The sequence below is a fragment of the Pseudomonas sp. FP2294 genome (assembly GCF_030687625.1).
GTDB classification, from domain to species: Bacteria; Pseudomonadota; Gammaproteobacteria; order Pseudomonadales; family Pseudomonadaceae; genus Aquipseudomonas; species Aquipseudomonas shahriarae.
In genome coordinates this window covers 459017-516687 of record NZ_CP117441.1, presented here as the reverse complement: position 1 = coordinate 516687, position 57671 = coordinate 459017, and the positions used below count along the sequence as shown (strand labels likewise).

Genomic DNA, 57671 nt, shown 5'->3' with positions numbered 1-57671 from the left:
GAAAACCAGTGAACGGGTCGCCCTCGACGTGGCGGCCCGCTTCCTGATTGCGACTCAGGCAGTCGTCGAGGCGGATGTATCGACGTTTCTCAGCCAGGAAAAACCTGCAGCCCAGCAATGTTTGCAAGTCACCGACCCAGTGATCGCCCACAGCATGGACTTCAGTTTCACCGATGACTTTCGTGGCCTGGAGCGGATCAGCCACGCTGGCACGGTGATCGCCCGGGATGCCCAGCGCGAAATCGTCACGCCGTATGACAACTGCGTGTTGATCCAGCCTTCACTGCGGCATCTGGGGCAAGGCGTTACGGTGGTGCGGTTAGCGCGGGACTACCGTCAATAGATCAGTAGCCATTGCTACCGTAATCGACGGTGAAGGCAAACCCCTGGACCCGCTCTACGCCTGTTTCCAAGCGTCCATCGGCATGCAAACGCAGCCAGCGATAGCCAGGGGCCTGTTCGCTGACGTTGAAATCCTCACTGCCCGGGGCGAACTGGATACAGGTCGACGGCGACGCCAGCAGGCGCACGCCATGGCGTTCGCGGTCGATTTCCTGGTGCACATGCCCCCACAGCACCGCCCGTACCTGGGGAAACCGGTCGAGGACGGCGAACAGCGCCTCAGGGTTACGCAGGCCAATCGGCTCCATCCAGGCACAGCCGATAGGCACGGGGTGATGATGGAAGCACACCAGGTGATGGCGGCCCGGTGCTTCGCTCAACGCCTGGGCCAAGAGCTGCAGTTGCACATCCGCCAGATAACCCGGCACAGAGCCCGGCACGGCGGAGTCCAGCATAATGACCCGCCAGTTGCCCACATCCACCACCGGCTCCAGCAACGCACTGCCCATGGTGGCCTCGGCCATGACCTGCGGCTCATCGTGGTTGCCCGGGATCCAGCGCGCCGGGGCGCCGACCTGCTGGCTCAGTTCACGAAACAGCTGGTAGGACGCAAGCGTGCCGTCCTGGGACAGGTCGCCGGTGGCCAGCAGCAAATCAATCTGCGGCTGCTGGGCGCGGACCAGGTCAATCACCCGCTGCAGGCTGTCACGGGTGTTCATGCCCAGCAGCGTGCCGTCGGCCTCGGCAAACAGGTGGCTGTCAGACAGTTGCACCAGCAACGCCGGCGCATCAGGGTTCACGATGGATACGCTCGGCAAGGCGTTCTCCCAGGGCGATCACGAAAAATGGACAATGGGCGCAATTATGCTGGGGCAGGATACAAAGAGGAAACCCGTGAAGCAGACGCAGTTCACATCTACCGCACGACTTCAAACTCATGGCCCAACGCCAGGCAATGGCTCAACCACTCGCCGAGGAACACATTGAGCTGGGCTTTCTCATCGGGCTGGTGCATGAACACATTGGGGTAAGGATAGATGCTGCGAAAGCGCCGTGCATGTTCGGCGCTGACTACTTCGGCCATCTGTGCATCGTGATACACCTGCACTTCCAACTGCGGCACCGGCAGCCACGGCAGGCTGTGCTCCTGGCGCACCCGCAGGGTGCTGGTGTAGGGGCAGGTGAGGATCACTTCCAGGTTCAACACGCCGAGCATCTGGTCGCCGTGGGTCACGGCGATCCGGCGCGCTTCGGGCGCGTGGCGCATGTCCGGCAACAGGCGCATCAGCCGCGCGTAGTTAGCCTCGCAAGCGGCTTGCAAGCCGATCAGATCAACCCGGTAGCGTTCCCGTACCTTTACTGCCATAGCCCCCTCACTTCCGCGCGATTAAGCGCAAGCCATTGCAGGGCGATAATGCTGGCTGCGTTGGAAATTTTACCGTCGCGTACCGCTTGCAGGGCATCTTCAAAAGCCCAGACGGTGACACGGATATCTTCTGCCTCCTCGGCCAGGCCATGGATACCGCCGGCACCGGCACTGTCGCAACGCCCCAAAAACAGGTGGACGAATTCGGTGCTGCCACCCGGCGAGGGGAAATATTTGGTGATCGGCCACAGCGCGGAGAAGGTCAGCCCAGCTTCCTCTTCGGCTTCGCGGTGTGCAACCTCCTCCGGTTGCTCGTCCTTGTCGATCAGGCCGGCCACCATTTCCACCAGCCAGGGGTTGTCGGTGCGACCCATGGCGCCCACACGAAATTGCTCGATCAACACCACTTCATCGCGCTGCGGGTCGTAGGGCAGTACACACACGGCATCGTGGCGCACAAAAATCTCACGGTTGATAACCGGGCTCATGCCGCCATCGAACAACTCGTGACGCAGTTGCACGCGATCGAGCTTGTAGAAGCCGCTGTAGGCATTGTCGCGCTGAACCTCTTCGAATCTGGTCGGCGTCGATTTCGCACTGTCGGTCATATCAACCCTCGTTTAATCCGGTGTGTGTCTTAGCATCGCGCCATCCTACAGCGCTCGCGCGCCTCGGTGCAGCCCCTTTGCGGTTGCCGGGACGGGCGGCGGCGGTCACACTCACTGTAATCAGCTTAGTGGCGAACTGACTGGGATGCCGATAGTCGAAGCCCCATATCTTTCGCTCTTCTCCGCTTTATGAAGGACGCCCATGTCGCTGTTAAAAGTCGCCTCCGTGGCCTGTATTGCCCTGACGCTCGGTGCTTGCCAGAGCCTGTTCCAACCCAGCTACCGTGCGCCGCTGGAAGCCACTCGCGATGCCTCCGAGGTGGTGCAACCCGGCTGCACCACTGCCGATTGCCCGCTGGTGAACATCGATACGGTGCATTTCGCCAGCGAGCCCAAGCTCGATGCGTTGATCGAGCAACGCCTGCTGGAAATGACCCGCACCACCCCCGGCGCCCCGGTGCCGGCGACCTTGAATGCCTATCGGGAAAAATTCCTGCGTGAGTCCGGCCCGCGCAACAGCATGTATTTGCAGGCCAAGGTACGGGAGCAGCATGACGGCTTGGTGATCATCGAGCTGTCCAGCTACCTGGACACCGGCGGTGCCCACGGCGAACCCGGCCGTGGCTTCATCAACTACTCGCGCCAACAGCAAAAAAACCTGACCCTGGCGGACATGCTGCGCCCGGGCAAGGAAGACGCGTTCTGGAAAGCCGCCCAAGTGGCCCACAACAGCTGGCTGATCAGCACTCGCCTGAGCCTGGAGCCGGAGTACGTGAAAAGCTGGCCCTTCCAGAAAACCCCGAACGTGGCGCTGACCTACGGTGCCGTGGTGCTCAAGTACCCTACGACCACCATTGCGCCTTACGCCATGGGCCACGTCGAGTTGCAGATTCCTTACGCTCGCCTCGACGGCATCATCAAGCCTGAGCTGGTGCCCGTGCGCCGCTGAAAGCGCGCCCAAGGATAAATTGCAACAGCCCTGCCAGCGTCAGTGCCGGCAGGGTCGCGCCAATATCCGGGTACAGATTGACCAGCAGATGATAGGTACTGACTCCTCCCAGCCAGGCCAGCAATGCCGGCCAGCGCAGGCTTGTAGCCAGGGCCTGGCCACGCCGGCGCAGAATGAAGTGGTCCACCAGCACCACGCCAAACAGCGGCGCGAATACCGAGCCGATCAACAGCAGGAAGTTCTGATACTGGGCCAAGGGCGCAAAGCAGGCGATCAGCGTGCACACAAGCCCAATCGCCAGCGCCAGGTGCTCGACTTTCAGGCGCAATAGCATGCCGCTGGACACCGCCGCCGAGTGAATATCAGCGAAGGCGTTTTCTGATTCATCCAACAGAATCAGCAACAGCGGAATCCCCAGGCCAGCCCCGGCCAACGCCAGCAACAGCGCATTGACTTCGCCACTGGGCGCAAACGCCAGGGTGTAGGCCACGCCCAGGCTCATCAGCCAGAAACTACCGATAAAAAAGCCCAGGGCGGTGCCGCCGAACACACGGGTGGCGCGCTGGCCGAAGCGTGAGTAATCGGCAATCAGCGGCAGCCAGGACAACGGCATGGCAATGGCGATGTCAAACCCGACGGCAAACGGCAGCGAACCATCGCCGGCCTGGGCCCACAGCGCGGCCAGGTCGGCCTTGGCGAACAGGTTCCAGGTCAGCCACAGGCACGCCGCCAGCAACAGCCAGATCCCCCACTTGCGCAGGATCTGCCGCACGAAGGTCAACGGGCCGCTGACCGCGAGCAACGTGGCGAGGCCGCCGAAGAACACGGTCCAGAGCAACGGGCTGGCCCACAGGCTGCCGGCGCTGAAAGCCCGGGTACCCAGCAGGCTGGCGGCATCGCGCATGACAATAATCTCGAACGAGCCCCAGCCGATCAGTTGCAACAGGTTCAACAGCGCCGGCAGGCTCGCCCCCTTGGCGCCGAGGCTGAGCTTGAGGGCGGCCATGGACGACAGGCCGGTGTCACTGCCGATCACCCCGACGGCAGCCAGCAACAGCACGCCCACCAGGGTACCGAGCAAGATCGCCAACAACGACCCCGACATGCCCAGCCCCGGCGCCAACAGTGCACCGGTTTGCAGGACCATCAGGCCGATGCCGAGGGAGAACCATAGGGAAAACAGATCGCGGGCGCCGAAGACTCTTTTATCGGCAGGCACCGCGATGTCAGGGGAATAGGTGCTGGGTTGAATGCTCAAGGGGGTTATCTCAGAGGGACATGATCGTTGCCACGCTCTGCGTGGGAATGCCGCTTTGGACGCGCAGCGTCCGCTTTGTGACGCGCAGCGTCACGGGATGCATTCCCACGCGGAGCGTGGGAACGATCATTGGGCTCAGACCTTTTTGTAGAGCTGACTGCCTTCCTGCTTGAACCGCTCCGCCTGCTCGGCCAAGCCCTTGGCCACATCCACGTCCACCGCCTCGATGCGCTGGTTGGCCGCGTACTCGCGCACTTCCTGGGTGATTTTCATCGAGCAGAATTTCGGCCCGCACATCGAGCAGAAATGCGCGACCTTGGCCGAGTCCTTGGGCAGGGTTTCATCGTGATAGGAACGTGCGGTGTCCGGGTCCAGGCCGAGGTTGAACTGATCTTCCCAGCGGAACTCGAACCGCGCCTTGCTCAAGGCGTTGTCGCGGATCTGCGCGCCCGGATGACCTTTTGCCAAGTCGGCCGCGTGGGCCGCAATCTTGTAGGTGATGATCCCGGTCTTCACGTCATCCTTGTTCGGCAGGCCCAGGTGTTCCTTGGGCGTGACGTAGCAGAGCATGGCGCAACCGAACCAGCCGATCATCGCCGCGCCGATGCCCGAGGTGATGTGGTCGTAGCCCGGTGCAATATCGGTGGTCAGCGGGCCCAAGGTGTAGAACGGCGCTTCGTCACAGCACTCCAGCTGCTTGTCCATGTTCTCCTTGATCAACTGCATCGGCACATGGCCAGGGCCTTCGATCATGGTTTGCACATCGTGTTTCCAGGCGATCTTCGTCAACTCGCCGAGGGTTTCCAGCTCACCGAACTGCGCCGCATCGTTGGCGTCGGCAATCGAGCCTGGGCGCAGGCCATCGCCGAGGGAGAAACTGACATCGTAGGCCTTCATGATTTCGCAGATTTCGTCGAAATGCGTGTAGGTGAAGTTCTCTTTATGGTGCGCCAGGCACCACTTGGCCATGATCGAGCCGCCCCGGGACACAATGCCGGTGACGCGCTTGGCGGTCAGCGGTACATAGCGCAGCAACACGCCGGCGTGGATGGTGAAGTAGTCGACGCCCTGCTCGGCCTGTTCGATCAAGGTGTCGCGGAACAGCTCCCAGGTCAGGTCTTCGGCGGCGCCGCCGACTTTTTCCAGGGCCTGGTAGATCGGCACGGTACCGATCGGCACCGGCGAGTTGCGGATGATCCACTCGCGGGTTTCGTGGATGTGCTTGCCGGTGGACAGGTCCATCACCGTGTCCGAGCCCCAGCGAATACCCCAGGTGAGTTTCGCCACTTCTTCTTCGATGGACGAACCCAGGGCGCTGTTGCCGATATTGCCGTTGACCTTCACCAGGAAGTTACGGCCGATGATCATCGGCTCCAGTTCGGTGTGGTTGATGTTGGCCGGAATGATGGCGCGGCCACGGGCGATTTCTTCGCGCACAAACTCCGGGGTGATGATTTTCGGCACGCTGGCCCCGAAGCTGTGCCCGGCGTGTTGCTGGTCGAGCAGGCCAGTGGCGCGAGCCTCTTCGAGCTTCATGTTTTCGCGGATGGCGACGTATTCCATCTCGGCGGTGATGATGCCTTTGCGCGCGTAATGCATCTGGGTCACGTTGGCCCCGGCCTTGGCGCGGCGCGGGTTTTTCACGTGGGCAAAACGCAGGGCGGTCAGCTCGGCGTCGCTCAGGCGCTGCTGGCCGAAGTGCGAACTGAGGCCCGCCAGGCGCTCGGTGTCGCCACGGGATTCGATCCACGGCGAGCGCACATCGCCCAGGCCTTTGCGCACGTCGATGATGATATTCGGGTCGGTATACGGCCCGGAGGTGTCGTAGACCACCACTGGCGCATTGATTTCGCCGCCGAAGTCGGTGGGGGTCACGTCCAGGCTGACTTCACGCATCGGCACGCGGATATCCGGGCGAGTGCCCTGCACATAGACTTTTTGCGAGCGGGTAAACGGCTGCACGGATCCGGAATCGACCTTGGCCGACTCACTCAAATGCACGGTGTTTTTTAGTTTTGTACTCATCACGGGCTCTCCAGACACATCCAGGCAGTGGATTTTTGTCGGAGTGAACCTGTGGCGGACGGACGCACTGGAACCAGTGCTGTGCTTGGCGCACGAGGGCTGTTCGATTGTCGAACAACATCCCGGACGAAGCACAAGAGGACTCGCCGGGTGACGAGAAATCTTGTTCCCTACGCAGGCGCTAACCTGATCAGGTTCAACGGGATCCGGTATTTACCGATCTCAGCCTCATAGCAAGGCACCCCGACAAGAACGAGGCCAGTCTAGACCATGGAGCAGGCAAATTGCCAATAGCGGTGCATTCAGCGTGATGAATGGCGCAATTACAGGATTGTTGTGCCGGGGTACGGCCACTACACTCGGCTCCTGCCTCAGCGGCTTGACGCTATGGATTGCTCGTCGTAGCCTTGAACGCTAAATTATTGTCGTAATATTTATCTAGGGATCGCCTCATGCTGCGCAAACTTTCACTGGCTCTTGCCGTGTCTTGTGCGACCAATGGAATGGTCTGGGCAGCAGAAGCGCCCTTGTCGACCAAAACCGATCTGGTCAGCGTCTACCAGGAAGCGGTGGACAACAACGCCGACCTGGCCGCCGCCCGCGCCCAATATGGCGCGCAAAAAGAAGTGGTGCCCCAGGCCCGTGCCGGCTTGCTGCCCAACCTTTCGGCCGGCGCCGACGTGAACAACGTACGCACCCAGATCGACACCCCGTCAGCCACCGCCAATCGCGATGCCCACACCTGGCGTGCGACCCTGAGCCAGCCACTGTTCCGTGCCGACCGCTGGTTCCAGTTGCAGGCGGCCGAAGCGGTCAATGAACAGGCCGCACTGCAGCTGTCGGCCACCGAGCAGGAACTGATCCTGCAAAGCGCGGAAAACTACTTTGCGGTGCTGCGCGCCCAGGACAACCTGGCCTCGACCAAGGCCGAAGAAGCCGCTTTCAAGCGCCAGCTGGACCAGTCCAACGAGCGTTTCGACGTGGGCCTGTCGGACAAGACCGACGTGCTGCAATCCCAGGCCAGCTACGACACCGCGCGGGCCAACCGGATCCTCGCCCAGCGCCAGGTGGATGACGCGTTTGAAGCGCTGATCACTCTGACCAACCGCCAGTACAACGCGATCCAGGGCATTGTCCACACCCTGCCCGTTTTGCCGCCAGCGCCGAATGACGCCAAGGCCTGGGTCGACACCGCCGGGCGGCAGAACCTGAACCTGCTGGCCAGCAACTATGCGGTCACCGCTGCCGAAGAAACCCTCAAGCAACGCAAGGCCGGCCACGCGCCTACCCTGGACGCGGTGGCGCAATACGAAAAAGGCGACAACGACGCCCTCGGTTTCAGCAACCCCAACGCGTTCGGCCAGCCCTATCGTGGTGATGTCGAGCAACGCACCATCGGCCTGCGCCTGAATATCCCGCTGTACAGCGGCGGCCTCACCAGCTCCCAGGTACGTGAATCCTATTCGCGCCTGGGCCAGACCGAACAGCAACGCGAAGGCCTGCGCCGCCAGGTGGTGGAAAACACCCGCAACCTGCACCGCGCGGTGAACACCGATGTGGAACAGGTACAGGCACGCCGCCAGTCGATCATCTCCAACCAGAGCGCAGTGGAAGCCACGGAAATCGGTTACCAGGTGGGCACACGCAATATCGTCGACGTGCTCGACGCCCAGCGCCAGCTGTACACCTCGGTGCGCAACTACAACAACAGCCGTTATGACTACATCCTCGACAACCTGCGCTTGAAGCAGGCGGCAGGGACGTTGAACCCAGGGGATCTGCAGGATCTGGCGCGGTACCTGAAGGCTGACTACAACCCGGACAAGGATTTCCTGCCGCCGGATCTGGCCAAGGCCGCGTCCGAACAACTGAAGGCCCGCCCCAACAATTGAGCCACACCACAACAGCCGTGTGAGAGTTGGCTGGTGTGGGAGCCGGGCTTGCCCGCGATACAGGCACCTCGGTTTATCTACACGTCTCTTTAGTGATTCTTAGGTTTGTGTACATATCCGTTGCTGCGGTCATGGCCACTTAGGGTTCCGCCCTTACGGCGGCTCACTTTGGGGCTTTCCAAAGTGAGCCGCCGTAAGGGCGGAACCAATAGCCGCCGTAACCGCAGCAACGGAAATGTACACAACCCCAATAAGCACTAGATAAAAGAGTTATGTAGATACCTATGGCTATCGCAAGCAAGCCAGCTCCCACATTTTTGACCGAGCGGGGGTCAGGGTTTGATTAGTCTGTCCAAGCCATCGAGCAAACGCTTCAACGCGCCCTGATTAGCCTGCATCACCTTAAGCCCCGCCAGCGCCCGCTTGCGCGCATCCTGCGGTAGCTCGAACAGCTGCCGCACCACCTCGGCCAACCCCTCGGCCTCATCCACTTCCTGCAACGCTCCGGCCTCGCGCATCATCGCGGCGATTTCGAGGAAGTTGAACAGGTGCGGGCCACTGATCACCGGTTTGGCCAGCGCCGCCGGCTCCAGCAGGTTGTGCCCGCCATTGGGCACCAGGCTGCCGCCGACAAAGGCGCTATCGGCCAAGGCGTAGAGAAACAGCAGCTCGCCCATGGTGTCGCCGAGCAATACCGAGGTGTCGGCACCGACCGGCGCGCCGCTGGAGCGCTGCACCGTAGCAAAACCCTGCTGTTGGCAAAGCTCCAGCACTGCGTTGAACCGCTCCGGGTGACGGGGCACCAGGATCAGCAGCGCGTTGGGGTAACTGGCCAGTAGTTGTCGATGGGCAGCCAGCACCACTTCATCTTCGCCCTCGTGGGTACTGGCGGCGATCCATACCGGGCGCTCGCTGGCCTGCCATTGCTCGCGCAACGCAGCGGCGCGCGCCAGCAGTTCGGGGTTGATGGTCAGGTCAAACTTGATCGAGCCGGTGACTTCGACTGTTTCCGGGCGCGCGCCCAGGCTGCGGAAGCGCTCGGCCTCGGTGGCGGTCTGCACGGCAAACAGGCTCATTTCTGCCAGCATTGGCGCAGTCAGCTTGGCGAAACGCCCGTAACCCTTGGCCGAACGTGCCGACAGCCGCGCATTGGCCAAGGCCACGGGGATCCCGCGCTTGGCACATTGATGAATATGGTTGGGCCACAATTCGGTTTCCATGATGACCGCAAGCCTGGGCTGCACCCGGTCCAGAAAACGCTTGGCGGCACACGGTAAATCGTAAGGCAGGTAGCAATGCTGGATGCGCGGTTCATCGGCGAACAGCGCCTGGATCCGCTCCGAACCGGTGGGCGTCATGCAGGTAACGGTGATCGGCAACTGTGGATGCCGCTCCAGCAAACCGCGGATCATCGGCGCGGCGGCGATGCTCTCGCCCACCGACACCGCGTGCACCCAGATCCCGCCGGGCTTGAGTACCGGCAAGCCGTAGGAAAAGCGCTCGCTGACGCGCTTGGCGTAGGCCGGCGCCTTGCGGGCCCGCAGCCATAGACGTAAGGCCACCAACGGCAGCGCCAGGTAAAACAGACAGCTATAGAGAGTTCTATTCATGGCGGCGGAGTTTATCGGCTTTTTCAGCCGATCGCCTGCAAACACGCGGTAAAACGTTCGGCCAGAAAGCGCGCCGCCGGGCCCAGGGGCTCATCGCGCCGCCACACCAATTCCACCACCAGGGCCGGCGGCGTCCACTCGCTGTCCAACTCGACCATCTGCCCCTGATACGTCGGGTACTGCACCACATGCCGGGGCAACCAGGCCCAGCCCAGGCCGCGCACCAACCATTCGGCCAGCACGTAGAAACTGTCGGCGCGCCATACCTGGGGGCTGGCCGCCTCGCTGCCGGGGTAAACGCTGGTCTGGGTCGACATCAGCAATTGGCGAAACTGCGCCAGACGCTGGCAATCGACAAACCCACCCCTGGCCAGCGGGTGCCCGACGCCACACACCGTGACCATTTCCACACTGCCGACCACCCGCCGTTCAAGGGCCTCAGGGATCTGATCGTGGTAGAACAGCAACCCCAGGTCGGCCTTGCGCTCCACCAACTTGCGAGCGACATCGCCCTGGGCCGTGCTGGACAACTGCACCTCCAGGCTGGGAAATTTCCCGGCCAGCGCCTCAAGGCTGTCGAGTACCGGCTGATACAGCATGGCTTCGTCCTGGGCCAGACGCAGCCGCGCTTCTTCGCCGCGCATCAGGGACAGGGCGCGGCCGTTGAGGCGCTCACACTGGCGCAGCACTTCCCGGGCTTCCTCCAGCAATACCGTGCCGGCCTCGGTCAGGCGTGGCTGACGACCGCTGCTGCGATCAAACAGGCTCACGCCCAGGTCGGCCTCCAGCAGGGCGATGCCATTGCTCACCGCCGATTGCGCCTTGCGCTGGTCCCGTGCCACCGCCGAGAACGAACGCTGCTCGGCGACGCTGACAAACAGGCGCATCTGCTCCAGATTCCACTGCACGCTCATCGGCTCAACCCATCTTGAATTCGGATAGGTAATGACTTTACCCCATCTGCGGATTCTCTAGAATGCCGGCCTTATTACGCGCCCCAATTCCGAGGAACACCCCATGAACGCCGCCTACTACTACCTGGCCATTGCCATCTGCTCGGAAGTGATCGCCACCGTTTCCATGAAAGCGATCAAGGGCTGGAGCACGCCGATCCCCCTGCTGCTGGTGATCGTCGGCTATGGCGTCGCATTCTGGATGCTGACCCTGGTGGTGCGCACCGTGCCCGTGGGCGTGGCCTACGCGGTGTGGGCGGGGCTGGGGATCGTCATGGTCAGCATCGCGGCGCTGTTTATCTATGGGCAAAAACTCGATCTGCCGGCGATGCTGGGGATGGGCATGATTGTGCTGGGGGTGGTGGTGATTCAGTTGTTTTCGAAAACCGCAGGCCACTGACCTTCTACAGTTGTTGATCCTGGGCAAAGATCCCGCTGTCGAGTCTGTATACTTGGCCTCTTGTTCTGAACACTGAGGTCGCCCCATGCCATCCGTTATTTCCACCGACGTCCTGATTGTCGGCGCCGGGGTTGCCGGCCTCTGGCTCAATGCGCGCCTGCGCAGCCAGGGGTTCTCCACGATTGTGGTGGAGAACGCGACCTTGGGTGGCGGGCAGAGCGTGAAGTCCCAGGGGATCATTCACGGCGGTGCGAAGTACGCCCTGCATGGCGCCCTGACCGGCGCCTCCGAAGCCATTGCCGATATGCCGCGACGCTGGCGGGAAGCGCTGGCGGGTACTGGCGAGCTGGACCTGACGGGCGTGCGCCTGTTGTCCCAGGCCCATTACCTGTGGTCGCCGGGCACCCTGGCCGGCAACCTCACCAGCTTCTTCGCCAGCAAGGCGGTGCGTGGCCGCGTCGATCAGGTCAAGGGCGACGATTTGCCGCCGGCCCTGCAAGACCGCCGCTTCAAGGGCAAGGTCTATCGCCTGGCCGAACTGGTGGTGGACGTGCCGAGCCTGATCGAGCGCCTGGCACAATTGGCCGGCGACGGCCTGCTCGCCGGGCAACAGATCGAACCGCTGCTGGAAGGTGGCATCCTCGTTGGCCTGAAAGTCGATGGCCGGGCGATCCGCGCCCAGCGCATCGTGCTGAGTGCCGGCGGCGGCACCGCCGAGCTGCTGACGGCCCTGGGCCTGAGCCAGCCGGCCATGCAAAAACGCCCGCTGCATATGATCATCGCCAAGGGCCCCGGCCTCAAACCCCTGTACGCGCACTGCCTGGGTGGCGGCACCAAGCCACGGATCACCATCACCACCCACCCGGCCGCCGATGGCCATTGGGTGTGGTACATGGGCGGTGATATTGCCGAGACCGAAGGTGTACACCGCACGCCCGCCGAGCAGATCGCCACGGCGCAAAAGGAACTGGCGCACCTGCTGCCATGGATCGACATGAGCCAGACCCAATGGGCGACCCTGCGAGTAGACCGCGCCGAACCCCTGCAAACGGGCCTGACCCGGCCGGACAACGCGTTCCTCGCCGAACAGGGCCGCTTGCTGGTGGGTTGGCCGACCAAGCTGGCCCTGGCGCCGGACTTCGCCGACCGGGTGCTCAGCGCCCTGCAACGTGACGGCATCCAGCCAACGCCAAGCACACCGCTGCCCGAACTGCCGCGCCCGGCCATCGCCCAACCTGCCTGGGAGCAATTGTTGCCATGAGCCTACCGACCCTGCATGACCTCCATCGCCCCCTGGGCAGCACCGGCCTGCTGGTGTCGCCACTGGGCCTGGGCACCGTGAAGCTGGGGCGCGACCAGGGGGTGAAGTACCCCAATGGTTTCCAGATCCCCAATGATGAAGAAGCGCGCATGTTGCTGCGCCAGGCCCGCGAGCTGGGGATCAACCTGATCGACACCGCCCCCGCCTACGGCCATAGCGAAGAGCGCCTGGGGCCGTTGCTGCGAGGCCAGCGCCAGGACTGGGTGATCGTCAGCAAGGTCGGCGAAGAGTTTGCCGACGGTGTGTCCCATCACGATTTCAGTGCCGCCCACACCCGGTTGTCCGTGGAGCGCAGCTTGAAACGCCTGGAAACGGATTTTATCGACCTGGTGCTGGTGCATTCCGACGGTAATGACTTGCATATCCTCAACAACTGCGAGGTGTACCAGACTCTGGCGGAGCTTAAGCGCGAGGGCAAGATTCGCGGTTTCGGCTTCTCCGGCAAAACCGTCGAAGGCGGGGTGAAGGCTCTGGAACAAGGCGATTGCGCCATGGTCACCTACAATCTGAGCGAGCAAAACGAAAAAGCCGTGATTGATTACGCTGCCGCCCATGGCAAAGGCATCCTGGTGAAAAAGGCCCTGGCCAGTGGCCATGCCTGCCTTGAACCGGGAGTGGATCCAATTCACGCCAGTTTCACCTTGTTGTTTGCGCAAACGGGCGTGGCCAGTGCTATTGTCGGGACCATCAACCCGCTGCACCTTGCCCATAATGTGGCAACCGCTGCCAAGATCATTCGCCAATCCTGATGCCGCCCACGCGGCCGACCCCGACGCAAGAAGGAGCCGACATGCCGCGAACGCTCATAAGAAAAAACCCCAGTAATTTCAAAACACTGCCGCTGTACGTCGAAGCCACCCCCGAAGGCCTGAGCTACCAGAGCGTGGGCATGCCGCTCAACTTTGCCCAGACCCTGCAGCGGCGCAAGCCAGTGGACGTGGCAGACGCCGAACGCTTTGCCCTGGAACTGGCCAACCTCGGGGTGTCGGTGCGCCTGACGCTGCATTGGCAAAACCGCGATTACTGGGTGTTAGTCCGCCAGCGCCGGCAGGACCGTGGCGATGTGGTGCTCAAGCTGATCTCCGGCTACGTGCCAGCCCATGAACTGAACCTGCCGCTGCACACCGCTATCCAGGAAATCGCCGAGGAATGCCTGCTGGAAACCCCGGAGGGCTGGCTCGGCGGACGTTTCAATGACACCTGGCTGCCGGCGCCCTACTCCAGCGCCCTGCACTACCGCGAGGCCTTGCCGTTTCGCCTGTCGCCGCTGTCCGGCGCCGCCCGCCCGGTGCGCTGCGCCAGCATGCAGTTGATCGAACGCCCGCGGGCCTATGTGCACCTGCCGACGGCCTCACTGCAATTGATCTATGACCTGCGCCTGGAGGTGCCCAAGGAAGCCAAGTCCCTGAGCCTGTTCCATGTGGACGAACGCCTGGAGGGCGACCAACTGGTGGCGCGCCTGGACCGCCAGCGCCCGGATTTGTACCTGATGCCCCTGAAGGACGGCCAGCCGTGCGCCGAGCTGTATACCCTGAAGAAGGATCAACTGATCCCGGCGAGCACCCGTGGGTTGTACCTGGCGGAGAGTTTTGCCCAGCAGGAGGGCTGGTTGGTGCGCGATGAGCGGATCCGCTGGAAGGACTGGCTCAGGCAACAGGGCCTGAGCGCGCCGGAGAAGGAATCGAAGTTGAAGCAATTGACCGGACGGGCCAGGCAGATCTTGCGCAAGATGGTGCCGAAGAAGGCGGGTCGCTGAAGCAGCCCCGCCTGTGGCGAGCGGTACCTACTGGTTGAGTAGTCTCTCCAGACCAACCTTCAGCGGCGTCGGCTCAGGCAATGTGAAGCTTGCCGCCAAGCGCTGGTTGTTGGCTCTGGAGTGCCGGATATCACCCGAGCGCGGCTCTGTGTAGCTGACAGCCGGCAACGAGCCGATGATTTCCGACAGCGCCTGCAGCAACTGCTTGAGGGTGGTGGTGTGGTTCCAGCCGACATTGATCGCGCCCAGGGGGGCATCCGCCATTTCCACAGCCTGCACCAGCACCGCTACCAGATCCCCGACGTACATGAAGTCACGGGTTTGCTCACCGTCGCCGAATACGGCAATCGGCAGGCCTTTTTGCGCGCGCTCGCTGAAGATGCTGATCACCCCGGAATACGGCGATGACGGATCCTGGCGCGGGCCAAAAATATTGAAGAAGCGGAAAATCACCGGCTCCAGGCCATGCTGGCGGCGATAGAAGTCAAAGTAGTGCTCGCTGGCCAGCTTGTCCGAGGCGTATGGCGTCAACGGCGCCTTGGCGGTTTGCTCGTCGATCGAGTCGCCTTCGCCGTTATTGCCATACACCGCCGCACTGGAGGCAAACACCACGCGCTTGACCCCAGCCTGGCGCATGGCCTCGCAGACATTCAGGCTGCCCACGAAGTTGCTCTGGTGCGTACTGACCGGGTCATCCACCGACGCCTGCACCGAAGCAACCGCCGCCAGATGCACCACCGCCGTCGCCCCCACCGCTGCGCGGGCGACCAGTGCGGCATCGGCCACATCGCCTTCGAGCAGTTGCAGGCGCGGGTTATCCAATGGCAGGTTACTGCGCTTGCCGGTGGACAGGTTATCCAGCACGCGCACCGCATAGCCCTTGGCTAGCAGTGCATCGACCAGATTGGAGCCGATAAAACCAGCGCCGCCGGTAATCAGTACGAGAGCATCAGACATAGCGGTAAACCTATCGGGCGGCATCGTTGGTTTGACGAATTTTATCGACAATCGCGGTGGTCGAGCTGTTCTCCACCAATCCCAGGACTTTGACCTTGCCGCCATAGGCATTGACGATATCGGCACCGACCACCTGGTCGACCGAGTAATCCCCGCCCTTGACCAATACATCTGGCTTGACCTGGGCCAACAGGTTTTCCGGGGTGCCCTCGGAGAAGCTGATCACCCAGTCCACCGCGCCTAACCCAGCCAGCACCGCCATGCGCCGATCCACGCTGTTGATCGGCCGGCCAGGGCCTTTGAGGCGACTGACCGAAGCATCGTCGTTGATCGCCACGATCAGGCGATCACCCTGGGCGCGAGCCTGCTCCAGGTAAGTCACATGGCCAGCATGCAGGATGTCGAAGCAACCGTTGGTGAAGACAATGCTTTCGTTATGGGCGCGGGCATCGTCAATCGCCAGCAGCAACTGCTCAAGGCTCAACACGCCACGCTCCGAACCTTCCTCACGCTGGATCGCGCGACGCAGTTCCGGGGCGCTGATGGACGCCGTACCCAGTTTGCCGACCACGATGCTCGCCGCCAGGTTGGCCAGGGCCACCGCGTGGGGCAACTCCTCGCCGGCGGCGATCGCCGCCGCCAGGGTGGAGATAACGGTGTCGCCGGCGCCGGTGACGTCGAACACTTCCCGCGCTCGCGCAGGCAGGTGCATGGCCGGGTGACCGGGGCGCAACAGGGTCATGCCGTGTTCGCCACGGGTCACCAGCAACGCGCCGAGGTCGAGATCGGCCATCAGGCTTGCGCCTTTGCTCACCAAATCGTGCTCATCGACGCAGCCGCCGACGATGGTTTCAAATTCGCTGAGATTCGGCGTGATCAGGCTGGCGCCCCGGTAGACCGAGAAGTCCTTGCCCTTGGGGTCGGCCAGCACCGGGATACCCCGGGCCTTGGCGGCCTGGATCAGCACCTGGTGGTTTTTCAGTGCGCCTTTGCCGTAGTCCGACAGCACCAGCACCTTGATGCCTTCAAGCAACGCGTCGACCTGGTCACTGAGGGCCAGGGCGTCGGTGGCAAAGGGTTCTTCAAAGTCGATACGCAGCAATTGCTGGTGACGGCTCATGACCCGCAGCTTGACGATGGTCGGCTGGTGGGCAATGCGCTGGAACAGCGCACGCACGCCAGCGCCGCGCAGGCTGTTGGTCAGGCTGTCGGCGGCTTCGTCGTCGCCGGTCACGCCGACCAGGGAGGCCGGGGCGCCGAGCGCGGCGATGTTAAGGGCAACGTTGGCGGCGCCCCCTGGACGGTCTTCGATTTGCTCGACCTTGACTACCGGTACCGGTGCCTCAGGGGAAATCCGTGAGGTACCGCCATGCCAGTAACGGTCGAGCATGACATCGCCGACCACCAAGACAGGGGCTTGATCGAATCGCGGCATGGACAACTTCATGGAGCAACCCACATACAAAATGAACAGGGGCGCGATATTAGCACAGGGAAAAGCATCGACCGATTCAATCCTGGCGGTCAATGCCAGCCTGGCTGCAATGGCGCCTCAATAGGCATCTGTCACGTGGGAGGGCGCCACCGGGTCGCCTTCTTCGAACTCCTTGGCGTGCAACCGCGCGTAGTAGCCGTTCTGCGCCAGCAACTCGACGTGGGTGCCGCGCTCGACAATCTGGCCGTCATCCATCACCAGGATCAGGTCGGCTTTCTCGATGGTGCTCAGGCGGTGGGCAATCACCAGGGTCGTGCGGTTCTTCACCACATGGTCCAGGGCAGCCTGGATATGGCGCTCGGACTCGGTATCCAGGGCCGAGGTGGCCTCGTCGAGAATCAACAGCGGCGCATCCTTGAGCAGGGCCCGGGCAATCGCGATGCGTTGGCGCTGGCCGCCGGACAGCAGCACGCCGTTCTCGCCCACCAGGGTTTCGTAGCCCTGGGGCATCTTCACGATGAACTCATCGGCATAGGCTTCGCGAGCAGCATGGTGCACCGCGTCGGTGGGTGCGCCGGCCAGGTCGCCATAGGCGATGTTGTTGGTCACGGTGTCGTTGAACAAGGTGACCTGCTGGGTCACCAGGGCAATTTGCCGGCGCAGGTTACGCAGGGTGAAATCCTGCACGCGTACGCCATCGAGCAGAATCTGCCCCTGTTCGTGCTGATAGAAGCGTGGGATCAAGCCGGCCAGGGTGGATTTGCCGCTGCCCGAACGCCCTACCAGTGCGACCATTTGCCCAGGCTCGACGATAAAGCTGATGTCGTTGAGCACTTTCTTGTCGCTATCCGGGTATTGGAAGCTGAGGTTGCGCACTTCAATGCGCCCCGCCAGACGCTCATGTTCAATCACGCCCTGGTCAACTTCTACCGGCTCATCCAACTGCTCGAAAATACTTTCGGCGCCCGCCACACCCTTCTGGATGGTCGAGCTGACTTCGGAAAGCTGGCGAATCGGCTTGGGCAACAGGCCGGCCATGGTGATGTAGGCCACCAGATCACCCGGCGAGGCATCGCCACGCAAATACAGGACCAGGAACATGACCACGGCCATCGCACTGTAGGTCACCAACTGCAGCATCGGCGTGTACACCGCGCCGGTCTTGGTCATCGCCAGCTGCTTCTCGGTGTTGCTCAGGCTCGCCTGCTTGAAGCGCACCTTTTCATACTGCTCACCGCCAAAGCTGCGGACCACGCGGTAGCCGTGGATCGTCTCGGATGCCACATGGGTCACGTCGCCCATGGACACCTGGATTTTCTTGCTTTGCTTGCGGAATTTACGACTGGTGCTGTTCACCATCATGCCGATCACCGGCAGGATCGCCAGCATCACCAGGGTCAGTTTCCAGTTCATCCACACCAGGGTGCAGAACAGGAAAATCACGGTCATGCCTTCACGGATAACCACCTTGATCGCATCGGTGGCAGCACCGGTGACCATGGTCACGTTAAAGGTAATGCGCGAGATCAGATGGCCGGAGTTGTTCTTGTCAAAGAAGCGGTTGGGCAACTCCAACAGCTTGTTGAACAGCACTACACGCAGGTCGTGGACCAACCCCAGGGAAACCCGGGCCAGGAAGAAGTTGCCGAGGAACGAACCTACGCCCTGCCAGGCCGCGATCAGCACGATCATCAGCGGCACGGTTTCCAGCAACTGCAACTTGCCCAGATAGGGGTTGCCGGGGAACAGACTGGCCTCGGGGTTCGCCAGGCCATCGACAAAATACTTGAGGATATAAGCGAGCATCGGCTGGGTCGATGCGAAGATCAGGAACCCGACGATACTCAGGATGAACAGACCCACATAAGGCCGTACGTAAGTCAGGAGGCGAAAGTAAATCGCCAGCGTCGACTGGGTTTTCGGTTCAGGACTGCTCATGGGAATCCGCGCAAATCAGTAAGGCGCGGATCATATCACAGGCCTCTTCAGCCCAAAAAACATGAGCAGGGGCCAGCCTTGCACCAAGTCGGTTAAGATAACCGGCTATTGATGGGAGTCAGGCATGCAAGTAATCGATCACAACACCTATGAGGCACTGCGCGCCGGCGCGCAGGTGCTGGAAGCCGATGGTTCTGGCGACAAGGTGCTCCGGTTGACCGATGGTTGCATGCTCAAACTGTTCCGGCGCAAGCGCCTGCTCAGTTCAGCGCTGTTCTACCCCTATGCACAACGTTTCGCCAACAACACCCGCGCCCTGCAGCAACGGGATATCCCCTGCCCGCGCATCATTGCGGTGTATCGCATCCCCAGCATTGCGCGGGATGCGGTGTACTACAGCCCGCTGGCCGGGGAAACCATCCGCCAGTTGCAGCTTGCCAAAACCGAGGCCGACGCCCTGCGTGTGCGTCTTGGCAGCTTCATTGCGCAATTGCATGAGAAGGGCGTGTACTTTCGCTCGCTGCACTTTGGCAACGTGGTCCTGACACCGGAAAACACCCTGGGGCTGATCGACATTGCCGACCTGAGTTGCCAGACCGCCCCCCTGAGCCAGAGCAAGCGCCTGCGTAACTTCAGCCACCTGCGACGCTACCCTGAGGACCGCCAGTGGCTGCTGGGCGATGATGCCGGGCAAGCCTTTTTCGATGGCTATCGCCAGGGCTTGCCGGCAGGCAGTCAACAGGCGCCGTTGATTGAGCGCCTGCGGCAACTACTGGACTGATCTTACTGGGTGATGACCAGTACCGTGGCGCCTCGACGATTGGCGAAGCGCTCGACGATGCGCAGGTTGCGCTCGGCCAGCCAACTGGTGAGCCAGGGCTCGTTGCCGCGGGCTTCGATCAGGAAGTAGCGGAATTTACCTGCGTGCGCCGGAGACATCGCAGCTTCACGGGTCAGTTTCTTGAGCAGATAACCCCGTCCAGCGTAATAGCCGATACGGCCATCATCGAAGTAAGCAGGCACATCCGGCTCGACATTCGCCGCCATCCAGCGCCCCGCCTCGACGTACTGGACCTTGCCCGGCCCGGTGGACACCACATTGGACAGCATCACCAATAGGCATATCGCCACCAGCGCCTTGCCCAGGCGCGGGAACTGCTGGGCAAACATCTGCAGCGCCATCGCCAACGCTGGCACCAACAGCAGGTTCAAGAAGCTCATGTAGCGCATGTTCATGAACTGCTGCTGGATAAAGAACAACAACAATACCAGCAGGTACAACACCGCCGCCCAGGCAAAAGGCCGGTATTCATGCCAGTAGCGCTTGATCGCCTGCCAATTGCGGCCCCGTAAAAACGGCACGGCAAACGGACCGCAAATATTCACAAAGCTGATGGCCATGGTCGCCAGGATGCCAAAGAAGATGATGCGCCCTGCTTCATCCCGGGAGTACTTGTTGATCAGCGAGTTGGCGAACTGCTCGCGCAGCAAATCGAATGACGCCAGGACACTGCTCGGGTTGATCATGTCCATATAGTAGGCAACGCGCGCCGACGAAAAACCACCCGTTGCCGTGACCAACACCATCCCCGCAACCACGCCGAGCAGCGGTAGCGCAATAAACTGCAGGAGTGCCAGGCGCCGCTCACGCACCCACAGGCCAGGCAACTGCCATAAGCCCAGCGCAGGCAACAGCAACAACGCTTCCAGCCGGAAGGCTGCCGCCGCGACAATTGCCAGGTGGATGGTTGCCGCACGCAGCCACCCCCCTCGAGCCTGCCAACGCATGGCCAGCCAGAGCGTCAGGGTGCAGAAAAACCAGAAGCCGAACTCACGCAGGATCTCACCGCGAAACTCGTTGAACGCCGGCATCGCCAGCACCACCAGGCAGGCCCAGGGCGCAACCTGCACCGAGCGCTGGCGAACGCAGTCAACCAGCAGGGCACAGGTCCCGGCGGCAAACAGCGAACACCATAAGTGGGCACTCAGTTCTATGGGCAGGGCTGTAACCGAATGGGTGCCGGCCAGGAGCAGCGAGAACCAGGGCCAGTTGAACAGGGCAAAGGCGGCTTTCGGGCCGTGGACGTAAGCGGTCTGGGCAATGGTCAGGTAGAAAGCCGCATCACGCCCGACCGTCGCTGCGCCCAATATGGCGATCAGGGATAGCAGCAGACTCCCGAAAAATGCCACTCGAACGGGATGTTCGACGACAACACTCAACACCCGGACCCAAAATTTACTGCCTATTCCAACCACACCCCCCCCTTAAAACCTGGCGTCACATCGTGCGCACAAGATTTGGAAACATATATTCCAGAAAAACCACCACGCCACAAAAAACCAACGCCCGGTCATTGCAATCAACTCAGGCGCTTCATAGGTCATTCCAGGCGTAGCGTAACAGGCTATAAAACGCTTACTTGAACATCAGCTGAAGCGCCTTGCGTGTGTACGACCAGCGAGTCAGGGCACGCCAGTCTGTACGTACCGCCTGGCAGTAAAACTGCCTGGCAAGCGTGTATTCACCAGCACTGAAGCAATTGCGAAACAAAGACAGGCAGCGCTGCGCGAGAAACGCACGGCGCAAGCCTTGCAACTCTGCCGGCATACGCACTGGCGAAAACACCTCGTCAACCAGGCTCACACCCGCCGCCACACTGTGCTTGATGTCATGCCGCAAGCTGTCTGCATGTTTGTAGATCAAGGCCAGCGGCTGGTCGATAACCGTGCAGGGCACGCGCGCCAGGGCCTGGGCAAACACCGGGATATCCTCGGCGTTGCGCATGCGCTCCGGGTAGTTGCCTACCGCAAAAATCTCCCGGTGCATGGCGCAGGCGCCATTGGAGATGGCGATGGTCTTGTCCAGCAAATACCCGCGCACCCGCAGATAAGGCGTAGCAGGCAACGGCTTGACGGCATGCAGGCGGCGCTTGCCATCTTCAAATACCGACCAGTGGCCACCGATGATCAGGCGGCTATCCGGGTGAGCAGCAATATGCTGCGCAACCAGGGCCAGGGCGCCCGGGGCCATTTCATCATCGGCGTCCAGGAACATCAGGTACTGGCCCGCAGACTCCTCAATGCCACGATTGCGCACCGAGGCCAGGCCGCCATTGGGCTTGCGCAACACCTGGAAGCGTCCCGGATGCTTGGCCAGCAGAGCGTCCAGCACCTGCGGCGTGTCGTCGGTAGAGCCGTCATCAATCACCAACAACTGCGCATCGGCTTCGTCGAGTTGCGCCAGCACCGACTCAACCGCGCGCCCCAGGGTGCGCGCGTAGTTGTAGGCAGGGATGACGACGCCAATCAGTGCTTCAGTCAACGGCTTGCCCTTCCACACCATCTTTGACGACCAGGATGTCTTCCATGATCAGGTACTGCAGGTCGGAGCCGAAGAACATGTTCAATGCGTCGGTCGGCGAGCAGATCATTGCTTCGCCACGGCGGTTGAGCGAGGTGTTCAGGGACACACCGTTGCCGGTCAGCACTTCCAGCTCTTTCATCATGTCGTAGTAGCGCGGGTTGTACTCGCGCTTGAGCACCTGGGCGCGGGAGGTGCCATCTTCATGGACCACTTCCGGCACGCGGGTTTTCCACTCTTCGGCGACTTCAAAGGTGAAGGTCATGAACGGGGCCGGGTGATCGACCTTGATCATCTGCGGGGCCACGGTGTCGAGCATCGACGGGCAGAAGGGCCTCCAGCGCTCGCGGAACTTGATCTGGTGGTTGATCCGGTCAGCCACGCCCACGGCGCTCGGGCAACCGATGATCGAACGACCGCCCAAGGCGCGCGGACCGAACTCCATGCGTCCCTGGAACCAGGCTACCGGGTTGCCGTCGACCATGATCTGGGCGATGCGCTTGGGCATATCGTCGATCTGGCGCCACTTCGGCTTGCTCGGGTGCTTGGCACACGCGGCAATCACTTCTTCGTTGCTGTAGGACGGGCCGAGATAGACGTGCTCCATCTTCTCTACCGGTACCCCACGGGCATGGGACACATAGGCCGCCGCGCCCACGGCGGTGCCGGCATCGCCGGACGCCGGCTGCACGAACAGCTCCTTGACGTCATCGCGGGCAATGATCTTCTGGTTCAACTTGACGTTCAACGCGCAGCCGCCGGCGAAGGCCAGCTTGCCGGTTTCCTTGAGGATATCGCCCAGGTAATGGTCGATCATCTGCAACGACAGCTTCTCGAACAGAGCCTGCATGCTGGCCGCGTAGTGGATGTACGGCTCGTCGGCGATATCGCCTTCGCGCTTGGGGCCCAGCCACTCGATCAGTTTTGGCGAGAAGTAGAAGCCCTTGCCCTTCTCTTTATAGCGGCGCAGGCCGATGACGTTGGCATAGTCGGTGTTGATCACCAACTCGCCATTTTCAAAAGAGGCCAGGCGCGAGAAATCGTACTTGCTGGCATCGCCATAGGGTGCCATGCCCATGACCTTGAACTCGCCGTCGAGCATCTCGAAACCGAGGAACTCGGTGATCGCGCCGTACAGGCCGCCCAGGGAGTCCGGGTCGTAGAATTCTTTGATCTTGTGGATCTTGCCGTTCTCGCCATAACCGAAGAAGGTCGTGGCGTACTCGCCTTTACCGTCGATCCCGAGGATCGCGGTCTTCTCCTGGAAGCCCGAGCAGTGATAGGCGCTGGAGGCGTGGGCCAGGTGGTGTTCAACCGGTTCGATCTTGATCTTCTTCGGATCGAAGCCCAGTTGCTCCAGGCACCAGACAATCTTGTTGCGATAGCGCTTGTAGCGCCGGTTGCCCATCAGGATCGCGTCAAGGGCGCGGTCCGGGGCGTACCAGTAACGCTTGGCATAGTGCCAGCGAGCCTCGCCGAACAAGCTGATCGGGGCAAACGGGATCGCCACCACATCAACGTCGGAGGGTTTGATGCCAGCCTGTTCCAGGCAGAACTTCGCCGATTCGTAGGGCATGCGGTTCTTTGCATGTTTATCACGTACGAAGCGCTCTTCTTCGGCCGCCGCGATCAGCTTGCCGTCGATATACAGGGCTGCGGAAGGATCATGGCTAAGGGCGCCGGACAGGCCAAGAATCGTCAATGCCACTGGGGTCTAGCCTCTTTTAGTCTGCATGCAGGCGCTAGCGCCTGAAAAATATGTGCCCCTCGCCTCGGCGAGAAAAGCTAAAGGGCGGGATTATAGCTTAAAAGCGGCAAAACGCCTCTAGCCGCAAATGGCAGGGAGAAACAAGAGGCATCATCGGAAAATCTCGATACTGCCATCGCGGTTCTGTCGGTAGACGGTGTAGGGCAGTACCAAAGTATCGAGGACACCCGACAGGGCAAAATCAATGGCAATCCAGGGTACCGAGGCAATCTGCTGGTCTTCCAGGCTTTTCTTGCCGTTGGGTTCGCCATTCAGGGAGCAGAAGTCATACACCACCCCGCTGTAGATACGGGGCACGCTCTCGCAGTGGCTGCGCAGGTCCTTGAGTTTCTGGCTGGCTACTGCGTCTTCGCGAAACACCGTGTCGAGGGTGCCGCAGGCGGTGGTCGAAAGGACAATGGCGGCAAGCAGCAGAATATTTGTAGGATTCACGGGCAACCCTCTTTGGCATGGGGCGGACAGCCTAACCCAAGATGGCGTAAGACGAATATGCCGGCATTTTGCGGGAATATTCGTCGGAAACGCCACGCAGAATCGTTAAACTCGCGCCCTTTTTTCCGCGCCCGCGCTGCGCGTCATAGAAGTTGGTTCGCTCATGAAAGTTGTTGCTCCCACCTGTTTTGCGATGTTGCTCCCCAGCCTGCTGGGCCTGCAGCAAACGGCCCTGGCCGAAGAGGCCCCACTGATTCTCGACCCCAGTGTGGTGACGGGCTCGCGTAGTGCCAGCCGCAGTTTCGACCTGCCCTACTCGGTGGACAGCATCAGCCGTGAGCAGATCAGCGACGGCCAGCTGGGCATCAATGCCTCGGAAGCCCTGTCCCGCGTGCCGGGGCTAGTGGTGCAGAACCGCCAGAACTATGCCCAGGACCTGCAGATTTCCTCCCGTGGCTTTGGCGCGCGCTCGGCGTTTGGCGTACGCGGGATCAAACTGATTGCCGATGGCATCCCCGCCAGCACCCCGGACGGCCAGGGCCAGGCCGCCACCTTCAACCTCGACACCGCCGACCGCATCGAAGTCCTGCGCGGCCCGGCCGCCACCCTGTATGGCAGCAACGCCGGCGGGGTGATCCAGATGTTCTCGCGCAACGGCGAAGGCCCACCCCGTATCGGCGCCGAAACCCTGGTCGGCAGCGATGGCCTGAACAAGCATCACCTCAGCGCCGAGGGCGCGGTGCAGGGCGCCGGTTTTGTCCTCGATGCCTCACGCATGGACACCGACGGCTACCGCGACCACAGCAGCGCCCGCCGCGACCAGACCTTCGCCAAGCTCAACCTCGAGCCCGATGACGACAGCAAGCTGGCCCTGATCTACAGCAGCCTGGAGCAGAACGGCACCCAGGACCCGCTGGGGCAGACCTGGGCAGGCTACAAGGCCGACCCGCGCTCGGTGAGCAGCAATGCCCTGGCGTACAACACACGCAAGAGCATTGATCACCAACAGGTAGGGATGAATTACGAGCGGTACATTGGCGATGCGACATTGCAGGTGAATGCCTACACCGGGCGCAGGAATGTGATTCAGTATTTGTCGATTCCAAAGTTCACGGTGAACGGGGGGCTTAACCCGGCCAACGAACGCGGCGGTGGCGTCGTGCAATTCGACCGCAAGTTCTACGGCGGTGGCGTGCGCTGGATGCAGCCCATCGACAGCATGCCGGGCGAATTGATGATCATCACCGGCCTGGACTTCGACCAGAGCGAAGATAGCCGTCACGGCTACAAGAACTACAACGGCAACACCCTCGGCGTGAAAGGCGAATTACGCCGCAATGAAATCGACACCGCCCGCAGCCTTGACCCGTACATCCAGGCCAACTGGGCCATCGACCGCTGGACCCTGCAAGCCGGGCTGCGCCACAGCACCATGGAAATGGACGTCGATGACCAGTTCCTGAGCAATGGCGATGCCAGTGGCAACAAGACCTACCAGAAGAACACGCCGTCGATGAGCGTGATGTACGCGTTTACCCCTGAGCTGCACGGCTATGTCAGCGCTGGCAAGGGCTTCGAAACGCCGACCCAAGCCGAAATGGCCTACGCCCCGGGCGCCATCGAAGGTTTCAACTTTGGCCTGAAGCCGTCAGAAAGTACTCAATATGAAGTGGGTTTGAAGGCGCAGGTGAACAACAGCACGCGGGTCAATGCCGCTGTGTTCCAGATCACCACCGAGGATGAGCTGGTAGTCGCACAGTCCAATGGCGGACGCACCAGCTACCAAAACGCCGGCCGCACCCTGCGCCGTGGCTTTGAGCTGGGTATCGAAAGCCAACTGAGCGAACAGTGGAGCGCCAACCTCGCCTACACCCGCCTGCAAGCCACCTACGACAGCAACTTCAGCAACAGCGGCAAAACCGTGGAGAAGGGCAACTACCTACCCGGCGTCCCACAGACCACGCTCTTTGCCGAACTGAACTGGAAACCACGGGACTGGGTCAGCACCGCCGTCGAAGGCATGTACCGCAGCAAGATCTATGTCGAAGACACCAACCAGAAGCATGCTGCTCCGGCTTACAGCGTTTTCAACTGGCGTGCACGCTTTGAACAGAAAGTCGAACACTGGACCTTTCACCAGACCCTGCGCCTGGACAACCTGCTGGATCGCCAGTACATCGGTTCGGTGATTGTCGGCGATGGCAACGATCGTTATTACGAAGCCGCGCCCGGCAGGTCGTGGTATGCGGGCGCAGGAGCCCAGTACAGCTTTTGAGTGATAAAAACCAATGGGCAAATAACATTGCCCATTTGGCTCCCACATTAATAACAGAAACTTCCTATAACCCGCCCCCTACACTTTGAAAAGTACCCACCAAAATTACAAAGAACCACAAACAAAAATACCCACTCAACTTTTAAGCAATCATCCATCAGCTTTTAATTGCCACTCCCCATTGGCTCCGTAAACCAGTTCATGATCTATGGGCTCTCGATAGGGATCACCAAAGTTCACATAACTGCCATCACCTTTGCCATTAGAGGCGGTTGGCTGCCATTCCTGGGTATCGGCGTTAAAAAATTCGGCGTCATCACCAGCGGTTGTGTCCTTTGGATTGCGCACACCCGACTGCACTTTATCTATTGGGCTTGTTGGATTCACCGGATCTATCGGCTTATTTTTACCGGCCAGATCACTGTAAAAAGAAAACGGATGAAAGCCTGTTATCGAAGTCATTTGCACACTCCCGGAATTAACATTTCGACCATTCAACAAACATCTATATAAGATATTCTTATCAAGCGTCGATACAACCTATTAACCCCAACAAACAATGTCCAGAGCACTACTTAATCAAAATATTAAGTAATGCCCCTTGCCTTCGAAAACACTGTGATTTCCCAGACCTGAAGAAATCGCTACGACTTATGACGGCCTCACGCGGATCACCCAACTAACTCGCTCACCTTGGGCAAGCGCTGATCAATCACACGATACAAAGCACTATCAACCGGCCAGTTGCGCATAAACCGCGCACGGTCCTTGGCAAACGCCGGTGCGAAGCTGCTCAGCGAGCCATGCTGACACATCGAATCCAGATCAATCAGCACCCAACGCCCTCCTTGCCAGAACAGGTTGCGCCCCTTGAAGTCGCCATGGCTGATCCGCTCGCGAATCAGCTCGCCAAACAGGCGATCCAGGGCCAATAGCTCAGGCTCGGGCACCTCGCCGCTGTCCACGTAAGGGGCCAGGTGTTCGATCAGGTCGGGCCCGGACAGGTGCTCGGTGACCAGATAAGCCCGGCTGCGCAGCCAGAAAAAGCGTCGCTCCAGAAGCGCCAGGGGCTTGGGCGTGGCAATCCCCAGGAATGTCAGGCGGTTGCCTTCGCTCCAGGCGTGCCAGGCGCGGCTGGGCCTCCAGAAGCGCCTGAGCCAGTGCATAAAACCCTTGATGTTGTAGCGCTTGATCACCAGCGCTCGACCCGCAGCATCAACCCCGGCCACCGTGGCCGAGGCGCCGGCCTTGTACATTTGGCCCTGGTCGACAAGCCTATCGACGTTTGCCAGTACCGGCAGCAGGGTAGCTTCTTCTTCACGCCGGATGGCGCGCAGCCCAAAGGCCCCGCGCACTACGCTGAACAAGGTGCACTCACGGCCAATCTTGCCCATGAAGTCTTTCAGGCGCCAGGCGCGCACTTTGCGCACCTGTTTTTGCAAGGCTTCCAGGGGCAACGCGTGCTCGCCGTTGCTTAACAGGTAGTGCACCAGTAATTCTTCGGTAAACGGTTCGAGGTCGCTCGGTAACTGGGCAAAAAACACCCCGAGGTTTTCCAGCACCCGGTTACGTGACAGGGGTTTACCCGCCTGTTCGACGCAGATCCCCCCCCCGTCGATCAAATACAGCTTGTCAGCCTGACGCATCAAGTTGTCCAGGTGCAGATCTTCCTGCCACAAACCCTTGGCGTGCATCTGGGCAATCGCACCCAGCGCTTCGGCCAGTACCGCCTGTTGCTCATCGGCCAAGGGCGGCAAGGCTTCGACTGCCGCCCAGGCGTCGGCCAGGCTTTGGGCCCCTTCCAGAAACTCGAACAGCAGCCAGCCACCCTCACCGTCTTGCAGGCCGTCGGCGAGCAACAGCGGGGTAGTGAGGCCTTGCTCGGCGAGCAGGCGCACGCCCTGGAGTTCGCGCTGGAAATGTCGCGCGGCGTTGCTACCCACCAGCAACTTGGCCAGCACCGGCCGGCCACGCCAGATGGCCGCGCCCACATAACGCTGGCCGGGCAACACCCGCAACAGGCTCAGCAGTTGCAACTGCCCAGGGCCCGCTGCATCCGCCAACTCAATACTCAAGGGCAACGTGGGCGTACGCCCGGCGTTTTTGAGCTCAGACAACCGCATCAGCGGGCCTCCTTGTGACTGCGCCGCCCCGCCAGGTACTGCGCCCAGGTATCCACCAGCGAACTGTCCTCCGGCTGGTCGAGGTAGGCCGCCAGGAATTGCCGCACCTGCGCTGCCGTCCATGCGCCAGCACGGCGCAGCAATGGCTCAAGGTCTTTGACCCGATCACGCCGGCCCAGCAACAGCGGCCGGGTTTTTTCCAGGTCGATCAACTGCGCTGCGTAACCGTCGCCGGTGGCCTGCAGGAAGATATGTTTGGGGTAAAAACAGCCATGCACCTGGCCGACGCCATGGAGCTTGCGCGCCAATTGGCCGCAAGCCACGAGGATCGCGTGGTGCTGGGCGGCACTCAGGGCCGGCCACTGCTCGAGCAGTGAGTCCAGGTCATTCCAGCCATCCAGCGCGCGGGTCAGCAGCAAGGCGCGGTATTCGCCGGCAACCTTGCGCTCGCCATAAAAAGCGGCCTGCAAGGCCGGGATCGCCTTCTGCCGATAGCGGCTGATATTGCGAAACTCACGGGCAAAGGTCGGCTCGCCAAAGGGCCGATGCAGGGTGCGCGTCAGGTAGTTGCTCTGGCGCTTGAGGTAATAGCCACGGCCTTCGAGTTCCAGGCGGAACACACTGCTCCAGCCGCCGCGACTGGTGTTGGGCTCATCCACTGCGTCCAGTTGCCTGGCCCACAGGGCGTCGAAGTCAGCCAGGCCATTGCGCTCCAGCAAGGCCCGATCTTCAGTTGCCAGGAAGTCATTCATTCGCGTCCCTCGAAAAACTTCAGCACATGGCGAATCCGCTGTTTATCCGACGTATTCAGGTGCTTGCGCCGACAATATTGCATGTAGAAGCGTAGGCGCTGGGTGGCCGACAAGTGGTATTTGGCAACCTTGTCCAGGCACGCCAGGTCCTTGGTGATCCGGTACTTGAGCCAGAACCCGCGCCAGAAGTCGCCGTTGGGGCAGTCGATCAGGTACAGGGTCTGCTGGTCGTCGATCAACAGGTTGCGCCACTTCAAATCGTTGTGGGTAAACCGGTGGTCGTGCATGGTCCGGGTGTATTCGGCGAGCTGGCGGCTGACCTTGTCGACCCATACCGGGTCGGACAATTGCGGATCCTTGCGTTCAGCCAGGGCCGCCAGGTCTTCGGTGCGGGGCAACTCGCGGGTGATCATCGCCCCACGATCATAGGCCAGGCCCTTGCGCTCCAGGCCCCAGGCCACGACTTCGGCCGTGGGAATGCCCCACTTGGCGAAGCGCTTGAGGTTCTGCCATTCGGACTTGACCCGTGGCTTGCCCAGGTAACGCCGCAACCCCTTGCCGGCGCCGGTGTAGCGCTTGACGTAATAGTTGACCCCGCCGCGCTGCACACGAATGACTTCGGACAGCGGATCACGGGTCAGCCGCTCGCCTTGCAGGGCAAACACCGCATCGAGGCTACCAAAATCGTCCACAAGCTCCGAGTAAGCAGGTTCCAGGTTCCAACCCGCCATCAGAGCGCACCTCCGTACCGGACTTTACGGTCATAGAGCTTGCTGGCCTTGCGCTCCAGCCACTGCAGCAGCGCGCCTTCCTCGGCCAGGATCTGGCGCAGGGGTTGCTGGAAGTAGCCTTTGAGGAAGCGCAACTTGTCGCGGCGGGTCAGGCCGATATCCAGAATCGAGAAATACAGGGCCGCCAAATCCTTGTTGCGCCAGCGCTGACTGATGCGCGGGCGCACTTGGGCACGGTGCAGGTCGATCACCGACAGTTTGAAGTCATCGGCCGTCACCGGTTTGTCGGTGTGCAGCAGGAAGTGGCAGATGTAGCAGTCACGATGGTTGACGCCAGCGCGATGCATCATCCCGGTCATGCGGGCCACTTCGGCAATCAGCGCGCGCTTGAGACGCGGCTCGGGTGGCTGCTTGAGCCAGTCCATGCTCAAGTCTTCCAGGCTGATGGTCGGCGCCAGCTCTTGGGTGACAATAAAGGAATGCTGGTCGGCCGGGTTGGCGCCGCGCTCGCCGTAGGCCACGGCGGTCATGGTCGGTACGCCCACTTCATGCAGGCGCTGGATTGCCTGCCACTCCTGCCCGGCGCCCAGCACCGGCAGTTTGGCGGTGAACAGGTTCTTGAAAATTTCACCCCAGCCGATGCCACGGTGGATTTTCACAAAGTAGCCGCGTCCATCCACCTCGGTGCGCAAGGTGCGACGGGCTTCCAGTTCACGGTAAACCTCACCCTCCAACAGCTCGACTTCGGCGAACGCATCGCGCCCGGCCCAAAGGCTCTTGAACGGTTCGGCAAGAATCAACTTCATCAGTGTTGCTCCGCCAGAATTACATCCGCAGCGTGCTGCGGCATGCTATAGAGGTCGGCCGTCTCGGCGAAGGCCAGACCATTGCGGCTCCAGGCCGCACGTTGCTGCTGATCACTGAGCATCCCGGCCAGGTACTGGTTGAGCTGGGCCTGTTCGAAAGGCTCGTCCAGCACACGCCCGCAATCAGCTTCGCTGATGTAATGGGCATAACCACACACCGCTGTGACCAGTACCGGCAACCCGGCCACCAGGGCTTCGAGCAGCACAGTCCCGGTGTTTTCGTTGTACGCCGGGTGAATCAACAGGTCGGCGCCCAGCAGGAAACGCGGGATATCACTGCGCCCCTTGAGGAACTGCACATTGTCGCCCAGGCCCAGGGTAGCACTCTGCAATTGGAATACTTTGGGGTCGTCCTGGCCAATTACAAACAGGCGGGTGCGCTTCTTCAGGTCTGGCGGCAGTGCGGCCAGCGCCTTGAGGCTGCGGTCCACGCCCTTGGTCTTGAAGCCCGAACCGATCTGCACCAGCAGCAGATCGTCGTCCGCGAGGTTGAATTCGGCACGGAAGCCGGCGCGGATCTCGGCCGCATTCGGCGGCGCCCGACGGTCCTGGGCGATGCCCGGTGGCAGCAGGTGGAAGCGCGCCAGCGGCGTGTCGTAGTGTTTGATAAACAGCGGCTGCTGGACCTCGGAGATCATCAGCACTTGGGTCTTGGCCTCCTTGGCAAACACCGCGCGCTCGTACTCGGCAAAGTGCCGGTAGCGGCCAAAGCTGCGATACAGCGAATGCCGCAGGTTCTGTGCCTTGTCCTCAAAACAGCCGTCTGCCGCGTAGTACACATCCAGGCCGGGCATTTTGTTGAAGCCGATCAAGCGGTCCACCGGGCGTTTGGCCAGGTCGGCCTGCATCCAGGCGGTCAACTTCTCGTTGCGCCGATGGTTGAAGAACGCCTTGACCGGCGCCACCAGCACTTCAAAACCGGGTGGCACGTCGCCTTCCCAGATCAAGGTGTACACACGAATCTGGTGACCGCGCTGCTGACACTCCAGGGCGATGCGCATGAAGTCGCGCTGCAAGCCACCAAAGGGGAAATATTTGTACAGTACAAATGCCAGTTGCATCAGTGCAGCTCCTCAGCCAATAACAACGTGCTCAGTCGGCTGGCCACACGCTCAGGGTTCAGGCGAGTAAAGCACAGTGGCCACTCGCGCTTGAGATCAAACCGGCGCTGGTCTTCAGCGCTCGGTTGGTAGGTGCATTTCTTTTGCAGGCAGGGCGCGCAGGGGAAATCGCTGCCCAGATGAATCTGCGCCTTGCCATAGGCACCGGTCAGGCCCGGGTTGGTCGGGCCGAACAGGGAGATCGTCGGCACATCCAGCGCAGCGGCCAGGTGCCCGAGGCCGGTATCCACCGCCACACAGGCCCTGGCGCCGGCCAATACCCGCGCCACACCGGCCAGGTTCAGCTTGGGCAAGACTTCGGCATTGGCCAGGCCCTGGGCCAGGCGTTCGGCGCGGGCTTTTTCGGCGGCATTGCCCCACGGCAGTTTCACATCCACTCCCAGGCTGCCCATGCGCTCGGCCAGCTCGCGCCAGTAGGCTTCGGGCCAGTGCTTGGTGTCCCAGGTGGTGCCGTGCAGCAGCAGCACAAAAGGCTTCTTAGGCGGCAGGCCGAGCAGTTTCTCAGTGCTCAGGCCGTAATCCCCAAGGCCTTTGGGCAGGTCATAGCCCAGGGCCACGGCGAACAGCTGGCGCAAGCGCTCCACCGCATGCTGGCCACGAGCAACCGCCAGGCGCCGGGAATAGAAGCGCGCAGCAATGGGTTCGCGAGCTGAATCTCTGTCAAAGCCCGCCACCGGCGCCCGCACATAGCGGGTCAGCCAGGCGCTTTTAAGCAGGCCCTGGGCGTCGATTACCAGGTCGTATTTAGTCGACTGGATCTGCTTCTTGAAGCGGCGCCACTCGCCACTCTTGAAGGTCTGCCAGAGGTTCTTGCGCCAGCGGCGAATCGCCACGGGGATCACCTTGTCCACCGCCGGGTGCCAGGTGGGGATTTCGGCGAAGCCTTCTTCCACCACCCAGTCAAAGCGAATCCCCGGGATCGCCCGGGCCGCGTCGGTCAATGCCGGCAAGGCGTGGATCACATCGCCCAGGGATGAGGTCTTGATTACCAGTACCCGCAACTCAATGAACCTCGACCACGTTGCCCTGCAAACGCTGCAAGGCTTCGGCTACCGCATCGGGCAGCAACTGGCGCAGGCAATTGTAGTGGCCGAAACGGCAGGTGCGGTCAAAGCACGGGCTGCAATCGAGGCCCAGGCGCACCACTTCGACCTTGTCGGCCAATGGCGGGGTAAAGCCCGGCGAGGTGGAGCCGTACACCGCCACCAGCGGGCGGTTCAGCGCGGCGGCCACGTGCATCAGGCCGGAGTCGTTGGACACCACCGAGTCGGCGCAGGACAGCAGGTCGATGGCCTCGGCCAATGACGTATCGCCACTGAGATTGACCGCTTCTTCGCGCAGGCCGGGGATCAGGCGCTGGCGGATATCCTCGCCCACCGAGTGATCGTTTTTCGAGCCAAACAGCCAGACTTGCCAACCTTCGCGGATTTTCAGCTCGGCGACCTTGGCGTAATGCTCCGACGGCCAGCGCTTGGACTCGCCAAACTCGGCGCCTGGGCACAGCGCCAGCACCGGCCGATCGAGGCTCAGGCCGAACTTGGCCAGGGCCGCGTCGCGGGTGACCGGGTCGATGAGCAGGCTCGGCCGTGGATACGGCGTCGGCAACTCGGCATTGGGCGCATAGGCCAGGGCCATGAAGCGCTCGATCATCAGCGGGTAGCGGGCCTTATCGAGCTTGCGCACGTCATTGAGCAAGCCATAGCGGAACTCACCGCGCCAGCCGGTACGCTTGGGGATGCCGGCGAAGAACGGCACCAGGGCCGACTTCATCGAGTTGGGCAGCAGGATCGCCTGGTCGTACTGGCCGGCCAGGGACTTGCCGATCCGCCGCCGGGTCGCCAGCTCCAGCGCGCCATGGCCGAGCGGGAAGCTCAAGGCCTGCCGTACCTCGGGCATGCGCTCCAGGATCGGCCGGCTCCACTCGGGGGCAAGCACGTCGATTTGGCAGTCGGGATGACGCTGTTTCAGGCACTGGAACAGTGTCTGCGCCATTACCATGTCACCGACCCAACTGGGCCCAACGATCAGAATATTCATGTAGTTTCCACAAACGATTCGGGGAGGCTCATGCCTCCCCGCCTCGATAATTACTGTAGGTCACGGTTTGTGTGGGAGCGGGCAGGCCCGCGATAGCATCACCGCGTGCTGTCAGCCAGACCGCAGCGCCTGCATCGCGGGCCAGCCCGCTTCCACCTAAAGCCGGTCTCCACATTCAATTGGGGTCGCCGTAGTGTTTTAGCTTAACCCCAGTTCTTGCCAGATCCGTTTCACCTGCCGCCGTTCGTCGGCAAACTGATCCCCGGCCACCACACCCGCCTCGTTCTGCAAGGCCTGGCGATGGGCTGCCGAGCGGTAGGCCTTATACACCTCGCGCAACAGGTGGGCATCGGCGGCGGGCATCAGCCCGACCTGCTCCAAGCCTTCCAGGATGCGGATATTGTCGGTATAGCGCAGCAGCAATGGATGTTGCGCAGACCACGCCAAAGCGGCGTATTGCACCATAAATTCAATATCGACGATACCTCCTGCGTCCTGCTTGAGATCGAACAGCGCCGTGGGCTCGAAGGCATTCGCCGCGGTGCCGGCTGCGGTCGACTTAGTGCCCAGGTTGTCACGCATCTTGGCGCGCATCTCGCTGACCTCCTGGCGCAGCTTCGCCAGGTCCTGCGTGCGCCCCAGTACCCGCGCCCGTACGGCCTCAAACGCCCGGCCCACGTCCTGGCTGCCGACCAGCACCCGCGCGCGCACCAGGGCTTGATGCTCCCAGGTCCAGGCCTCGTTTTCCTGATAACGGGCAAATGCCCCCAGGGAGCTGACCAGCAGGCCGGATGCGCCAGAAGGTCGCAGGCGCATATCCACTTCGTACAATTGCCCAGAGTTGGTCTGGGTGGTCAGCAGGTGAATGATGCGCTGGCCCAGGCGGGTAAAGAACTGCGCGCCATCAATCGGCTTGGCGCCGTCGGTTTCGGCCTGGGGGTCACCGTCGTGGATAAACACCAGGTCCAGGTCCGAGCCATGTCCCAGTTCGATACCGCCGACCTTGCCATAACCGACGATGATAAATCCGGGGTCGCACAAGGTACCGTCCAGGCGTTGCGGCGTACCGTGGCGGGCCACGGTCTGGCGCCAGGCCAGGGCCAACACCTGCTCCAGAATCGCCTCGGCGAGCCAGGTCAGGTAGTCGCTGACCTTCATCAGCGGCAGGCTGCCAGCGATTTCCGAGGCCGCGACCCGCAACCGGTGCGCCAGCTTGAAGTGGCGCAGGGCTTCCATTTGCTGCTCAAGGTCATCCTCAGGGATGCGTGTGAGGCGCTCGCGCAGTTCGGCGGCCAGTTCCGGCGCCAAGGGCGGCTTGAACAGGCGGCCTTCGTTAAGCAATTCGTCCAGCAGCAGCGGGAAGCGGGTGATCTGCTCGGCAATCCACGGGCTGGCGGCGCACAGGGTCAACAACCGACGCAAGGCGTCAGGGTTTTCCGTCAACAGCACCAGATAAGCAGAACGCCGCGCGACGGCCTCTACCAACGGCAGCACACGCTCCAGCACCAGGTCCGGGTTGGCATGTTCGACAGCCTGGGCCAGCAGGCGCGGGATAAACGCATCCAGGCGCTCACGCCCCAGGCGCTGCATCGCGCGCAATTGCGGGCTGCCGCGCAGGCTGGCCAAGGCTTTCAGGGCCTTGGGCGCGTCGGCAAAGCCGCCTTCGGCCAATTGGCGACAGGCGGCCTCCTCATTTTGGGATTCTTCCCACAAGGGCAGCCACTCGCCACCCACCACCAATTCGCTTTCCACCCCCTCCTCTTCGTCCGGATCGGCAATCACCTGGCGGAAATGCCAGTCCACCCGGCCACGCCAGTACATCAACTGTTCATGGAACGCCGTCCAGTTGGCAAAACCCAACATAAAGGCAATGCGCGCCTGGTCCTCGTCCGTGTTGGGCAGCATTTGCGTCTGGCGATCGGCAATGGCCTGGATCGCATGCTCGGTGTAGCGCAGGAACTCATAGCCGGCACGCAACTCGGCAATCACCGCCGGCGGCAGGTAGCCCTGGCCTTCCAGGGTGCCCAGCACCTTCAGCAGCGGCCGTTGTTGCAGGCTGAGGTCGCGGCCACCGTGAATCAGCTGGAACGCCTGGGCGATAAACTCCACTTCGCGGATGCCGCCAGCCCCCAGCTTGATGTTGTCGGCCATGCCCTTGCGCCGCACTTCCTGCTGGATCAACTGCTTCATGGTGCGCAGCGCTTCGATCGCAGAAAAGTCCAGGTAACGCCGATAGACAAACGGGCGCAGCAGGTCGAGCAGTTGCGCGCCGGCCACCTGGTCGCCGGCCACCACCCGCGCCTTGATCATCGCGTAGCGTTCCCAGTCGCGGCCCTGGTCCTGGTAGTACTGCTCCAATGCGTTGAAGCTCAACACCAGCGCCCCGGCGGAGCCGTAGGGCCGCAGGCGCATGTCGACCCGGAACACAAAGCCGTCGACGGTCATCGGGTCCAGGGCCTTGATCAGTTTCTGGCCCAGGCGGATAAAGAACTCCTGGTTGTCGAGGGCCCGCTTGGCGCCCACGGTCTCGCCGCCTTCGGGGTAGGCGAAGATCAGGTCGATGTCCGACGACAGGTTCAGTTCCACCGCACCCAGCTTGCCCATGCCGAGGATGACCATCTGCTGCGGCTCGCCGCTGCGCCCGCCGATGGGGGTGCCGAATTGCGCGCAGTGGCGCTGGTACAGCCACTGGTAAGCCTGGTCGATGCTGGCGTCGGCCATGTCCGACAGGTCGCGGCAGGTCTGTACCAGGTCCGCCTGTCGGGTCAGGTCGCGCCAGATGATCCGCACTTGCTGGCGGGTGCGCTGGCGACGCAGCACACGCCCCAGCTCATCTTCTGTTTCAGCCTGTTGCACGGCTGCGGCAATCTGCCCACACAGCTCATCAGGCGCAAAGCCGCGGTCCAGCTCGCCCCAGGCCACCAGCTCAAGCAACATCAAAGGGTCACGAACACTCTGTTCAATCACAAAATCGCTGGCGGCACACACCCGGGCGAAGTCGGCCCAACGTTGCGGCGTCCACGCAGACAGGCCATGATCGGCATCCAGCATGGCCGCCGCGTCACGAAATGACTGCTCGGCCCGGTTGGCAAATGGCAACAGAACGGCTGGGAGTTCAACCAGCGTTGGAAGGCTCATGGTCTATCCTTGATCGGCGCGTGAATGGCGAGTGGCTGTGAACGCAAGAACCACGCTCGATGAAGGACTGTCGAACAAAAGTTAGAAATAGCTGAAAAATCATTAATTTTGGCAGGCAACATTAAACTTCTACCTTTTCTTGTTCGCAAAAGATCAACAATAACGATTATGCTCACCAGCCAGACCGAGCAACCACCTCGGTCTTGTGTAGTTTTACTACTCGTATATACATTCGAAAGGCTGAAATGGCCGACGATTTGTAGTAAAACTACAGGACGCCGAAGCAACCTTCGGCCATCCAAGAATTTATGTCGTCTGCCCACAAGGCCAGTCGCAAACTTCAGGCAACCGATTCTGGTAGCCTTTCCGCCCTGGAGCAAGCCATGCAAGACCTCGATCCCGTCGAAACCCAGGAATGGCTGGACGCCCTGGAATCGGTTCTCGACAAAGAAGGCGAAGACCGTGCTCACTACCTGATGACCCGTATGGGCGAACTCGCGACCCGCAGCGGCTCGCAACTGCCCTACGCCATCACCACGCCATACCGCAACACCATCCCCGTTACCCACGAAGCACGCATGCCTGGCGACCTGTTCATGGAACGCCGCATTCGCTCGCTGGTACGCTGGAACGCGATGGCGATGGTTATGCGCACGAACTTGAAAGATTCTGACCTGGGCGGTCACATCTCCAGCTTCGCTTCCAGCGCAACCCTGTATGACATTGGCTTCAACTACTTCTTCCAGGCCCCGACCGAAGAACACGGCGGCGACCTGATCTACTTCCAGGGTCACACCTCGCCAGGCGTCTACGCCCGTGCGTTCATGGAAGGTCGCATCACCGAAGACCAGATGAACAACTTCCGCCAGGAAGTCGACGGTGGCGGCCTGTCGTCGTACCCGCACCCTTGGCTGATGCCTGACTTCTGGCAGTTCCCGACCGTATCCATGGGTCTGGGCCCGATCCAGGCGATCTACCAGGCACGTTTCATGAAGTACCTGGAAGCCCGTGGCTTCATCCCCGAAGGCAAGCAGAAGGTCTGGTGTTTCCTGGGCGACGGCGAGTGCGACGAGCCGGAATCCCTGGGCGCCATCTCCCTGGCCGGCCGCGAGAAGCTGGACAACCTGATCTTCGTCATCAACTGCAACCTGCAGCGCCTCGACGGCCCGGTTCGCGGCAACGGCAAGATCATTCAGGAACTCGAAGGCGTGTTCCGCGGTGCCCAGTGGAACGTAACCAAAGTCATCTGGGGCCGTTTCTGGGACCCACTGCTGGCCAAGGACGTCGACGGTATCCTGCAACGCCGCATGGACGAAGTCATCGACGGCGAGTACCAGAACTACAAAGCCAAAGACGGCGCGTTCGTACGTGAACACTTCTTCAACACGCCTGAACTCAAGGCGATGGTTGCCGACCTGTCCGACGACGAGATCTGGAAACTCAACCGTGGCGGCCACGACCCGTACAAGGTCTACGCGGCGTACCACGAAGCGGTCAACCACAAAGAACAACCGACCGTCATCCTGGCCAAGACCATCAAGGGTTATGGCACCGGTGCCGGCGAAGCGAAGAACACCGCCCACAACACCAAGAAAGTCGATGTCGACAGCCTGAAGTTGTTCCGCGACCGCTTCGACATTCCGGTCAAGGACGAAGAGCTGGAGAACCTGCCGTTCTTCAAGCCCGAGCCAAACAGCGCCGAAGCCCGCTACCTCAGCGAGCGTCGCACTGCACTGGGCGGTTTCGTGCCACAGCGCCGCGCACAGAGCTTCAGCGTACCGACGCCGGACCTCAGCACCCTCAAGGCAATCCTTGACGGTTCGGGCGACCGTGAAATCTCCACCACCATGGCCTTCGTGCGGATCCTCGCGCAACTGGTCAAGGACAAGGAAATCGGCCCGCGCATCGTCCCTATCATCCCGGACGAAGCCCGTACCTTCGGTATGGAAGGCATGTTCCGCCAGTTGGGCATCTACTCCTCCGTCGGCCAGCTCTACGAGCCAGTCGATAAAGACCAGGTGATGTTCTACAAGGAAGACAAGAAGGGCCAGATCCTCGAAGAAGGCATCAACGAAGCGGGCGCCATGAGCTCCTTCATCGCTGCCGGTACTTCGTACTCCAGTCACAACCAGCCGATGCTGCCGTTCTACATCTTCTACTCGATGTTCGGCTTCCAGCGCATTGGCGACCTGGCTTGGGCAGCAGGCGACAGCCGTACCCGTGGTTTCCTGATCGGCGGTACCGCCGGGCGCACCACGCTGAACGGCGAAGGCCTGCAACACGAAGACGGTCACAGCCACATCCTGGCTGCCACCATCCCGAACTGCCGCACCTTTGATCCAACCTACGGCTACGAGCTGGCGGTGATCATCCAGGACGGCATGAAGAAGATGACCGAAGAGCAGCAGGACGTTTTCTACTACATCACCGTGATGAACGAGTCCTACCAGCAACCTGCCATGCCGGCCGGTGTTGAAGAAGGCATCATCAAGGGCATGTACCTGCTCGAAGAAGACACCAAGGAAGCGGCACACCACGTGCAACTGATGGGCTCCGGCACCATCCTGCGCGAAGTGCGTGAAGCGGCGAAGATCCTGCGTGAAGAGTTCAACGTCGGCGCTGATGTGTGGAGCGTTACCAGCTTCAATGAACTGCGTCGCGACGGCCTGGCCGTAGAGCGCAGCAACCGCCTGCACCCAGGCCAGAAGCCTGCGCTGAGCTACGTCGAAGAGTGCCTGGCTGGCCGTAAGGGGCCGGTTATCGCCTCTACCGACTACATGAAACTGTTTGCTGAACAAATTCGCCAGTGGGTCCCGTCCAAGGAATTCAAAGTCCTGGGCACCGATGGTTTCGGCCGCAGTGACAGCCGCAAGAAGCTGCGTCACTTCTTCGAAGTCGACCGTCACTTTGTGGTGTTGGCAGCCCTGGAAGCCTTGGCTGACCGTGGTGAGATCGAACCCAAGGTGGTGGCTGACGCCATCGTCAAGTTCGGGATCAACCCGGAAAAACGCAACCCACTGGACTGCTGAGGAGACTTTTTGTGAGCGAACTCATTCGCGTACCTGACATCGGCAGCGGTGAAGGTGAAGTAATCGAGCTGTTTGTAAAGGTCGGCGACACCGTCGAAGCCGACCAGAGCATCCTGACCCTGGAGTCGGACAAGGCGAGCATGGAAATCCCTGCTCCCAAGGCCGGCGTGGTCAAGAGCCTGAAAGTGAAGCTGGGCGACCGCCTGAAAGAAGGCGACGAACTGCTGGAGCTGGAAATCGAAGGTGCCGCTGATGCGGCCCCGGCGGCGGCGCCTGCTGCCGCTGCTGCACCGGCACCAGCCGCCGAAAAACCTGCTGCTGCCGAGGCGCCTGCTGCCCCGGCCGCAGCTCCGGCCGCTGCCACTGTCCAGGACATTCACGTCCCGGACATCGGCTCGTCGGGCAAGGCCAAGATCATCGAGCTGCTGGTCAAAGTCGGCGACACCGTCGAAGCCGACCAGTCGCTGATCACCCTGGAGTCCGACAAGGCCTCCATGGAAATCCCATCGCCGGCTGCCGGCGTAGTGGAAAGCATCGCGGTCAAGCTCGAAGACGAAGTCGGCACTGGTGACTTCATCCTCAAGCTGAAAGTACAAGGCGCTGCGCCTGCTGCTGCTCCGGCGCCTGCCGCTGCCGCTGCTGCTCCGGCCGCCAAGACTGAAGCTGCACCGGCTGCCGCCGCCCCGGCTCCTGCGGCAAAAGCCGAGGCCGCACCGGCCCCGGCGGCTGCCCCTGCGCCAAGTGGTGCCAAGGCTCACGCCGGCCCTGCCGTGCGTCAACTGGCCCGTGAATTCGGCGTCGAGCTGAGCGCTGTCAGCCCTACCGGCCCACATGGTCGCGTGCTCAAGGAAGACGTGCAGGTCTACGTCAAGTCCATGATGCAAAAAGCCAAGGAAGCTCCGGCTGCCGGCACTGCTACCGGTGGCTCGGGCATTCCGCCGATCCGCACCGTAGACTTCAGCCGCTTCGGCGAAATCGAAGAAGTGCCGATGACGCGCCTGATGCAAATCGGCGCAGCCGGTCTGCACGCCAGCTGGCTGAACATTCCGCACGTGACTCAGTTCGACCAGGCCGATATCACCGACCTGGAAGCTTTCCGCGTTGCGCAGAAAGCCGTGGCCGAGAAGGCTGGCGTCAAGCTGACCGTGCTGCCACTGCTGCTCAAGGCCTGCGCGCACCTGCTCAAGGAGCTGCCGGACTTCAACAGTTCGCTGGCACCAAGCGGCAAGGCGATCATTCGCAAGAAATACGTGCACATCGGCTTCGCCGTCGACACCCCGGATGGCCTGCTGGTACCGGTCATCAAGAACGTCGACCAGAAGAGCCTGCTGCAACTGGCTGCCGAAGCGGCTGCACTGGCTGCCAAGGCCCGCGACAAGAAGCTGACTCCGGACGACATGCAAGGTGCCTGCTTCACCATCTCCAGCCTCGGGCACATTGGCGGCACTGGCTTCACGCCAATCGTCAACGCGCCGGAAGTGGCGATCCTCGGTGTTTCCAAGGCCACTATCCAGCCTGTGTGGGACGGCAAGGCCTTCCAGCCGAAGCTGATGCTGCCACTGTCGCTGTCCTACGATCACCGCGTGATCAATGGCGCGGCCGCTGCACGCTTCACCCAGCGCCTGAGCCAGTTGCTGAACGACATCCGCACCATCCTGCTGTAAACGGCAGCGGCCTCCCCTTCACCGGGGAGGCCTGGCTGCAACGATTTCCGAGCGCCACGCTCGTACCTCAACCCCGCCAATTTGGCGGGGCTTTTTTTGCCCGCCTCAATTGCCCAGGCGCCTACAAAGGCCACGCAGGATAACCGTCCATCATTGCGACTGTAGAAATCCGCTGCACGGCCGATAACCCACTTATAGCACTTAGCCTTCATCCTCTCTTGTCAGTCCGTGCTGCATGATGCAACCTTGCCGCAGACAGCAATAAAGAGGGCGATAGCCCGGCGCGATGCGCATTTTTCCAAGCGAGCTCCCCCATGAAAAGCCAACCCGATGTCGCCCGAACGGCGGCCGAGGTCGTGACGCAATTACCGGTGCCTTCGCGCCTCGGTATGCTGCGTTTCGAGCGGCTGAATGAGGCCAGCTGGGCGCTGCTGTACCTTGACCCCAATTGTGAACGCCAATTCGGCTTGCCCGCCGTAGAGCTGTGCTCGCTGATCGGCTCGCCCTACGCCAGCCTGATGGAGCCCCAGGCACGCTACCAGTTGCATGACGCGATCCAGCAGCAACTGACCGCCAGCCCCCACTACCTGGTGCGCTACACCTTGCACACCAACGACGGCCAGTTGAGCCTGCTGGAGGTCGGCGAGGCCTACAAGCAGCACAATCGCCACCTGCTACGCGGCTACCTGATGGTGGTAGACGGCTTGTTCAGCAACCTGGCGCCGATGCCCACCGCCGACCTGGAGGACCAGAACAGCCGCCTGCAGATCGCCCTGGAGCTCAACCAGCGTGCACAACAGGAACAGTTGCAGCACCTGGAGCGGGTGCGCGCCCAGCAGGAGCTGATCCTGCTGCTGGCCCGCCAGCGCTACAGCACCAACAATTCCCTGCAAGAAGCCGCCGAACTGATCACCCGCAGTGCCTGCGATATCTACCAGATCGACTGCGCCAGTATCTGGAACCTCGAAGGCCAGCAACTGGTGCCGATTTCTGCTTTTCACCGCGCCGACCAGCAGCACCATCTGCCCTTGCCGATTGATGCCAGCGGCTTCCCGGACTACCTGGAAGCCCTGCAAAGCAGCCGCGCCATCGACGCCGGCAATGCCCTGCGCGATCCCCGCACCCGGGACATGGCCGAAAGCCTGCGCCCCCTGGAAGTCCACGCCATGCTCGACGCCAGTATCCGCGTGGATGGCCAGGTGGTGGGCGTGCTGTGCCTGGAACAAAGCACTTGCACCCGAGATTGGCTGTCCGATGAAATTGCCTTTGCCGGTGAATTGGCCGACCAGTTCGCCCAGGTCATCAACAACCACAACCGTCGCACCGCCACCAGCGCCCTGCATCTGTTCCAGCGCGCCGTGGAGCAAAGTGCCAACGCCTTCCTGCTGGTCAATTGCGACGGCGTAGTGGAGTACGTCAACCCCAGCTTTACCGCAATCACCCAGTACAGCACCGAAGAAGTCCACGGCCATCGCCTGGCCCAGTTGCCGGCCCTGGAAAACCTCAGCGAACTGCTGTTCGACGCGCCCTCCAGCCTGGCCCAAAGCAACAGCTGGCAGGGCGAGTTCAAGAGCCGGCGCAAAAACCTCGAACCGTACTGGGGCCAGCTGTCGATTTCCAAAGTGTATGGCGACAACCGCGAACTGACCCACTACATCGGCATCTACGAAGACATCACCCAGGCCAAGCTGGCCCAGCAGCGTATCGAGCGCCTGGCCTACACCGACAACCTGACCAACCTGGGCAACCGCCCGGCGTTTATCCGCAACCTCGACGAACGCTTCGCCCGCGACAGCGACGCGCCCATCAGCCTGTTGCTGGTGGATATCGACAACTTCAAGCGGATCAACGACAGCCTCGGCCACCAGACCGGCGACAAGTTGCTGATCAGCCTTGCCCGGCGCCTGCGCAACAGCCTCAATGCCGGCGGCAGCCTGGCGCGTTTTGCCAGTAACGAATTTGCGGTGCTGCTCGACAACGCCGACCTTGAAGTCGGCCAGCAAATGGCCTGCCAGTTGTTGATGACCCTCGACAAACCGATGTTCGTCGACAACCAGTTGATCAGCGTCACCGGCTCCGTGGGCCTGGCCTGCGCCCCGCTGCATGGCCGCGACCCACAGACCCTGATGCGCAACGCCGGCCTGGCGCTGCACAAGGCCAAGGCCAACGGCAAGCACCAGGTGCAGGTGTTTACCGAAACCCTGAATGCCGAGGCCAGTTACAAACTGTTCGTGGAAAACAATCTGCGCCGCGCCCTGACCCAGAACGAGCTGGACGTGTTCTACCAGCCCAAGCTGTGCCTGCGCAGCGGGCGCCTGCTCGGCATGGAGGCGCTGTTGCGCTGGAACCACCCGGAAAAGGGCATGATCCGTCCGGACCAGTTCATCAGCGTCGCCGAAGAGACCGGCCTGATCATCCCCATCGGCAAATGGATCGCGCGCCAGGCCTGCCGCATGAGCAAGCAGTTGAGCGCCGCGGGCATGGGCAACTTGCAGGTGGCGATCAACCTGTCGCCCAAGCAGTTTTCCGACCCGGACCTGGTGGCCTCCATCGCCAGCATCCTCAAGGAAGAACAGCTACCGGCCAACCTGCTGGAGCTGGAGCTGACCGAGGGCCTGCTGCTGGAAGCCACCGAGGACACGCGCCTGCAACTGGATCAGTTGAAGAGTTTCGGCCTGACCCTGGCCATGGATGATTTCGGCACCGGCTACTCGTCCCTGAGTTACCTGAAGAAATTCCCCATCGACATCATCAAGATCGACCGCAGCTTTATCCATGAAATCCCGGACAACCAGGACGACATGGAAATCACCTCGGCGGTGATCGCCATGGCGCACAACCTCAAGCTCAAGGTGGTCGCCGAAGGCATCGAGACTGCCGAGCAACTGGCGTTCCTGCGCCGCCATCGCTGCGACGTCGGCCAGGGCTACCTGTTCGACCGGCCAATCCCCGGCTCCGAGTTGCTGGACAGGCTCAAACGCTATCCACGCGGGCCAATCGCCTGACAGCGCTGTAACACTCGGGCACACTGGTGGTCTGAACTGTTAACTCAACCTGACGAGAGGACTGATCATGGTCTTGCGCTCGGAAATCCTGGTGAATAAAAACGTGCTGCCTACTGCCGAACAAGCCCTGCCTGGTCGTGAAACCCCGATGAATCTGCCCGAGACGCACTTCGTCAACGGCAACCCGCTGCTGGGCCCGTTTATGGACGATGTGGGGTTTGCGATTTTTGGCCTCGGCTGTTTCTGGGGCGCAGAACGCAAATTCTGGCAGCGCGACGGCGTGGTCAGCACCGTGGTCGGCTACGCCGGCGGCTTCACACCAAACCCGACCTACGAAGAAGTCTGCTCGGGCCTGACCGGCCATAGCGAAGTGGTGCTGGTGGTGTATGACCAGGCCAAACTCAAGTACGAAGACCTGTTGAAAATGTTCTGGGAACTGCACAACCCAACCCAGGGCATGCGCCAGGGCAATGACATTGGCAGCCAGTATCGCTCGGTGATCTACGCGACCACGCCTGAGCAACTGGAGGCTGCGAAGGCCAGTGCACAGGCCTATCAGGAAGAACTGACCAAGGCCGGCCTGGGCGAGATCACCACGGAAATCGACGAGGCGCCCACGGTGTACTTCGCCGAGGCCTATCACCAGCAGTACCTGGCGAAGAATCCCCAGGGTTATTGCGGGATCGGCGGTACTGGCGTGACCTGCCCGATCTGACGTCAAAAGCATCGCGGGCAAGCCCGCTCCCACATGGGATCACATCACCATGTGGGAGCGGGCTTGCCCGCGATAGCACTCTAAAGAGCGATGCCGTTACTCGGCGATCAGCCAATCCATCTGCCACCCACCCTGGGTCTGCCCCAGTTTTTTCGACAGCCACGGCAGCAGCTCACGCAACTCCTCCTCCAGCCCCCACGGCGGGTTGGCAATCGCCAGGCCCGAACCGGTCAGGGTGTTGGGGGTATCCAGCGGATGCACCAGCAACTCCACGCGCAGCAGCTTTGGCGCGCCGGTGCCGGCCAGGTCCTGGTAGAAACGGCGCAACATGCGCTGGTCCTTGACCGGGTACCAGATCGCGGCGACCGTCTGGCGCATGCGGCCCACGGCTTCCTTGAGGGAGGCGGCGCAACGCTGCATCTCGTCGAGTTGCTCGAACGGCGGGTCGATCAGCATCAGCGCGCGCTTTTCCGGCACCGGCAGCAAGGCCCGTGGCACATGCCAGCCTTCGCCCAGATGGACCTTCACACGGCGGTCGCCCTTCATGTTGTCCTTGAGCAACACGCCGTCTTCCGGGTGTTTTTCGTTGAGCAGCACGCGGTCCTGGGGGCGGGTCAGGCGTCGCGCCAGTTCTGGCGAACCAGGGTAATAGCGCAATTGGCCATCCGGGTTCATCTCGTGCAGCACCCGCATGTAGTCAGCGGTCAGCGCCGGCAGGTCCGCCTCGCCCCACAGGCGGGCAATACCTTCCAGGTATTCACCGGTGCGGTTGGCCTGGTCGCCTTGCAGGTCATACAGACCAATCCCGGCGTGGGTGTCGAGATAGGCAAACGGCTGTTCCTTGCGCGACATCAGGGCGATGAGGCGGGTCAAGGTCAGGTGTTTGAAGACATCGGCGTGGTTGCCGGCGTGAAAGGCGTGACGATAATTCATGGTTGCTCCTGCGCAGGGGGCGAAGTTTACCTTTTACGCGGGCAAAGGTGCAGGGCTGCATGCCGGGCGGTGCTTATGTCGCAAATGTAGGAACAGCAGCGAAAACGTTCTAGCGAGTTATGTGCGAGCGGGCTTGCCCGCGATGCAGGCGACGCGGTATTACCCGTACTCTGCGCTGATGCCATCGCAGGCAAGCCAGCTCCTACCTTATCCGGGGCTGCCCCATGCAATCCAGGGAGGTCAGTATCCACCATGAAAGACGCCACAATCGCATTGCACCACGGCTTCAAATCGGACCCGACCACCAAGGCGGTCGCCGTGCCGATCTACCAGAACGTCGCCTTCGAGTTCGATAACGCCCAGCATGGCGCCGATCTGTTCAACCTCGACGTACCCGGCAATATCTACACGCGGATCATGAACCCCACCAACGACGTGCTGGAACAGCGCATGGCCGCGCTGGAAGGCGGGATCGCGGCCCTGGCCGTGTCGGCGGGCAGCGCGGCCATTCACTATGCCATCCAGGCCCTGACCCGCGCCGGCGACAATATCGTCTCCACCCCACAGCTGTACGGCGGCACCTACACCCTGTTCGCCCACCTGCTGCCGAGCTTCGGCGTTGATGTGCGCTTCGCCCGCAACGACTCGGCCGAGGCCATCGCCGAGCTGATCGACGACAACACCAAGCTGGTGTACTGCGAAAGCATCGGCAACCCGGCGGGCAATATCGTCGACCTGCAGGCCCTGGCCGACGTCGCCCATGCCCGCGGCGTACCGCTGATGGTGGATAACACCGTCGCCACGCCGATCCTGTGCAAGCCGATCCAGTTTGGCGCGGATATCGTCGTGCATTCCCTGACCAAGTATGTCGGCGGCCACGGCAACTCTCTGGGCGGGGTGATTGTCGACAGCGGCACCTTCCCCTGGACCGACTACCCGCAGAAATTCCCCGGCCTCAACCAACCCGAGCCGGCCTACCATGGCGTGGTGTACAGCGAGAAATTCGGCCCCGCAGCCTTTATTGCCCGTGCCCGCACCGTGCCGCTGCGCAACACCGGTGCCGCCCTGGCCCCGATGAATGCCTTCCTGCTGCTGCAAGGCCTGGAAACCCTGGCCCTGCGCATGGAACGCCACACCGAGAACGCGTTGAAAGTCGCGCAGTTCCTGCAGGCCCACGAGCAGGTGGAATGGGTCAGCTACGCCGGCCTGCCGGATCACCCGCACCATCACCTGGCGCAAAAGTACATGCAGGGCAAACCCTCGGCGATCCTGTCCTTCGGCCTGAAGGGCGGCTATGCCGCCGGGGTGCGCTTCTACGATGCGCTGCAGATCTTCAAGCGCCTGGTGAATATCGGCGACGCCAAGTCCCTGGCCTGCCACCCAGCGTCCACCACCCACCGGCAGATGAACGAGCAGGAGCAGGCCAAGGCCGGCGTACGTCCGGAGATGATCCGCCTGTCGGTGGGCATCGAGGCGATCGAGGACCTGCTCGATGACTTGCAGCAGTCACTGAACGCCTGACTCAACCCCGCTCGCCGGCCAGGTAGGCAATCAATGCCTGCTGCCCGGCGTAAGGTGGGCGCACAAAGTACGCGACCTTGTGCTGCAAGGTCGCTGGCGCGAAGGCGTCGTGCACGTCGGGATGCTCCTGGGCCAGCCATTGCAGCAGGTTATCCACCAGGGTCACGCTGGACTGTTCGCCAAGCTGCTTGAGTAGCGTGGGGGGCACCTCCCACCAGGGACTTTTCCTCGCCGCCCCCACTCCCGTGGCCGGCACTTCCTGGAGCTGGCCGTTGATCCAGTAGCGTCGAAATACCGCAAGCACCTCCCCCGCACCAGGCCCCAGCCCTTGCAGGATCGGCAGCAGATAGCCACCATCCCAGAAGCGGAAAAACACTTCCTGCCCCTCGGGCAAACGCACCTTGGTCAGGCTGGCGAGATGTTCGACCACCGTGGGCAGCGGGCTGGAGGAAATGGCCAACCAACCCCAATCGGTAGCCGCGCATTCGGCCACCCAGTCGAGAAACCCACTGCTCTCGCTGACCAATGCCACATAGGGCATCACCTCAGCCCAGGCGGCGTACTCGCTGCCGGCCCACACCGGGCTCAATGGCCCGCCATCTGCCTGGCGCCAGGCCGCCACCGGCTGACACTCACTGGTACTGGCCAGGATGACAAACAGCTGCTCGCCGTCCTGCAGCGGCTCCTGGGCCAGCCACTCACGGGGGGTCATCAGCGCAAGCCCCCCACTCGATGCTGCGGAGTGTCGCAGACGCCATTGTTGCAGCGCTCACACTCCTCACAGAACGGCGCACTGCGCCTGAAGCTGAACACCTGTGCGGCACTCAACGGTGCGGCCAACACCGCCAGCAGGGTTTCCTGAACCCCTGGACGCAGGGGTGATGGCGCCGTGGCAGCCGACGGCGCACCGCCCAACTGGATCGGTGTGCTGCTGAAAATCCCCCCGGCCGACAATGTGATCCATTGCCCACCGGCCTGCAGCGTCAGGCTGGCGCCGCCATCGACCACCATTTGCTGGCCTGCGCCGAGGCTGATCTGCTCGCCCGCCTGCAACGAATAACGCGCCACTTGCACCTGTTGCTGCCCCGCGATCACCAGGTGATCGTCCTGCTTGAGTTCCGTCAGCCGGTTGCCGTGGGTAATCCGCTGCTCTTCGCCGTGCAACTCGTGGTGCGACTCGCCGCTTACCTGCACATGCCGCTGGTGATCCACCTGCAGGCGCAGATCGTGGAGCACGTGCTGGGTCCAGTCGCGTTGGGCCCGCAGGTAGATCTGCTCGGCGCCCTTGCGGTCTTCGATGCGCAGCTCGTTATAGCCACCACCCCCTGGGCTGCTCTGGCTGCGGAAGATGCTGCGGGTCTTGTCCGCGGGCAGGTCGAGGGGCACTGGCGTCGCGCCATTGGCCAGGCAGCCGACCACCAGCGGCATATCGACATCGCCGTTGACGAACCCCACCAGCACTTCCATGCCCACCCGCGGGATCACCACGCTGCCGTAGTGTTCGTGGGCCCAGGCGCTGGCAACCCGCAGCCAGCAGCTGGAATGTTCGCTGTATTGGCCGTGGCGATCCCAGGCCAGTTGCACCTTGACCCGGCCAAACTCATCGCAATGGATTTCGCTGTCGACCGGCCCGGTGACCACAGCGTTCTGAAAGCCTGCAACCGGCGCCCTCGCCGCAGGCAGCGGCGGGCGAAACGGCACGTCCCAGGGCGTGGCGAAGAACTCGTTGCGATACCCCTGCTCATCCATCGCGCCGACAGACTCCTCCAGCACTTGCGGTTGCCGGCCCTGGTGGATCACCCGCGTCACCAGCCACAGGCCATTCCATGCCTGGCGCGGATGGTCGGCCAGTGTGAGGAACTGTCCGCTGACCAGCGCCGTCTGGTCGCCCTCGCCGTAGGCTTGCCGCTGGTCGCTGCGATGACGCTCCAGCGCCCGCTGCGCCAGGTGCTTGCCATGGGTACGGTCGGTGAAGTGCCCAGGGTAGCCCTGGGCCTCCAGCGGCGGTAGCTGCTCGCCGAGGGCGGCGCTTTCCAGCACCAGACGCGGCTTGCGAAAATCATAGTCGCGCAGGTTGACCCCGGTAGTCCGCGCCTCCAGGCGCACCGTGAAACGCTTGATCACCGGCGCCGCCGCCACCATGCCCGAACCCGGCGCATAGCCCGTCGGCTGGGCTGCCTGGGCAAACACCGTCTGATCATCGCCGAACACCAGCAGATGCCCGTCCGGCCGGTGTTGAAAGTGATAGTGAATCCCCAGTTCGGCGCACAGCCGCTGGATAAATGCCAGGTCGGTTTCATCGAACTGCACGCAGTACTCGCGCTCGGGATAGGTCGCGCCCAGTCGCCACTCAAAGGCATCGCGCTGGATGCCCTGCCCCTCCAGCACCAGGCTGACAATCTGCGGCACCGTCTTGTGCTGGAAAATGCGTTGCCGGGCACTGTGTTGCAGATAGGCCAACTGCGGCACCAGGCTCAATTGATAATGGGTCAGGCGCCGGCCCGAGTCACCTTGCGCGACCCGCTGGATTTGCCCATGGATGCCATGGCCCTGGGCATCAAAGGCGAGAAAGGCCTGGCGGTGCAGGAGGTTTTCCAGATCCAGGTCCGGCTGTTCGCTGACCAACTCAAGATCGAAACGATAGGGCTGGCTGATAGCCTCCTCGCCCTTGAACGCCAGGACCTTGAGGTCACTGGGCTGGCCATCGACAGTCAGGCTAAACGCACTTTGATTGGCAGGAGCGAACATCCGGTGTTTCTCTGCAAGTGGAGGGCCTGGAATTCTGCACCAGCCATTTGCCGAGCTGCGTACGCTGCAGGCAATTCAGTTAATCCCTACAACGCAGGCTCCATCGTCGCACCCAAAAAAAACGGCCCGACATCCAGGGATGCGGGCCGCTTTCAGTTCAGCAGGCCATCAAGGCCTGCATGAACGCCTCACTTGTTGAGGTTGTAGTCTTTCTCGGCAGCTGTGAAGCGCTCAACCATACCGGCAGTCGGGGCGCCCATCTTGCTCACGAAGTAGATCGCCAGGCTGGCGAACAGGAAGCCTGGGATGATTTCGTACAGACCCAGCAGCTCGAAGTGTTTCCACACGATCACGGTGATCGCGCCGACCAGGATACCGGCCAGTGCGCCGTTGCGGGTCATGCCTTTCCACAGGACCGAGATCAGGACCACAGGACCGAACGCGGCGCCGAAGCCGGCCCAGGCGTAGCTCACCAGGCCCAGTACGCGGTTTTCTGGGTTAGCAGCCATCGCGATGGCGATCAACGCAACCACCAGCACCATGATCCGGCCGACCCATACCAGCTCAAGCTGGGAAGCGCCCTTGCGCAGGAACGCCTTGTAGAAGTCTTCGGTCAGGGCGCTGGAGCACACCAGCAACTGGCAGCTCAGGGTGCTCATCACGGCAGCCAGGATGGCCGACAGCAGCACGCCAGCAACCCAAGGGTTGAACAGCAGCTTGGCCAGCTCGATGAACACACGCTCTGGGTTTTCGGTCACGGGACCGGCCACTTCCGGGTGTGCCGAGAAGTAGGCAATACCGAAGAAACCTACGGCCACGGTGCCGGCCAGGCACAGGATCATCCAGGCCATGGAGATGCGACGCGCCTTGGCAATCGACTTGACCGAATCCGCCGCCATGAAACGCGCGAGGATGTGCGGCTGGCCGAAGTAGCCCAGGCCCCAGCCCATCAGCGAGATGATGCCGATGAAGGTGGTGTTTTTCAGCATGTCGAAGCTGGTTGGATCCTTCGCTTCAATAGCCAGGAAGGTGGTATCGACACCGCCGGTGGCCAGCAGCACGATGATGGGCGTCAGGATCAACGCGAAGATCATCAGGGTGGCTTGTACGGTATCTGTCCAGCTTACTGCCAGGAAACCACCGATAAAGGTGTAGGCAATCGTCGCCGCAGCACCGGCCCACAGCGCCGTCTCGTAGGACATGCCGAAGGTGCTTTCGAACAGACGGGCACCGGCCACGATGCCGGAAGCGCAGTAGATAGTGAAGAACACCAGGATCACTACCGCCGAGATAATCCGCAGCAGGCCGCTCTTGTCTTCAAAACGGCTGGAGAAGTAGTCCGGCAGGGTCAGGGCGTCGCCGTTGTGTTCGGTCTGCACGCGCAGGCGACCTGCCACAAACAGCCAGTTCAGGTAAGCACCGACGATCAGGCCGATGGCGATCCAGCTTTCCGACAGGCCCGACATGTAGATGGCACCTGGCAGGCCCATCAACAACCAGCCGCTCATATCCGAAGCGCCAGCCGAGAGTGCGGTGACGACGCTGCCGAGGCTGCGACCACCGAGGATGTAATCGGAAAGGTTATTGGTGGAGCGATAGGCCATGAGACCAATCAGCACCATTGCCGCGATGTAGATCACAAATGTGATCAAGGTTGGATTACTTACGCTCATTGAGTTACGCCCTGGCTTTGTTTTTATGTAGCGGCGGTCTGTCAGGCCATCTACAACCGAGTAGTGTGTAGACGAAGCTGCGTGCCGCGCATTTATGACTGACGTTTCCCCAGGAAAGCCATCAGCCGATGAACCGAACCCTAGGGTTGGTTGCACCTTGGGCGTGAATGCTATTCAACAAAGCAAATAAGGTGCAACCAGTTTCGTGAGAATTAGTTGCACCCTGGCGCGTTTTTCGGCAAACGGCGGTTTTTTGCTCCTTTTCGGAGCAAGAACAGCCAAATCCAGAAGCAAATGCACCAATATTCAGCCGATTTGGTCGAGTGAAAATGATTTCTGACGAGCAGCGTGAATTTCATGAAGAAAATGGGTTGCACCCGGTTGCACCTCGTACGGCGCAAAGCTAATCTTGCCGCCAGCTGATGCCACACAGTAGTGGCACCCATGAGGATAAAAATATGGCTACGACCACCCTTGGGGTCAAACTCGATGACCCAACCCGCGAACGCCTCAAGGCCGCCGCGACCTCCATTGATCGCACGCCGCACTGGCTGATCAAGCAGGCAATTTTCAATTACCTGGAGAAACTCGAGGGTGGTGCAACCCTGACCGAGCTCAACGGTTCGGGCCTCAAGGACGCAGACGACGCGGGCGAGGTGCAGAACGACCACGCTCACCAGTGCTTCCTCGAATTTGCCGAAAGCATCCTGCCGCAATCGGTGCTGCGCGCCTCGATCACCGCCGCTTACCGCCGCCCCGAGCCGGAAGTGGTGCCGATGCTGATCGAGCAGGCTCGCCTGCCGGCCCAGATGGCCGAAGCCACCAACAAGCTGGCCGCCTCGATTGCCGAAAAACTGCGTAACCAGAAGAGCGCCGGCGGCCGTGCCGGTATCGTCCAGGGCCTGCTGCAGGAATTTTCCCTGTCGTCCCAGGAAGGCGTGGCCCTGATGTGCCTGGCCGAAGCGCTGCTGCGGATCCCCGACAAGGGCACCCGTGACGCGCTGATCCGCGACAAGATCAGCACCGGCAACTGGCAGCCGCACCTGGGCAACAGCCCATCGTTGTTCGTCAACGCCGCCACCTGGGGCCTGCTGCTGACCGGTAAACTGGTCGCCACCCACAATGAGGCCGGCCTGACCTCCTCCCTGAGCCGCATTATCGGCAAGAGCGGCGAGCCGATGATCCGCAAGGGCGTCGACATGGCCATGCGCCTGATGGGCGAGCAGTTCGTCACCGGCGAAACCATCGCCGAAGCCCTGGCCAATGCGAGCAAGTTCGAAGCCAAGGGCTTCCGCTACTCCTACGACATGCTCGGTGAAGCTGCACTGACCGAACACGACGCACAGAAGTACCTGGCCTCGTATGAACAAGCCATTCACTCCATCGGCAAAGCCTCTCACGGCCGTGGGATTTATGAAGGCCCGGGCATCTCCATCAAGCTGTCGGCCCTGCACCCACGCTACAGCCGCGCCCAGTACGAGCGCGTGATGGACGAGCTGTACCCACGCCTGCTGTCCCTGACGCTGCTGGCCAAGCAATACGACATCGGCCTGAACATCGACGCCGAAGAAGCCGACCGCCTGGAGCTGTCCCTGGACCTGCTCGAGCGCCTGTGCTTCGAGCCGCAACTGACCGGCTGGAACGGTATCGGTTTCGTGATCCAGGCTTACCAGAAGCGCTGCCCGTACGTGATCGACTACGTGATCGACCTGGCACGCCGCAGCCGTCACCGCCTGATGATCCGCCTGGTAAAAGGCGCGTACTGGGACAGCGAAATCAAGCGCGCCCAGGTCGAAGGCCTGGAAGGCTACCCGGTCTACACCCGCAAGGTGTACACCGACGTTTCCTACATCGCCTGCGCACGCAAGCTGCTGTCGGTACCGGAAGTCATCTACCCGCAGTTCGCCACGCACAACGCCCACACCCTGTCGGCCATCTACCACATCGCCGGCCAGAACTATTACCCCGGTCAGTACGAGTTCCAGTGCCTGCACGGCATGGGTGAACCGCTGTATGAACAAGTTGTAGGCAAAGTTTCCGAAGGCAAGCTGAACCGTCCATGCCGCGTGTACGCGCCGGTCGGCACCCACGAAACCCTGCTGGCCTACCTGGTGCGTCGCCTGCTGGAAAACGGCGCCAACACCTCGTTCGTCAACCGTATCGCCGACCAATCCATCTCGATCCAGGAGCTGGTGGCCGATCCAGTGGCCAGCATCGAGCAGATGGCGACGCTGGAAGGCGGCTTCGGCCTGCCGCACCCGCGTATCCCACTGCCACGCGACCTGTATGGCAGCGAGCGCGCCAACTCTGCCGGTATCGACCTGGCCAACGAACACCGCCTCGCGTCGCTGTCCTGCGCCTTGCTGGCCACCGCGCACAACAACTGGAAGGCCGCGCCGATGCTCGGTTGCGCGTCCAGCAATGAAGCCGCTGTGCCAGTGCTGAACCCGTCCGACCTGCGTGATGTGGTTGGCCACGTCCAGGAAGCCACGGTCGAAGACGTCGACAACGCGATCCAGTGCGCCCTGAATGCCGCACCGATCTGGCAGGCCACCCCGCCGGCCGAACGCGCCGCGATCCTCGAACGTGCCGCCGACTTGATGGAAGGCGAGATCCAGCCACTGATGGGCCTGCTGGCCCGTGAAGCCGGCAAGACCTTCGCCAACGCCATCGCCGAAGTGCGTGAAGCCGTGGACTTCCTGCGTTACTACGCCGTGCAGGCGCGTAACGATTTCACCAACGACGCCCACCGCCCACTGGGCCCGGTGGTGTGCATCAGCCCGTGGAACTTCCCGCTGGCGATCTTCAGTGGCCAAGTCGCCGCCGCACTGGCCGCCGGTAACCCGGTATTGGCCAAGCCGGCCGAACAGACCCCGCTGGTCGCCGCGCAAGCCGTGCGCCTGCTGCTCGAAGCCGGCATTCCGGAAGGCGTGCTGCAACTGCTGCCGGGCCAGGGCGAAAGCGTTGGTGCCCGCCTGGTGGGTGATGATCGCGTCAAAGGCGTGATGTTCACCGGCTCCACCGAAGTGGCGCGCCTGCTGCAACGCAATGTCGCCGGACGCCTGGATGCCCAGGGCCGCCCAATCCCGCTGATCGCCGAAACCGGTGGCCAGAACGCGATGATCGTCGACTCCTCGGCTCTGACCGAACAGGTGGTGATCGACGTCGTCTCCTCGGCCTTCGACAGTGCCGGCCAGCGTTGCTCGGCCCTGCGTGTACTGTGCCTGCAGGAAGATTCGGCAGACCGCGTTATCGAAATGCTCAAGGGTGCCATGGCCGAATGCCGTCTCGGCAACCCGGAGCGCCTGTCTGTGGATATCGGCCCGGTAATCGACGCCGAAGCCAAGGCGGGCATCGAGAAGCACATCCAGGCCATGCGCGACAAAGGCCGTACCGTGTACCAGGTGGCAATTGCCGACAGTGAAGAAATCAAGCGCGGCACCTTCGTGATGCCAACCCTGATCGAGCTGGAAAGCTTCGACGAGCTGCAACGGGAGATCTTCGGCCCGGTCCTGCACGTGGTGCGCTACAAGCGTAAGGAAATCGACCAGTTGATCGGTCAGATCAATGCTTCTGGCTACGGTCTGACCCTGGGCGTGCACACCCGTATCGACGAGACCATCGCCAAGGTGATCGACAACGTCCATGCCGGTAACGTCTACGTTAACCGCAACATCGTCGGTGCCGTCGTCGGCGTGCAGCCATTCGGTGGCGAAGGCCTGTCGGGTACCGGCCCGAAAGCCGGTGGTCCGCTGTACCTGTACCGCCTGCTGTCGACCCGCCCTACCGATGCGATCGAGCAATCCTTCGTACGGGGCGATGCACTGGCCGCACCGGATGTGCGCCTGCGTGACGCCATGAGCCAACCGCTGAGTGCCCTGAAAACCTGGGCCGACGGCAACAAGTTCAGCGAACTGAGCGCCCTGTGCAGCCAGTTCGCCGCGCAATCGCAAAGCGGTATCACCCGCCTGCTGGCCGGCCCGACCGGCGAGCGCAACAGCTACGCCATCCTACCCCGCGAGCACGTGCTGTGCCTGGCGGACGTAGAAGGCGATCTGCTGGCGCAACTGGCGGCCGTACTGGCTGTGGGTAGCTCGGCAGTGTGGCCGGAATCTGACCTGACCAAGGCACTGTTCCCACGGCTGCCGAAGGAAGTTCAGGCGAAGATCCAGCGTGTAGCCGATTGGACCAAGGACGAAGTGATCTTCGACGCCGTCCTGCACCACGGCGATTCCGACCAACTGCGTGGGGTTTGCCAGCAAGTGGCGCAACGCAGCGGCGCGATTGTCGGGGTCAATGGCCTGTCCTCGGGCGAAACCAACATTGCGTTGGAGCGCCTGGTGATCGAGCGTGCGTTGAGCGTCAACACCGCTGCGGCGGGTGGTAACGCGAGCCTGATGACTATCGGCTAGTCACCACCGAGCACTCCCACGCTCTGCGTGGGAGTGCAGCCCAGGACACTCCGCGTCCGCGACGCAGAGCGTCGCAAGAGGCGTTCCCACGCAGAGCGTGGGAACGATCTTGTACATTCATCCTGCCTTTGTTTTGCTGCTCCATCACCCAGATCAATCTTGCTATCGCGCCTCTATTCGCGCACTTAGACTGCGGCCTATTCCCAAATAGGTAAGCCGCCATGTCCGAGACGCTCCTCAGTTCCCGCAATCTGGCTTTCGAGCTGTATGAAGTCCTCGATGCCGAGGGCCTGACCCAGCGCGAGCGGTTTGCCGAACACACTCGCGAAACCTTCGATGCCGCCATCGGCACCGCCCGCCACATCGCCGAAAAGTACTTCGCCCCCCACAACCGCAAGGGCGACGAGAACGAACCGCGCTACGAAGATGGCCAGGCGATCCTGATCCCGGAAGTGAAACCTGCCGTGGATGCCTTCCTCGAAGCCGGCTTTCTCAATGCGGCGCGCAGTTTTGAAGCCGGTGGCATGCAACTGCCGACGCTGCTGTCCCAGGCCTGT

The 57671-nt window shown here is 61.8% G+C and carries 43 protein-coding genes and 1 riboswitch (2 of these 44 running past the window's edge); of the genes, 16 read left to right on the top strand and 27 right to left on the bottom strand.

Features of this window, described 5'->3' with window-relative positions; translation table 11 throughout:
- Window positions 1-343, top strand: the 3' end of a protein-coding gene (locus PSH73_RS02200) for a M14 family metallopeptidase (protein WP_120731380.1). It extends 641 nt beyond the left edge of the window; the window shows 343 of its 984 coding nt (coding positions 642-984); its start codon lies off the left edge, out of view; the stop codon is at window positions 341-343.
- Window position 344: 1 nt separating this feature from the next.
- Here PSH73_RS02200 and cpdA read toward each other — a convergent pair whose 3' ends face one another.
- The 3 genes from cpdA to PSH73_RS02185 form a co-directional block, all read right to left on the bottom strand.
- On the bottom strand, window positions 345-1160 hold the full coding sequence (cpdA, locus tag PSH73_RS02195) for a 3',5'-cyclic-AMP phosphodiesterase (protein WP_057958135.1): 816 nt from the start codon (window positions 1158-1160) through the stop codon (window positions 345-347).
- Window positions 1161-1258: 98 nt separating this feature from the next.
- Complete coding sequence (locus PSH73_RS02190) at window positions 1259-1708, bottom strand: DUF1249 domain-containing protein (protein ID WP_057437343.1); 450 nt, start codon at window positions 1706-1708, stop codon at window positions 1259-1261.
- Window positions 1699-2316, bottom strand: a complete 618-nt coding sequence (locus tag PSH73_RS02185; RefSeq protein ID WP_057437341.1) for an NUDIX domain-containing protein — start codon at window positions 2314-2316, stop codon at window positions 1699-1701. The genes PSH73_RS02190 and PSH73_RS02185 overlap by 10 nt, the downstream gene beginning before the upstream one ends.
- A gap of 202 nt (window positions 2317-2518) precedes the next feature.
- Between PSH73_RS02185 and PSH73_RS02180 the strand changes: the two genes are divergently transcribed.
- Complete coding sequence (locus PSH73_RS02180) at window positions 2519-3265, top strand: RsiV family protein (protein ID WP_057437337.1); 747 nt, start codon at window positions 2519-2521, stop codon at window positions 3263-3265.
- Here the strand turns inward: PSH73_RS02180 and cytX are convergent.
- Together cytX and thiC are read right to left on the bottom strand one after the other, a co-directional pair.
- Window positions 3234-4523, bottom strand: a complete 1290-nt coding sequence (gene cytX / locus PSH73_RS02175) for a putative hydroxymethylpyrimidine transporter CytX (RefSeq protein ID WP_169989279.1) — start codon at window positions 4521-4523, stop codon at window positions 3234-3236. The genes PSH73_RS02180 and cytX overlap by 32 nt on opposite strands.
- Window positions 4524-4658: 135 nt before the next feature.
- Window positions 4659-6548, bottom strand: a complete 1890-nt coding sequence (gene thiC / locus PSH73_RS02170) for a phosphomethylpyrimidine synthase ThiC (protein ID WP_057437335.1) — start codon at window positions 6546-6548, stop codon at window positions 4659-4661.
- Between the two features lie 150 nt (window positions 6549-6698).
- Window positions 6699-6804: riboswitch (TPP riboswitch) on the bottom strand.
- A gap of 196 nt (window positions 6805-7000) precedes the next feature.
- Between thiC and PSH73_RS02165 the strand changes: the two genes are divergently transcribed.
- Entirely contained in the window at window positions 7001-8440 is a 1440-nt protein-coding gene (locus tag PSH73_RS02165) for a TolC family outer membrane protein (protein WP_120731374.1), read from the top strand.
- Window positions 8441-8772: 332 nt separating this feature from the next.
- Here PSH73_RS02165 and waaA read toward each other — a convergent pair whose 3' ends face one another.
- The gene (gene waaA / locus PSH73_RS02160; protein ID WP_120731372.1) at window positions 8773-10050 is read right to left on the bottom strand and encodes a lipid IV(A) 3-deoxy-D-manno-octulosonic acid transferase; all 1278 of its coding nucleotides are present in this window, start codon (window positions 10048-10050) and stop codon (window positions 8773-8775) included.
- Between the two features lie 23 nt (window positions 10051-10073).
- Window positions 10074-10964 (bottom strand): LysR family transcriptional regulator, encoded by an 891-nt coding sequence (locus PSH73_RS02155; protein ID WP_057958130.1) that lies wholly within the window; start codon window positions 10962-10964, stop codon window positions 10074-10076.
- Between the two features lie 103 nt (window positions 10965-11067).
- Between PSH73_RS02155 and PSH73_RS02150 the strand changes: the two genes are divergently transcribed.
- From PSH73_RS02150 to PSH73_RS02135, 4 genes are all read left to right on the top strand, one after another.
- Window positions 11068-11403 (top strand): multidrug efflux SMR transporter, encoded by a 336-nt coding sequence (locus tag PSH73_RS02150; RefSeq protein ID WP_057437331.1) that lies wholly within the window; start codon window positions 11068-11070, stop codon window positions 11401-11403.
- Window positions 11404-11488: 85 nt separating this feature from the next.
- Window positions 11489-12664: an FAD-binding oxidoreductase gene (locus PSH73_RS02145; protein ID WP_057437329.1), complete on the top strand. Its 1176-nt coding sequence runs from the start codon at window positions 11489-11491 to the stop codon at window positions 12662-12664.
- The gene (locus PSH73_RS02140; RefSeq protein ID WP_057958128.1) at window positions 12661-13473 is read left to right on the top strand and encodes an aldo/keto reductase; all 813 of its coding nucleotides are present in this window, start codon (window positions 12661-12663) and stop codon (window positions 13471-13473) included. Before PSH73_RS02145 ends, PSH73_RS02140 begins: the two co-directional genes overlap by 4 nt.
- 41 nt (window positions 13474-13514) lie before the next feature.
- Complete coding sequence (locus PSH73_RS02135) at window positions 13515-14480, top strand: hypothetical protein (protein WP_057437325.1); 966 nt, start codon at window positions 13515-13517, stop codon at window positions 14478-14480.
- Window positions 14481-14507: 27 nt separating this feature from the next.
- Here the strand turns inward: PSH73_RS02135 and PSH73_RS02130 are convergent, their stop codons facing one another.
- The 3 genes from PSH73_RS02130 to msbA form a co-directional block, all read right to left on the bottom strand.
- Window positions 14508-15437, bottom strand: coding sequence for an NAD-dependent epimerase/dehydratase family protein (locus PSH73_RS02130; protein WP_057437323.1), 930 nt, complete (start codon window positions 15435-15437; stop codon window positions 14508-14510).
- 10 nt (window positions 15438-15447) lie between these two features.
- Window positions 15448-16884 carry a bifunctional D-glycero-beta-D-manno-heptose-7-phosphate kinase/D-glycero-beta-D-manno-heptose 1-phosphate adenylyltransferase HldE gene (gene hldE / locus PSH73_RS02125; protein ID WP_115129349.1) on the bottom strand — a complete coding sequence of 479 codons (1437 nt, stop codon included), beginning with the start codon at window positions 16882-16884 and terminating at the stop codon, window positions 15448-15450.
- 105 nt (window positions 16885-16989) lie between these two features.
- On the bottom strand, window positions 16990-18810 hold the full coding sequence (gene msbA / locus PSH73_RS02120; RefSeq protein WP_057958125.1) for a lipid A export permease/ATP-binding protein MsbA: 1821 nt from the start codon (window positions 18808-18810) through the stop codon (window positions 16990-16992).
- A gap of 124 nt (window positions 18811-18934) precedes the next feature.
- Here msbA and PSH73_RS02115 point away from each other — a divergent pair, with 124 nt between their 5' ends.
- Window positions 18935-19591, top strand: a complete 657-nt coding sequence (locus PSH73_RS02115; RefSeq protein ID WP_169989278.1) for a phosphotransferase — start codon at window positions 18935-18937, stop codon at window positions 19589-19591.
- Between the two features lie 2 nt (window positions 19592-19593).
- Here PSH73_RS02115 and PSH73_RS02110 read toward each other — a convergent pair whose 3' ends face one another.
- The 4 genes from PSH73_RS02110 to PSH73_RS02095 all read right to left on the bottom strand — a co-directional run bounded on the left by PSH73_RS02110 (window position 19594) and on the right by PSH73_RS02095 (window position 24371).
- Window positions 19594-20958: a hypothetical protein gene (locus PSH73_RS02110; RefSeq protein WP_233098297.1), complete on the bottom strand. Its 1365-nt coding sequence runs from the start codon at window positions 20956-20958 to the stop codon at window positions 19594-19596.
- Window positions 20959-21226: 268 nt separating this feature from the next.
- Window positions 21227-22132 carry a glycosyltransferase family A protein gene (locus PSH73_RS02105; RefSeq protein ID WP_233093217.1) on the bottom strand — a complete coding sequence of 302 codons (906 nt, stop codon included), beginning with the start codon at window positions 22130-22132 and terminating at the stop codon, window positions 21227-21229.
- A complete protein-coding gene (locus tag PSH73_RS02100) occupies window positions 22125-23879 on the bottom strand; it encodes a carbamoyltransferase (RefSeq protein WP_057437314.1) in 1755 nt (584 codons plus the stop codon). Before PSH73_RS02100 ends, PSH73_RS02105 begins: the two co-directional genes overlap by 8 nt.
- Window positions 23880-24029: 150 nt before the next feature.
- Window positions 24030-24371 carry a YceK/YidQ family lipoprotein gene (locus PSH73_RS02095; protein WP_057437310.1) on the bottom strand — a complete coding sequence of 114 codons (342 nt, stop codon included), beginning with the start codon at window positions 24369-24371 and terminating at the stop codon, window positions 24030-24032.
- A gap of 163 nt (window positions 24372-24534) precedes the next feature.
- Here PSH73_RS02095 and PSH73_RS02090 point away from each other — a divergent pair, with 163 nt between their 5' ends.
- Complete coding sequence (locus tag PSH73_RS02090; RefSeq protein ID WP_057958122.1) at window positions 24535-26646, top strand: TonB-dependent receptor; 2112 nt, start codon at window positions 24535-24537, stop codon at window positions 26644-26646.
- Window positions 26647-26796: 150 nt separating this feature from the next.
- Here the strand turns inward: PSH73_RS02090 and PSH73_RS02085 are convergent, their stop codons facing one another.
- From PSH73_RS02085 to glnE, 9 genes are all read right to left on the bottom strand, one after another.
- Window positions 26797-27108: a hypothetical protein gene (locus tag PSH73_RS02085; protein ID WP_282405192.1), complete on the bottom strand. Its 312-nt coding sequence runs from the start codon at window positions 27106-27108 to the stop codon at window positions 26797-26799.
- A 209-nt stretch (window positions 27109-27317) separates the two neighbouring features.
- A complete protein-coding gene (locus PSH73_RS02080) occupies window positions 27318-28769 on the bottom strand; it encodes a lipopolysaccharide kinase InaA family protein (RefSeq protein ID WP_120731362.1) in 1452 nt (483 codons plus the stop codon).
- Entirely contained in the window at window positions 28769-29521 is a 753-nt protein-coding gene (locus tag PSH73_RS02075; protein WP_120731360.1) for a lipopolysaccharide kinase InaA family protein, read from the bottom strand. The genes PSH73_RS02080 and PSH73_RS02075 overlap by 1 nt, the downstream gene beginning before the upstream one ends.
- Window positions 29518-30252 carry a lipopolysaccharide kinase InaA family protein gene (locus tag PSH73_RS02070; RefSeq protein WP_057958119.1) on the bottom strand — a complete coding sequence of 245 codons (735 nt, stop codon included), beginning with the start codon at window positions 30250-30252 and terminating at the stop codon, window positions 29518-29520. Before PSH73_RS02070 ends, PSH73_RS02075 begins: the two co-directional genes overlap by 4 nt.
- The gene (rfaP, locus tag PSH73_RS02065) at window positions 30252-31058 is read right to left on the bottom strand and encodes a lipopolysaccharide core heptose(I) kinase RfaP (protein WP_057958118.1); all 807 of its coding nucleotides are present in this window, start codon (window positions 31056-31058) and stop codon (window positions 30252-30254) included. Before rfaP ends, PSH73_RS02070 begins: the two co-directional genes overlap by 1 nt.
- Window positions 31058-32179 (bottom strand): glycosyltransferase family 4 protein, encoded by a 1122-nt coding sequence (locus PSH73_RS02060; protein ID WP_115127231.1) that lies wholly within the window; start codon window positions 32177-32179, stop codon window positions 31058-31060. The genes rfaP and PSH73_RS02060 overlap by 1 nt, the downstream gene beginning before the upstream one ends.
- Window positions 32179-33240 (bottom strand): lipopolysaccharide heptosyltransferase I, encoded by a 1062-nt coding sequence (waaC, locus tag PSH73_RS02055; protein WP_057437702.1) that lies wholly within the window; start codon window positions 33238-33240, stop codon window positions 32179-32181. The genes PSH73_RS02060 and waaC overlap by 1 nt, the downstream gene beginning before the upstream one ends.
- A 1-nt stretch (window position 33241) precedes the next feature.
- Window positions 33242-34276 carry a lipopolysaccharide heptosyltransferase II gene (gene waaF, locus PSH73_RS02050; protein ID WP_115127229.1) on the bottom strand — a complete coding sequence of 345 codons (1035 nt, stop codon included), beginning with the start codon at window positions 34274-34276 and terminating at the stop codon, window positions 33242-33244.
- A 198-nt stretch (window positions 34277-34474) separates the two neighbouring features.
- Window positions 34475-37414, bottom strand: coding sequence for a bifunctional [glutamate--ammonia ligase]-adenylyl-L-tyrosine phosphorylase/[glutamate--ammonia-ligase] adenylyltransferase (gene glnE, locus PSH73_RS02045; protein WP_057958115.1), 2940 nt, complete (start codon window positions 37412-37414; stop codon window positions 34475-34477).
- Window positions 37415-37797: 383 nt separating this feature from the next.
- On the opposite strand from glnE, the gene aceE reads away from it, so the two are divergent.
- The 4 genes from aceE to msrA all read left to right on the top strand — a co-directional run bounded on the left by aceE (window position 37798) and on the right by msrA (window position 45827).
- Entirely contained in the window at window positions 37798-40443 is a 2646-nt protein-coding gene (gene aceE / locus PSH73_RS02040) for a pyruvate dehydrogenase (acetyl-transferring), homodimeric type (RefSeq protein ID WP_057958114.1), read from the top strand.
- Window positions 40444-40454: 11 nt separating this feature from the next.
- Window positions 40455-42107 carry a dihydrolipoyllysine-residue acetyltransferase gene (gene aceF / locus PSH73_RS02035; protein WP_057958113.1) on the top strand — a complete coding sequence of 551 codons (1653 nt, stop codon included), beginning with the start codon at window positions 40455-40457 and terminating at the stop codon, window positions 42105-42107.
- A 314-nt stretch (window positions 42108-42421) separates the two neighbouring features.
- Window positions 42422-45112 carry a bifunctional diguanylate cyclase/phosphodiesterase gene (locus tag PSH73_RS02030; protein WP_057958112.1) on the top strand — a complete coding sequence of 897 codons (2691 nt, stop codon included), beginning with the start codon at window positions 42422-42424 and terminating at the stop codon, window positions 45110-45112.
- 67 nt (window positions 45113-45179) lie between these two features.
- Window positions 45180-45827: a peptide-methionine (S)-S-oxide reductase MsrA gene (gene msrA / locus PSH73_RS02025; RefSeq protein ID WP_057444633.1), complete on the top strand. Its 648-nt coding sequence runs from the start codon at window positions 45180-45182 to the stop codon at window positions 45825-45827.
- A 96-nt stretch (window positions 45828-45923) separates the two neighbouring features.
- On the opposite strand, the gene PSH73_RS02020 is transcribed toward msrA, so the two are convergent.
- On the bottom strand, window positions 45924-46760 hold the full coding sequence (locus PSH73_RS02020; protein WP_057958111.1) for a 23S rRNA (adenine(2030)-N(6))-methyltransferase RlmJ: 837 nt from the start codon (window positions 46758-46760) through the stop codon (window positions 45924-45926).
- Window positions 46761-47012: 252 nt separating this feature from the next.
- Here PSH73_RS02020 and PSH73_RS02015 point away from each other — a divergent pair, with 252 nt between their 5' ends.
- A complete protein-coding gene (locus PSH73_RS02015) occupies window positions 47013-48281 on the top strand; it encodes an O-acetylhomoserine aminocarboxypropyltransferase/cysteine synthase family protein (protein ID WP_057437305.1) in 1269 nt (422 codons plus the stop codon).
- Between the two features lies 1 nt (window position 48282).
- On the opposite strand, the gene PSH73_RS02010 is transcribed toward PSH73_RS02015, so the two are convergent.
- From PSH73_RS02010 to putP, 3 genes are all read right to left on the bottom strand, one after another.
- Complete coding sequence (locus PSH73_RS02010; protein WP_057958110.1) at window positions 48283-48993, bottom strand: DUF4123 domain-containing protein; 711 nt, start codon at window positions 48991-48993, stop codon at window positions 48283-48285.
- Entirely contained in the window at window positions 48993-51029 is a 2037-nt protein-coding gene (locus PSH73_RS02005) for a type VI secretion system tip protein VgrG (RefSeq protein ID WP_186625796.1), read from the bottom strand. Before PSH73_RS02005 ends, PSH73_RS02010 begins: the two co-directional genes overlap by 1 nt.
- Window positions 51030-51217: 188 nt before the next feature.
- On the bottom strand, window positions 51218-52702 hold the full coding sequence (putP, locus tag PSH73_RS02000; RefSeq protein WP_057958108.1) for a sodium/proline symporter PutP: 1485 nt from the start codon (window positions 52700-52702) through the stop codon (window positions 51218-51220).
- 458 nt (window positions 52703-53160) lie between these two features.
- On the opposite strand from putP, the gene putA reads away from it, so the two are divergent.
- Together putA and PSH73_RS01990 are read left to right on the top strand one after the other, a co-directional pair.
- Window positions 53161-57114 carry a trifunctional transcriptional regulator/proline dehydrogenase/L-glutamate gamma-semialdehyde dehydrogenase gene (putA, locus tag PSH73_RS01995; protein ID WP_169959906.1) on the top strand — a complete coding sequence of 1318 codons (3954 nt, stop codon included), beginning with the start codon at window positions 53161-53163 and terminating at the stop codon, window positions 57112-57114.
- 221 nt (window positions 57115-57335) lie between these two features.
- Window positions 57336-57671 carry the beginning of an acyl-CoA dehydrogenase gene (locus PSH73_RS01990; protein WP_120731348.1) on the top strand. Its footprint extends 1467 nt past the window's final position, so 336 of the gene's 1803 nt are visible here — the first part of the coding sequence; its start codon is at window positions 57336-57338; its stop codon lies off the right edge, out of view.

Bases quoted from the DNA above. Each gene is read 5' to 3' on its own strand.
- glnE (WP_057958115.1), bottom strand. From the start codon at position 37,414: ATGAGCCTTCCAACGCTGGTTGAACTCCCAGCCGTTCTGTTGCCATTT.
- PSH73_RS02150 (WP_057437331.1), top strand. From the start codon at position 11,068: ATGAACGCCGCCTACTACTACCTGGCCATTGCCATCTGCTCGGAAGTG.
- PSH73_RS02115 (WP_169989278.1), top strand. From the start codon at position 18,935: ATGCAAGTAATCGATCACAACACCTATGAGGCACTGCGCGCCGGCGCG.
- PSH73_RS02005 (WP_186625796.1), bottom strand. From the start codon at position 51,029: ATGTTCGCTCCTGCCAATCAAAGTGCGTTTAGCCTGACTGTCGATGGC.
- PSH73_RS02020 (WP_057958111.1), bottom strand. From the start codon at position 46,760: ATGAATTATCGTCACGCCTTTCACGCCGGCAACCACGCCGATGTCTTC.
- PSH73_RS02190 (WP_057437343.1), bottom strand. From the start codon at position 1,708: ATGGCAGTAAAGGTACGGGAACGCTACCGGGTTGATCTGATCGGCTTG.
- PSH73_RS02130 (WP_057437323.1), bottom strand. From the start codon at position 15,437: ATGTCTGATGCTCTCGTACTGATTACCGGCGGCGCTGGTTTTATCGGC.
- PSH73_RS02075 (WP_120731360.1), bottom strand. From the start codon at position 29,521: ATGAATGACTTCCTGGCAACTGAAGATCGGGCCTTGCTGGAGCGCAAT.
- PSH73_RS02085 (WP_282405192.1), bottom strand. From the start codon at position 27,108: ATGACTTCGATAACAGGCTTTCATCCGTTTTCTTTTTACAGTGATCTG.
- PSH73_RS02155 (WP_057958130.1), bottom strand. From the start codon at position 10,964: ATGAGCGTGCAGTGGAATCTGGAGCAGATGCGCCTGTTTGTCAGCGTC.
- PSH73_RS02180 (WP_057437337.1), top strand. From the start codon at position 2,519: ATGTCGCTGTTAAAAGTCGCCTCCGTGGCCTGTATTGCCCTGACGCTC.
- rfaP (WP_057958118.1), bottom strand. From the start codon at position 31,058: ATGAAGTTGATTCTTGCCGAACCGTTCAAGAGCCTTTGGGCCGGGCGC.
- msrA (WP_057444633.1), top strand. From the start codon at position 45,180: ATGGTCTTGCGCTCGGAAATCCTGGTGAATAAAAACGTGCTGCCTACT.
- putA (WP_169959906.1), top strand. From the start codon at position 53,161: ATGGCTACGACCACCCTTGGGGTCAAACTCGATGACCCAACCCGCGAA.
- PSH73_RS02140 (WP_057958128.1), top strand. From the start codon at position 12,661: ATGAGCCTACCGACCCTGCATGACCTCCATCGCCCCCTGGGCAGCACC.
- PSH73_RS02135 (WP_057437325.1), top strand. From the start codon at position 13,515: ATGCCGCGAACGCTCATAAGAAAAAACCCCAGTAATTTCAAAACACTG.
- PSH73_RS02060 (WP_115127231.1), bottom strand. From the start codon at position 32,179: ATGCAACTGGCATTTGTACTGTACAAATATTTCCCCTTTGGTGGCTTG.
- msbA (WP_057958125.1), bottom strand. From the start codon at position 18,810: ATGAGCAGTCCTGAACCGAAAACCCAGTCGACGCTGGCGATTTACTTT.
- PSH73_RS02090 (WP_057958122.1), top strand. From the start codon at position 24,535: ATGAAAGTTGTTGCTCCCACCTGTTTTGCGATGTTGCTCCCCAGCCTG.
- PSH73_RS02070 (WP_057958119.1), bottom strand. From the start codon at position 30,252: ATGGCGGGTTGGAACCTGGAACCTGCTTACTCGGAGCTTGTGGACGAT.
- PSH73_RS02010 (WP_057958110.1), bottom strand. From the start codon at position 48,993: ATGACCCCCCGTGAGTGGCTGGCCCAGGAGCCGCTGCAGGACGGCGAG.
- thiC (WP_057437335.1), bottom strand. From the start codon at position 6,548: ATGAGTACAAAACTAAAAAACACCGTGCATTTGAGTGAGTCGGCCAAG.
- PSH73_RS02165 (WP_120731374.1), top strand. From the start codon at position 7,001: ATGCTGCGCAAACTTTCACTGGCTCTTGCCGTGTCTTGTGCGACCAAT.
- waaF (WP_115127229.1), bottom strand. From the start codon at position 34,276: ATGAATATTCTGATCGTTGGGCCCAGTTGGGTCGGTGACATGGTAATG.
- PSH73_RS02030 (WP_057958112.1), top strand. From the start codon at position 42,422: ATGAAAAGCCAACCCGATGTCGCCCGAACGGCGGCCGAGGTCGTGACG.
- putP (WP_057958108.1), bottom strand. From the start codon at position 52,702: ATGAGCGTAAGTAATCCAACCTTGATCACATTTGTGATCTACATCGCG.
- PSH73_RS02080 (WP_120731362.1), bottom strand. From the start codon at position 28,769: ATGCGGTTGTCTGAGCTCAAAAACGCCGGGCGTACGCCCACGTTGCCC.
- aceE (WP_057958114.1), top strand. From the start codon at position 37,798: ATGCAAGACCTCGATCCCGTCGAAACCCAGGAATGGCTGGACGCCCTG.
- PSH73_RS02015 (WP_057437305.1), top strand. From the start codon at position 47,013: ATGAAAGACGCCACAATCGCATTGCACCACGGCTTCAAATCGGACCCG.
- hldE (WP_115129349.1), bottom strand. From the start codon at position 16,884: ATGAAGTTGTCCATGCCGCGATTCGATCAAGCCCCTGTCTTGGTGGTC.
- PSH73_RS02145 (WP_057437329.1), top strand. From the start codon at position 11,489: ATGCCATCCGTTATTTCCACCGACGTCCTGATTGTCGGCGCCGGGGTT.
- PSH73_RS02185 (WP_057437341.1), bottom strand. From the start codon at position 2,316: ATGACCGACAGTGCGAAATCGACGCCGACCAGATTCGAAGAGGTTCAG.
- waaA (WP_120731372.1), bottom strand. From the start codon at position 10,050: ATGAATAGAACTCTCTATAGCTGTCTGTTTTACCTGGCGCTGCCGTTG.